The organism is Pandoraea sp. ISTKB (assembly GCF_001721285.1).
GTDB lineage: Bacteria > Pseudomonadota > Gammaproteobacteria > Burkholderiales > Burkholderiaceae > Pandoraea > Pandoraea capi.
The window spans coordinates 1-57,671 of record NZ_MAOS01000023.1; the positions used below are offsets into that span (position 1 = coordinate 1).

Annotated in this window: 40 protein-coding genes and 1 tRNA gene (1 of these 41 running past the window's edge); 23 read left to right on the forward strand and 18 right to left on the reverse strand. The window is 63.5% G+C overall.

What is annotated here, in order from left to right:
* The coding region (locus tag A9762_RS06055) for a Tex family protein (RefSeq protein WP_069341137.1) at positions 1–2,247 on the reverse strand (2,247 nt) is incomplete at its 3' end.
* A gap of 105 nt (positions 2,248–2,352) precedes the next feature.
* Between A9762_RS06055 and A9762_RS06060 the strand changes: the two genes are divergently transcribed.
* The 3 genes from A9762_RS06060 to A9762_RS06070 all read left to right on the forward strand — a co-directional run bounded on the left by A9762_RS06060 (position 2,353) and on the right by A9762_RS06070 (position 5,920).
* Positions 2,353–3,261, forward strand: coding sequence for a hypothetical protein (locus tag A9762_RS06060; RefSeq protein ID WP_083253674.1), 909 nt, complete (start codon positions 2,353–2,355; stop codon positions 3,259–3,261).
* Between the two features lie 92 nt (positions 3,262–3,353).
* Complete coding sequence (locus A9762_RS06065; RefSeq protein WP_069341138.1) at positions 3,354–3,557, forward strand: YdcH family protein; 204 nt, start codon at positions 3,354–3,356, stop codon at positions 3,555–3,557.
* 140 nt (positions 3,558–3,697) lie between these two features.
* Positions 3,698–5,920, forward strand: coding sequence for an ATP-dependent DNA helicase (locus A9762_RS06070; protein WP_069341139.1), 2,223 nt, complete (start codon positions 3,698–3,700; stop codon positions 5,918–5,920).
* Between the two features lie 106 nt (positions 5,921–6,026).
* Here A9762_RS06070 and A9762_RS06075 read toward each other — a convergent pair whose 3' ends face one another.
* Both A9762_RS06075 and A9762_RS06080 read right to left on the reverse strand, forming a co-directional pair.
* Positions 6,027–6,746: a glutamine amidotransferase gene (locus tag A9762_RS06075; protein WP_069341140.1), complete on the reverse strand. Its 720-nt coding sequence runs from the start codon at positions 6,744–6,746 to the stop codon at positions 6,027–6,029.
* Between the two features lie 121 nt (positions 6,747–6,867).
* Positions 6,868–7,695 carry an outer membrane protein assembly factor BamD gene (locus A9762_RS06080; RefSeq protein WP_069341141.1) on the reverse strand — a complete coding sequence of 276 codons (828 nt, stop codon included), beginning with the start codon at positions 7,693–7,695 and terminating at the stop codon, positions 6,868–6,870.
* Between the two features lie 21 nt (positions 7,696–7,716).
* Between A9762_RS06080 and A9762_RS06085 the strand changes: the two genes are divergently transcribed.
* Positions 7,717–8,865, forward strand: a complete 1,149-nt coding sequence (locus A9762_RS06085; RefSeq protein WP_069341142.1) for an RluA family pseudouridine synthase — start codon at positions 7,717–7,719, stop codon at positions 8,863–8,865.
* Positions 8,846–9,667: a peptidoglycan editing factor PgeF gene (gene pgeF, locus A9762_RS06090; protein WP_069341143.1), complete on the forward strand. Its 822-nt coding sequence runs from the start codon at positions 8,846–8,848 to the stop codon at positions 9,665–9,667. Before A9762_RS06085 ends, pgeF begins: the two co-directional genes overlap by 20 nt.
* A 146-nt stretch (positions 9,668–9,813) precedes the next feature.
* Here the strand turns inward: pgeF and A9762_RS06095 are convergent, their stop codons facing one another.
* On the reverse strand, positions 9,814–9,996 hold the full coding sequence (locus tag A9762_RS06095; protein WP_069341144.1) for a hypothetical protein: 183 nt from the start codon (positions 9,994–9,996) through the stop codon (positions 9,814–9,816).
* 304 nt (positions 9,997–10,300) lie between these two features.
* Between A9762_RS06095 and phaC the strand changes: the two genes are divergently transcribed.
* The 8 genes from phaC to A9762_RS06135 all read left to right on the forward strand — a co-directional run bounded on the left by phaC (position 10,301) and on the right by A9762_RS06135 (position 20,236).
* Positions 10,301–12,070 (forward strand): class I poly(R)-hydroxyalkanoic acid synthase, encoded by a 1,770-nt coding sequence (gene phaC, locus A9762_RS06100; RefSeq protein WP_083253689.1) that lies wholly within the window; start codon positions 10,301–10,303, stop codon positions 12,068–12,070.
* Positions 12,071–12,166: 96 nt separating this feature from the next.
* Positions 12,167–13,348: an acetyl-CoA C-acetyltransferase gene (locus tag A9762_RS06105; protein ID WP_069341145.1), complete on the forward strand. Its 1,182-nt coding sequence runs from the start codon at positions 12,167–12,169 to the stop codon at positions 13,346–13,348.
* A gap of 193 nt (positions 13,349–13,541) precedes the next feature.
* Complete coding sequence (locus tag A9762_RS06110) at positions 13,542–14,282, forward strand: 3-ketoacyl-ACP reductase (protein WP_069341146.1); 741 nt, start codon at positions 13,542–13,544, stop codon at positions 14,280–14,282.
* A gap of 162 nt (positions 14,283–14,444) precedes the next feature.
* The gene (phaR, locus tag A9762_RS06115) at positions 14,445–15,032 is read left to right on the forward strand and encodes a polyhydroxyalkanoate synthesis repressor PhaR (protein ID WP_069341147.1); all 588 of its coding nucleotides are present in this window, start codon (positions 14,445–14,447) and stop codon (positions 15,030–15,032) included.
* Positions 15,033–15,279: 247 nt separating this feature from the next.
* Positions 15,280–16,647 carry a 30S ribosomal protein S12 methylthiotransferase RimO gene (gene rimO / locus A9762_RS06120; RefSeq protein ID WP_069341148.1) on the forward strand — a complete coding sequence of 456 codons (1,368 nt, stop codon included), beginning with the start codon at positions 15,280–15,282 and terminating at the stop codon, positions 16,645–16,647.
* Positions 16,647–17,591, forward strand: coding sequence for a sugar kinase (locus A9762_RS06125; protein WP_069341149.1), 945 nt, complete (start codon positions 16,647–16,649; stop codon positions 17,589–17,591). Before rimO ends, A9762_RS06125 begins: the two co-directional genes overlap by 1 nt.
* 193 nt (positions 17,592–17,784) lie before the next feature.
* On the forward strand, positions 17,785–18,966 hold the full coding sequence (gene bktB / locus A9762_RS06130) for a beta-ketothiolase BktB (RefSeq protein WP_069341150.1): 1,182 nt from the start codon (positions 17,785–17,787) through the stop codon (positions 18,964–18,966).
* Between the two features lie 52 nt (positions 18,967–19,018).
* Positions 19,019–20,236, forward strand: coding sequence for a cystathionine beta-lyase (locus A9762_RS06135; RefSeq protein ID WP_069341151.1), 1,218 nt, complete (start codon positions 19,019–19,021; stop codon positions 20,234–20,236).
* Between the two features lie 103 nt (positions 20,237–20,339).
* Here the strand turns inward: A9762_RS06135 and serB are convergent, their stop codons facing one another.
* Positions 20,340–21,161: a phosphoserine phosphatase SerB gene (gene serB, locus A9762_RS06140; RefSeq protein ID WP_083253675.1), complete on the reverse strand. Its 822-nt coding sequence runs from the start codon at positions 21,159–21,161 to the stop codon at positions 20,340–20,342.
* A 296-nt stretch (positions 21,162–21,457) separates the two neighbouring features.
* Here serB and A9762_RS06145 point away from each other — a divergent pair, with 296 nt between their 5' ends.
* Positions 21,458–27,583, forward strand: a complete 6,126-nt coding sequence (locus A9762_RS06145; RefSeq protein WP_069341152.1) for a hypothetical protein — start codon at positions 21,458–21,460, stop codon at positions 27,581–27,583.
* An 88-nt stretch (positions 27,584–27,671) separates the two neighbouring features.
* Here the strand turns inward: A9762_RS06145 and A9762_RS06150 are convergent, their stop codons facing one another.
* Positions 27,672–28,679 carry a GlxA family transcriptional regulator gene (locus A9762_RS06150; RefSeq protein ID WP_069341153.1) on the reverse strand — a complete coding sequence of 336 codons (1,008 nt, stop codon included), beginning with the start codon at positions 28,677–28,679 and terminating at the stop codon, positions 27,672–27,674.
* 49 nt (positions 28,680–28,728) lie between these two features.
* Complete coding sequence (locus A9762_RS06155) at positions 28,729–29,295, reverse strand: cysteine hydrolase family protein (protein WP_069341154.1); 567 nt, start codon at positions 29,293–29,295, stop codon at positions 28,729–28,731.
* 252 nt (positions 29,296–29,547) lie between these two features.
* On the opposite strand from A9762_RS06155, the gene A9762_RS06160 reads away from it, so the two are divergent.
* Positions 29,548–35,385, forward strand: coding sequence for a hypothetical protein (locus A9762_RS06160; RefSeq protein ID WP_069341155.1), 5,838 nt, complete (start codon positions 29,548–29,550; stop codon positions 35,383–35,385).
* Between the two features lie 6 nt (positions 35,386–35,391).
* Here the strand turns inward: A9762_RS06160 and A9762_RS06165 are convergent, their stop codons facing one another.
* The 5 genes from A9762_RS06165 to mfd form a co-directional block, all read right to left on the reverse strand.
* On the reverse strand, positions 35,392–36,417 hold the full coding sequence (locus tag A9762_RS06165; protein WP_083253676.1) for an ornithine cyclodeaminase family protein: 1,026 nt from the start codon (positions 36,415–36,417) through the stop codon (positions 35,392–35,394).
* A 16-nt stretch (positions 36,418–36,433) separates the two neighbouring features.
* Positions 36,434–37,462 carry a threonine/serine dehydratase gene (locus tag A9762_RS06170; protein ID WP_069341156.1) on the reverse strand — a complete coding sequence of 343 codons (1,029 nt, stop codon included), beginning with the start codon at positions 37,460–37,462 and terminating at the stop codon, positions 36,434–36,436.
* A 109-nt stretch (positions 37,463–37,571) separates the two neighbouring features.
* Complete coding sequence (locus A9762_RS06175; RefSeq protein ID WP_069341157.1) at positions 37,572–38,858, reverse strand: MFS transporter; 1,287 nt, start codon at positions 38,856–38,858, stop codon at positions 37,572–37,574.
* A 238-nt stretch (positions 38,859–39,096) separates the two neighbouring features.
* The gene (argE, locus tag A9762_RS06180) at positions 39,097–40,311 is read right to left on the reverse strand and encodes an acetylornithine deacetylase (protein ID WP_069341158.1); all 1,215 of its coding nucleotides are present in this window, start codon (positions 40,309–40,311) and stop codon (positions 39,097–39,099) included.
* Between the two features lie 337 nt (positions 40,312–40,648).
* Complete coding sequence (mfd, locus tag A9762_RS06185) at positions 40,649–44,113, reverse strand: transcription-repair coupling factor (protein WP_069341159.1); 3,465 nt, start codon at positions 44,111–44,113, stop codon at positions 40,649–40,651.
* Positions 44,114–44,222: 109 nt separating this feature from the next.
* Here mfd and ispD point away from each other — a divergent pair, with 109 nt between their 5' ends.
* Both ispD and ispF read left to right on the forward strand, forming a co-directional pair.
* Positions 44,223–44,945, forward strand: coding sequence for a 2-C-methyl-D-erythritol 4-phosphate cytidylyltransferase (gene ispD / locus A9762_RS06190; RefSeq protein ID WP_069341160.1), 723 nt, complete (start codon positions 44,223–44,225; stop codon positions 44,943–44,945).
* Positions 44,946–45,024: 79 nt separating this feature from the next.
* A complete protein-coding gene (gene ispF / locus A9762_RS06195; protein WP_069341161.1) occupies positions 45,025–45,546 on the forward strand; it encodes a 2-C-methyl-D-erythritol 2,4-cyclodiphosphate synthase in 522 nt (173 codons plus the stop codon).
* Positions 45,547–45,745: 199 nt separating this feature from the next.
* Here ispF and A9762_RS06200 read toward each other — a convergent pair whose 3' ends face one another.
* The 4 genes from A9762_RS06200 to ompR form a co-directional block, all read right to left on the reverse strand.
* Positions 45,746–46,273 (reverse strand): carboxymuconolactone decarboxylase family protein, encoded by a 528-nt coding sequence (locus A9762_RS06200; RefSeq protein ID WP_069341162.1) that lies wholly within the window; start codon positions 46,271–46,273, stop codon positions 45,746–45,748.
* A gap of 59 nt (positions 46,274–46,332) precedes the next feature.
* The gene (locus A9762_RS06205) at positions 46,333–46,881 is read right to left on the reverse strand and encodes a peroxiredoxin (RefSeq protein WP_069341163.1); all 549 of its coding nucleotides are present in this window, start codon (positions 46,879–46,881) and stop codon (positions 46,333–46,335) included.
* Positions 46,882–47,121: 240 nt separating this feature from the next.
* Positions 47,122–48,462: an ATP-binding protein gene (locus tag A9762_RS06210; RefSeq protein WP_139133111.1), complete on the reverse strand. Its 1,341-nt coding sequence runs from the start codon at positions 48,460–48,462 to the stop codon at positions 47,122–47,124.
* Between the two features lie 180 nt (positions 48,463–48,642).
* Positions 48,643–49,368 (reverse strand): two-component system response regulator OmpR, encoded by a 726-nt coding sequence (gene ompR / locus A9762_RS06215; protein WP_010808867.1) that lies wholly within the window; start codon positions 49,366–49,368, stop codon positions 48,643–48,645.
* A 169-nt stretch (positions 49,369–49,537) separates the two neighbouring features.
* Here ompR and A9762_RS06220 point away from each other — a divergent pair, with 169 nt between their 5' ends.
* The 3 genes from A9762_RS06220 to A9762_RS06230 all read left to right on the forward strand — a co-directional run bounded on the left by A9762_RS06220 (position 49,538) and on the right by A9762_RS06230 (position 52,955).
* Positions 49,538–49,864 carry a hypothetical protein gene (locus A9762_RS06220; RefSeq protein WP_139133112.1) on the forward strand — a complete coding sequence of 109 codons (327 nt, stop codon included), beginning with the start codon at positions 49,538–49,540 and terminating at the stop codon, positions 49,862–49,864.
* 92 nt (positions 49,865–49,956) lie between these two features.
* Complete coding sequence (locus tag A9762_RS06225; protein WP_083253677.1) at positions 49,957–51,630, forward strand: DUF1800 family protein; 1,674 nt, start codon at positions 49,957–49,959, stop codon at positions 51,628–51,630.
* A 98-nt stretch (positions 51,631–51,728) separates the two neighbouring features.
* Positions 51,729–52,955, forward strand: a complete 1,227-nt coding sequence (locus A9762_RS06230; RefSeq protein WP_069341166.1) for a DUF1501 domain-containing protein — start codon at positions 51,729–51,731, stop codon at positions 52,953–52,955.
* Positions 52,956–53,155: 200 nt separating this feature from the next.
* Here A9762_RS06230 and hpnD read toward each other — a convergent pair whose 3' ends face one another.
* Positions 53,156–54,031: a presqualene diphosphate synthase HpnD gene (gene hpnD / locus A9762_RS06235; RefSeq protein WP_069341167.1), complete on the reverse strand. Its 876-nt coding sequence runs from the start codon at positions 54,029–54,031 to the stop codon at positions 53,156–53,158.
* Between the two features lie 289 nt (positions 54,032–54,320).
* Here hpnD and A9762_RS06240 point away from each other — a divergent pair.
* Positions 54,321–54,407: transfer RNA gene (locus tag A9762_RS06240), tRNA-Leu, on the forward strand.
* A gap of 801 nt (positions 54,408–55,208) precedes the next feature.
* A complete protein-coding gene (locus A9762_RS06245; RefSeq protein WP_069341168.1) occupies positions 55,209–55,964 on the forward strand; it encodes an SDR family oxidoreductase in 756 nt (251 codons plus the stop codon).
* Between the two features lie 230 nt (positions 55,965–56,194).
* Here A9762_RS06245 and A9762_RS06250 read toward each other — a convergent pair whose 3' ends face one another.
* Positions 56,195–57,103, reverse strand: coding sequence for an AraC family transcriptional regulator (locus A9762_RS06250; RefSeq protein WP_069341169.1), 909 nt, complete (start codon positions 57,101–57,103; stop codon positions 56,195–56,197).
* 266 nt (positions 57,104–57,369) lie between these two features.
* On the opposite strand from A9762_RS06250, the gene A9762_RS06255 reads away from it, so the two are divergent.
* Positions 57,370–57,671, forward strand: the 5' portion of a protein-coding gene (locus A9762_RS06255; RefSeq protein WP_371442510.1) for an SDR family NAD(P)-dependent oxidoreductase. The gene runs 481 nt beyond the window's last position; only the first 302 of its 783 coding nucleotides appear in the window; its start codon is at positions 57,370–57,372; its stop codon lies beyond the right edge, outside the window.

The window sequence follows — 57,671 nt, forward strand, 5'->3', positions numbered from 1 at the left end:
GCCTCGCGGTGCACCGCCGCCGTGACTACCCGGGCGGTCGCTGCTGCCTGCCACCGGCAGGTCGTCGTTCAGACGCATGGTGAGCGAGATACGCTGGCGGCGCGGATCGACTTCGAGCACCTTGACCTTCACGATATCGCCAGCCTTCACGACTTCGTGCGGGTCCTTGATGAACTTCGTCGACATGGCCGAGACGTGGACGAGACCGTCCTGATGCACGCCGATATCGATGAACGCACCGAAAGCGGCAACGTTCGTCACCACGCCTTCGAGTTGCATGCCTGGCTTCAGGTCGGTCAGCTTCTCGACACCTTCCTGGAACGTTGCCGTCTTGAACTCGGGACGCGGGTCGCGGCCCGGCTTCTCGAGTTCGGTCAGGATGTCCTTCACCGTCGGCAGGCCAAAGCGCTCGTCGACGAACTCCGTCGGCGATACGCTGCGCACGACCGAACCATTGCCCATCACATCGCCGATCGACTTCTTGATCTTGGCGAGAATGCGCTCGACGACGGGGTAGGCTTCCGGGTGCACCGACGAGCGATCCAGCGGGTTGTCGCCGCCGTTCACACGCAGGAAGCCAGCCGCCTGTTCGAACGTCTTGTCGCCCAGACGCGGTACCTTCCTGAGGGCCTCGCGATTGGCGAACGGACCGTTGCTGTCGCGGAAGTCGACGATGTTCTTCGCCAGCGTGCTGTTCAGGCCCGACACGCGCGCGAGCAGCGGCGCCGAGGCGGTATTGACGTCCACGCCGACCGCGTTCACGCAATCCTCGACGACGGCGTCGAGCATGCGCGCCAGTTCACGCTGGTTCACGTCGTGCTGGTACTGACCCACGCCGATGGCCTTCGGCTCGATCTTGACGAGTTCGGCCAGCGGATCTTGCAGACGTCGCGCAATCGAGACGGCGCCACGCAGCGAGACGTCAAGTTCAGGGAATTCCTTCGCCGCGAACTCCGACGCCGAGTACACCGAGGCGCCAGCTTCCGAGACCACGATCTTCTGGAGCTTCAGCTCCGGATGGCGCTTGATGAGTTCCAGCGCCAGCTTGTCCGTCTCACGCGACGCGGTGCCGTTACCGATACTCACCAGTTGAGCGCCCGTCGCAGCGGCGATCTTCGACAGTCGGGAGAGCGAGCCATCCCAGTCGCGACGCGGCTCATGCGGGTAAATGGTGTCGGTGCCGAGCAGCTTGCCCGTCGCGTCGACCACCGCGACCTTCACGCCGGTACGCAAGCCCGGGTCCAGACCGATCACGCCCTTCGGGCCGGCCGGTGCGGCGAGCAGGAGCGCTTTGAGGTTGCGGGCGAACACGCGAATGGCTTCGCTCTCGGCGCTCTCGCGAATTTGCGTGAGCAGTTCCGATTCGAGGTGCGGCTGCACCTTCACGCGCCAGCACCAGCGGCAGACGTCCGCCAGCCACTTGTCGGCCGCGCGGTTCTGCTGGCGAATGCCGAAGTGACCGGCAATCACGCCTTCGCACGGATGCGGGATCTGGGCGTCGAGTTCTTCGCCAAGGCCCAGCTTGACCATCAGAATGCCGAGGTTCCGGCCACGGAAGAGGGCGAGCGCGCGGTGCGACGGCACGGCCGCAATCGGCTCGGCGTAGTCGTAATAGTCGCGGAATTTCTCGCCTTCCTCGCTTTCCTTGCCTTCCACGACCTTCGACGACACGACGCCCTGGGTCCAGAGGTAATCGCGCAGCTTGCCGAGCAACTCGGCCGTCTCGCCGAATTGTTCGGAAAGGATGTCGCGGGCGCCGTCGAGGGCTGCCTTGACGTCGGCAACGCCTTTCTCGGCGTCGACGAACTTGGCGGCTTCGACCTGCGGGTCGAGCGTCGGATCGGCGAGCAGCGCCTGCGCGAGCGGTTCGAGACCGGCTTCGCGGGCGATCTGCGCGCGGGTGCGGCGCTTCGGCTTGTAAGGAAGGTAAAGGTCTTCGAGCGTCTGCTTCGTGTCGGCCGCGACGATGGCGGTGCGCAGTTCGTCCGTCAGCTTGCCTTGCTCCTCGATGCTCGCGAGAATCGCCGCACGGCGATCTTCCAGTTCGCGCAGATACAGCAGACGCTCTTCGAGCGTACGCAGTTGCGTGTCATCGAGGTTATCGGTCACTTCCTTGCGGTAGCGAGCGATGAAGGGCACGGTGGCGCCTTCGTCCAGCAGCTGCACGGCGGCGGCGACCTGACGCGGCTGCACGCTGAGTTCGTCGGCGATGCGTTGAACGATCTGAAGGGCTACGTTTTGCGTCATGAGTGTTGCGAGTTACCCAAGTGCCAGGAGCGGGGCATTTTGCCATAAACCGCGGGCGCGTCCGGGCAGGCAATGCTAAAATTTGGCATCACTCTGCTCAACCTCATGATTTCCTTCGAAAAATTGTTTTCGCGACTGAATCTGCGACAGCTTCCGAACCGTTCGGCCCTTACGCGCGTCGCCGCGGGGGGCGTGTTCGGTTTCGTGACGGCTGCCGTTGTGCCGGGGACGTCGTTCGCTCAGGGACTGTCGGCCGTCGAGGCGGCCGGACGCACGACCGAACAACTGCGTGTGCCCCAGGTGCCGTTCGATGCCACGGCGGATCGCACGCCGTCGTCTGCCAGCAAGGCCAGCGCTGCGGCTGCCGCAGCCGAGGACGACAAGCCCGTCGCCTATGACGACCAGCTCGACATGCATCCTGCCGATGACGATTTTGGCGGCCGCCGGGCGGTGCTCGATCGTCAGCGCGCGTGGGTCGACTACCGTTTCGAACAGGCGAAGTACGAGTGTGCCTCGAAGTTCTTCGTGAATTACTGCATCGATAACGCGCGCGACGAGCAGCGCGAAGCGCTCAAGGCGATTCGTAGCCAGCGGCTGGTGCTCGAAGATCAGGAGCGCAAGGCGCGCGCGCAGGAGCGTGACGAACGCCTCGCCGCAAAGCGCGCGCAAACGGCTGCGGAAGCACCGCAACGTGCCGCCGAGCGGGCTCAGAACGTCTCGGATTACCAGGCCAAGCAGGCCGAATATCAGCAGCGCGTCACTGAACGCACGGGACAGGCACCGCAACGTGCGGCGAATGCCGAGTCGTACAACGCCAAGCAGGCGGGGCAGCAGCAGAAGCTCGATGAGGCGAAAGCTTCGGCGGCGCAAAAGGCTGCCGAGCGCGAAGAGAACGTGCGCAAGTACAACCAGAAGCAGCAGGAAGCCATCGAGCGTCAGCAGAAGTCGGATGCGCGGCGTAACGAGTCGCAGTCGGGGAGTTCGCCGGCGCAGAAGGCCTTGGAAGGGCAGTAAGTCCGCGCAGGCCGGAAGCGCGCGGAACGTGACGCACAACGCTGGTTGGCGCCGAACCGGAATCACTTGAGAGTCGCAGGAGAGTTGTCACGATGCAGCACGATCTTCACTCCGTTGGACGTCGCATCATCGAATTGCAGATCGAACACCGCGATCTGGACTACCTGATCGATAAGTTGCTGACGGAACCGGCGTATGACGAGCTTCAGGTCACCCGGCTCAAGAAGCGCCGTCTGAAGATCAAGGACACGATCACCCTGCTGCAAGTGCAGCAAACGCCGGATCTGCCCGCCTGAGCGAGCGATCCGGCAATGCACCGGAAATTCGCGCGATATCTGCGACATTCGTCCTGAGCTTCGCGCGGTACCTTTTTTCATTGCGGCGCTGCGTATCCCCATGAGGCGGTGCGCGGCGCCTTCGAGTTTTCAGAGCCGTTTTGACCGATTCCGCCGCCGCATCCAGCGATTCCGCCGATCTCTCCCCAAGCGCTGACACGCCAACCTTCCACGGACTCAAGCCGCTCGCCCCCAAGCGAGAGCGCGAGCTGGAGGAAATCTTCGGCGATGGCGGCATGCTTGCGCGCGCGATCGACGGCTATCGCTCGCGTGAACCACAAACCGAGATGGCGCGTGCCGTGGCCGCTGCGATGGATACGCACGACTCGCTGATCGCCGAGGCCGGCACCGGCACGGGCAAGACCTACGCGTATCTCGTGCCCGCCATGCTGTGGGGCGGCAAGACGATCATCTCGACCGGCACCAAACACTTGCAGGACCAGATCTTCGCGCGTGACATCCCGACCGTGCGCAAGGCGCTTGCTGTGCCGGTCACGGTGGCCATGCTCAAGGGCCGCTCGAATTATCTGTGTCACTACTATCTGGAGCGTGCGCAGCAGGAAGGGCGCTTTGCGTCGCGCCATGAGGCGGCGCAGTTGCGCGAGATCACGACGTTTGCGCAGATCACGCATAGCGGCGACAAGGCGGAACTGGCATCCGTGCCGGAGAACGCGCCGATCTGGGCGCAGGTAACGTCCACGCGCGATAACTGTCTCGGCCAGGATTGTCCGCGTTACAAGGACTGTTTCGTGATGCTCGCGCGCAAGGAAGCGCAGCAGGCCGATCTCGTGGTCGTCAATCACCATCTGTTCTTTGCGGATGTGATGCTGCGCGATACCGGCATGGCGGAATTGCTGCCGAGCGCCAATACCGTCATTTTCGACGAAGCGCATCAGTTGCCGGAGACCGCCACGCTGTTCTTCGGCGAGACGGTCTCGACCACGCAACTGCTTGAACTGGCGCGTGATTGCGTCGCGGAAGGCCTGATCCACGCGCGCGACGCCGCCGACTGGGTCAAGCTCGGCGCAAATCTAGAACGGGCCGCGCGCGATGTGCGTTTGACGTTCGGTCAGGACAACGCGCGGATGTCCGTGACGCAACTGCCGGACGATCACGAGTTGTTCGGGGCGCTCGAGAGCGTCGACATCGCGTTGCAGGATGTGATCGAGACGCTTCAGCATCAGGCAGAGCGCGCCGAAGCGCTCGGTGCGTGTCTGCGTCGCGCACTGGAATTGCATGAGCAACTGGAGCGTTGGCAGCTGGGCGTGACGCCGCCGTCGCCGGGCGAGCAGCCACTGCCGCTGCTGGACCCCGATGCGCCGCGTGTGACCGACGGCAAACGCGAAAAGGCGGTGAAGGCGCGCGAGGCGGAAGCGGCGCGTCTGACGGCGGAAGCGAAGGCGGCGGAAGGCGCGGACAGCGAAGGTAAATCGGAAAAGACCTACACGCCGCCGGCGACGGTCCGCTGGATCGAAGTGTTCTCGCAGGCGGTGCAGTTGCATCAGACGCCGCTCTCGATTGCGCCGATCTTCGCGAAGCAGCGGGCCGGGGCGCCGCGCGCGTGGATTTTCACGTCGGCTACGTTGTCCGTGAAGGGCAACTTCATGCACTACGCCGCGCAATTGGGACTCGATGCGGGTAAGTCGCTGACGCTGGCGAGTCCGTTCGACTATCAGAACCAAAGCTTGTTGTACGTGCCGCGCGGATTGCCGCAGCCGTCGGCACCGAACTTTACGGACGCTGTGCTCGATGCCGCGTTGCCGGTGCTCGAAGTCAGCGGTGGCCGGGCCTTCGTGTTGTGTACGACGTTGCGAGCGGTCAATCGTGCAGCGGAGCGCCTGCGCGAAGAGTTCGAGCGCCGGGGGTGGCCGTATCCGCTGCTGGTGCAGGGCGAAGCGAGCCGCACGGAGTTGCTCGACCGGTTCCGCGCGCTGGGCAATGCCGTCCTCATCGGTAGCCAGAGTTTCTGGGAAGGTGTGGACGTGCGGGGTGAAGCGCTTTCGCTCGTCATCATCGACAAATTGCCGTTCGCGCCGCCTGACGATCCGGTGCTTGCTGCGCGTCTCGATGCGCTGACGAAGAAGGGCTTGAGCCCCTTTGCCGTGCATCAGTTGCCGCAGGCGGTGATCACATTGAAGCAGGGGGCGGGACGTCTGATTCGTTCGGAAGCCGACCGCGGTGTGCTGATGATTTGCGATCCGCGTCTCGTCGACAAGCCCTATGGGCGACGCATCTGGCAGAGCCTCCCGCCATTCAAACGTACGCGGGAATTGCCGATCGTGCGCGGATTCTTCGACGAGATCGCGGCCGAGGCGGGCGATTGAGTTACACGATTCCTACGCTCGGCGCGGAATGAAAAAAGCCAGACGGTGAAACGTCTGGCTTTTTCGTTGAGTTGCCCAGAGATATCAGTTGGGCATCCGTCGACTATCAACCGGGCATGGCGTCCAGCCAGCGACCGATGACGGCCGGAGCAACTTCGGACAACTGGGCGTGATGCTGCCGGGCGTCGTTGCGCAGCCCCACGGGATCGATCTTCGCGGCACCGAGTTCGCACGCATGCCCGACGAGCCAAGATTCGATACGTGCGGCGTCGGCTTCCAGATGAAATTGCAGTCCCAGCGCGTGTGTGCCCAGCGCGAAGGCCTGATTTTCGCCAACGGCCGTACGCGCCAGATGCACCGCCCCCGGCGGAATGTCGAACTGGTCGCCATGCCAGTGGAGTACGCTCGCGTCGCCCAGTGCCGCCAGGGGCGACGACAGACCCGCGTCCGTCAGCGTCAGCGGGGCGTAGCCGATTTCCTTCACGCCCAGCGGGTACACCTTTGCACCCAACGCCCGCGCCATCAATTGCGCGCCGAGGCAGATGCCGAGGATGGGTTTGCCAGCGGCGAGGCGCGCTTTGACCAGCGCGAGCTCTTCCGCGATGAACGGATGCAGCGGGTCGTCGAAGGCGCCGATAGGACCGCCGAGCACGACGAGCAAGTCCGGCGAGAGCGCGTCGACGGTGCGCAGGTCGGCGAGCGGCGCGTCGACATACTCGATGGCGTAACCGCGTTGTGTGAAATACGGCGCCAACGTGCCGAGGTCTTCAAAGTGAACGTGACGCAGGGCCAGCAGCGTCTTGCCGGTGGTGGACGAAGGATTCACGAAACCAACTCCTGATGCCTGAGAAGCGCGGCCATCGGGCCGTCATGTGGACATGCAAAAACAAAAAGCCCCCGCTTGCGCGAGGGCTTTTCGACGAATGCCATTCGACAACTGAGACGGCTTAACGCCAGATCTGCCACCACGACTTCTTGTCGCTCGGGTTGTTGTCGATGCGGCGGCCGACCGTGAGGTAGCCGCTGTTCGGGTAGGTCTTTTCCATCACACGACGAGCATCGTCACGCAGTTCGGTCATGCCGAGTTTGTCGTACGACTTGATCATGATGCCAAGCGCGTCTTCGAGCGCCGGTGCCTGATCGTAATCCTGCAAGGCGCTCTGTGCACGGTTCACGGCAGCGAGGTAGGCGCCACGGCGATAGTAGTACTCGGCGGCGTGCACTTCGTGAGCGGCCATGGCGTTCACGGCGTAGCGCATGCGCAGGGCGGCGTCGTTCGCGTACTTGCTGTTCGGATAGTGCTCGACGAGATACTTGAAGCTGTCATACGCCGCACGCAAGGCCTTCGGATCGCGTTCGCTGAGATCCTGACCGGAGAAGCGGCCGAACAGACCGAGGTCGTCGTTGAAGTTGATCAGGCCCTTGAGGTAATAGGCGTAATCGATCGACGGGCTGTCCGGATGCAGACGGATGAAGCGCTCGACGGCCGTGAGGGCCTGCGCCGGCTCATTGTCCTTGTAATAGGAGTAGGCCGTGTTGATCTGGGCTTGTTGGGCGTGCGGGCCGAACGGGTCGCGACCTTCGAGCAACTCGTAGTATTTGGCGGCCTTGGTGTAGTCGCCGCTATCGAAGCTGTCCTTCGCTTCCGAGTATAATTTGTTCGTCGACCAGCTGGCCGTTTCGTCGACCTTCTCCGGCAGAATGCCGCAGGCGGCCATGCTGCCGACCACGATGGCGGCCAGCGTCAGATGTTTGACAAGTTTCAGGGCTTGCATGCTCGTTGGCTTCACTTCTCGATGACCCGTTCAATAGTGCCGGATTATAGCGTAACCGCCTCATTTGCCACGGAAAATGCAGAGGATTCGTCGGACGACGACCTCGAGTCGCTTCCGGAGGCTTTCTCAAGCCGTGCCGATCACGCCCCAGCAGGGGTGACTTCTGCCGTATCTACCGTATCCACCGCCACGCCGCTGACCGCCATACTGCCCGATTCGCTCGCTGGCGAGCGGCTGGACAAGGCGCTCGCATCCTGTTTTCCCGAATATTCCCGTAGTCGTCTGCAAGCCTGGGTCGAAGACGGCCGTGTCACGCTCGACGGCGAACTCGCCAAAGTGCGCCAGAAAGTGGCGGGCGGCGAGACGGTCCTCATCACGCCAGCGGCATTGCCGGAGCAACTCGCGTTCGCACCGGAACCGTTGCCGCTCGACGTCGTATACGAAGACGCCGCACTTGCCGTCTTCAACAAGCCTGCGGGCCTCGTCGTCCATCCGGCGGCGGGCAACTGGTCCGGCACGTTGCTCAATGGGCTGCTGCATCGGTATGGGCAAGCTGCCGCCGATCTGCCGCGCGCGGGCATCGTCCACCGGCTGGACAAGGAGACGTCCGGCCTGATGGTCGTGGCGCGCACGCTGGTGGCGCAGACCGATCTGGTGCGCCAGTTGCAGGCGCGCTCCGTGAAGCGCCATTACGCGGCACTTGTCTGGGGGCGTCCGCCACTGCGTACTGTCGTCGACGCGCCTATCGGGCGCGACCCGCGAGAGCGCACCCGCATGGCCGTCGTGCAGGGGCAGGGTGGCAAGCCGGCGCGCACCCGCGTGGTGACGGTCGCCAGTGCGGAATGGGAGAATTCCCCGGTTTCGTTGGTGCTTTGCTCGCTGGATACGGGGCGTACGCACCAGATCCGCGTTCATCTTTCCCATCTTGGGCATTCGCTGCTGGGCGATCCGCTATATAAGCCGCGTCACAAGCGTCCGGCATTGCCGGGCGGTTTCGCGCGTCAGGCGCTTCATGCCTGGCGGCTCGGCCTGATTCATCCCGAAGACGACAGCGCCATGCACTGGCAAGCCCCCTTGCCGGACGATATGCGTGAACTCATGACCGCGCTGGGTCTCGAATTCGACTTTACAACGCTCCCCGATTCGCTCGATGACTTCTTCCCTGCCTGAGCAAGACACGATACCTGCGGACTGGATCGTCCCCGACTGGCCCGCGCCGAAGCAGGTTCGCGCGGTGTTCACCACGCGTGCCGGGGGTGTCAGCGAAGGGCCGCAAGCGACCTTCAATCTCGGTTTCAAGGCAGACGACGATCCCGAGGCCGTCCGGACCAACCGGGCATTGCTCGCGACGCGCACCGGCGTGGCGTCGGCATGGGTGGCGCAGGTGCACGGTCCGCGCGTGGTCGATGCGCAAGCCGCGCTGGACGCCGTGCAATCGGGTGACCCCTTGCAAGCTGACGCCAGTGCCACGAATGCCGTGGGTCTCGCGAGCACCGTCATGGTGGCGGACTGCCTGCCGGTCTTGCTGTGCGACGCGCAGGGGCAAGCGGTGGCGGCTGCCCACGCGGGCTGGCGTGGGCTGTGTGCGGGTGTCATCGAACAGGCGGTGCAGGCATTGCGTGCGCGGCTGCCGGAATCCGACACGCCGGCGCCGGTGATCGCATGGCTTGGCCCCTGCATCGGGCCGACGGCGTTCGAAGTGGGGCCGGAGGTGCGGCAGGCGTTCCTGGACGCCGCCACGCCGCAGGAGCGTGAAGCCACGCTAGCGGCGTTTGTCCCGCATGGCGATCCCGCCGTGGGTAAGTCGCTGGCGGACCTGTGTGCGCTGGCCCGGTTGCGATTGGCGCGCGAAGGCGTGACGAGTGTCTCGGGCGGGCGGTGGTGTACGGTCAGCGATCCGGCGCGCTTCTATTCCTATCGCCGTGACCGCACGACAGGGCGGATGGCGGCGCTGGTGTGGCGTGAGGCCTGATCGGCGGAATTCGTCGGAATCAGTCGGAATCAATCGGAATTCGTCCGGGGCAGTGAGGATTTGTCGACGCTGTCCCGCGTCACGCCGATCATGCGGCGACCTGTTGTCCAGCGCGGGTCATCGCCGAACCTGCGCATCCGGAGCGTTCATTGTGCGTCATCGCGTCGCAGCGCGCGTGCACGCCGCGCGCGGCTTCCCGACAGATAGAGAACGAGCAGGGCAGGACCGATGCCGCCGAAGAGAAAGATCGCGATGCCCAGCCAGGCCGACGGCGCGGTGATGGCGACCATGCCAATGACGTAAAGCCAGCCGAGAAGAATGATTAGCATCGGGACAAACGCGCATTCAAAAGTAGGGGCGGCACCGGGACAATGCGAAGTCAAAGAGACGTACCGCGCTCGTGACGTTCGTTGCAAGGATTGACACGCCTGCGCGCGCACGCAAGAATGCTTCACAGGCGGAGCGCATCGCTCATAAAGCGAAGCACGCCGCCGCGTTTCGGGCGCCGGCCCTGAACGCAACGGACGTGACACTCAGGCTACCATGAATCGCGCCAGTGCCAACTTCGATCCGGCCTCGTTTGCCGCCTCGTTTGCCCAGCAGTTTCCCTCCGCTTCGCTCTCCGCTCAGGACATGTCGCAGTGGTTCAAGGCCGCCCAACAAATGTTCGGCGCTTTGCCGGGGGCTGCCGGCCCGTCATCCTTCGCTGCGAATGGTGCAGCGGCTGCCGCGAATCCGTTTGCGGCGCTTTTCCAGCAATTCGATCTTTTTGGTAAGCCGGGCGCGTTGCCGCAGCCAACGTCGCTGCACGTCGATCCGGCGCGACTGAACGAGCTTCAGTCGGATTACGCCCGTGAATTTTCCGAACTTGTCGCCAGCTTCAATCAACCCGGCCTCGACAATGCGCCCCCGTTGGGCGACCGTCGTTTCTCGGGAGACGGCTGGCGCAATCCGTTCTACGCGTTACCCGCTGCGCTCTATCTGCTCAACGGCCGTTTTCTGATGCGCATGGCCGAACTGGTCGATGCCGATGCGAAAACGCGCGAGCGCATTCGCTTTGCCGTCGAGCAGTGGGTGGCCGCGAGTTCGCCCGCGAACTTCATCGCGACCAATCCGGACGCGCAGCAACGTCTCGTGCAGACACACGGCGACAGCCTGCTCGCCGGCATGCAGCATCTGCTGGTCGACATGGGCAAGGGCAAGGTCTCGCAGACCGATGAAGCCGCGTTCGAAGTCGGGCGTAACGTCGCGACGACCGAAGGCGCCGTGGTCTTCGAGAACGAACTGATCCAGCTCATCCAGTACAAGGCGCTCACGCCGACCGTGCATCAGCGCCCGTTGCTCGTGGTGCCGCCGTGCATCAACAAGTACTACATCCTCGATCTTCAACCGGAAAACTCGCTGATCCGCTACGCGGTGGAGCAGGGACACACCGTGTTCGTCGTGTCGTGGCGCAACCCCGACATGTCGCTCGCGCACAAGACGTGGGACGACTACGTGGGTGAGGGGCCGATTGCCGCCATCGATGTCGTGCGCGAAATCAGCGGTCAGTCGCAGATCAACGCGCTCGGCTTCTGCGTGGGCGGCACGTTGCTGGCCGCTGCACTGGCGGTATTGGCCGCGAAAGGGCAGACGGGGCGCAAGTCGCCGGTCGCGAGTGTGACATTGCTCACGACGCTGCTGGATTTCTCCGATACCGGCGTGCTCGATGTGTTTGTCGACGAGCCACATGTGCAATTCCGCGAGCAGACGATCGGCGGCGGCCTCGGCCAGCCGCCGGGGTTGATGCGCGGCGTTGAGCTGGCGAACACGTTCTCGTTCCTGCGTCCGAACGATCTGGTCTGGAACTACGTGGTCGACAGCTATCTGAAGGGCAACGCGCCGCAGCCGTTCGACCTGCTTTACTGGAACGGCGACGGCACGAACCTGCCCGGACCGATGTTCTGCTGGTATCTGCGTCATCTTTATTTGCAGAACGAACTGAAGCAGCCGGGCGTAATCCAGACGTGCGGCGTGCCGGTGGATCTGAGCGCGATCGATGCGCCGGCCTATGTGTTCGGTTCACGCGAAGACCACATCGTGCCGTGGACGTCGGCGTTCCGGTCGCTGCCGTTGCTGAGTGGCGAGCGCCGTTTCGTGCTCGGTGCGTCTGGTCACATTGCGGGGGTCGTCAATCCGCCCGTGAAGAAAAAGCGAAGCTATTGGCGCAACGACGACGTTGGCGTCGAGGCGAGCGATTGGCTGGCGGGTGCGACGGAGCACCCGGGAAGCTGGTGGAGCGACTGGAGCGAATGGCTCGCAGGCTACGCCGGAAAACGCGTCAAGGCGCAAAATGCGTATGGTAATGTTGCTTATGCACCCATCGAACCGGCGCCCGGCCGCTATGTGAAGGCGAAGGCCTGAGCATAGGGCGCCCAGTTGTGTGTGGTCGTGCAAACGATGGTTTGCGCGGCGGGCATCCCCCCTGGTTCGAACCCATTGAAAAAAGAGGAATGAGACATGACGGATATCGTGATTGTGTCGGCTGCCCGTACGGCAGTCGGTAAGTTTGGCGGCTCGCTGGCCAAGGTGGCGGCGCCGGATCTGGGGGCGATCGTGATCGACGAAGTCCTCAAGCGCGCAAAGCTCAAGGGCGAAGACATCAGCGAAGTCATCATGGGTCAGGTGCTGACGGCCGGCTCGGGTCAGAACGTGGCGCGTCAGGCCTCGATCAAGGCCGGGCTGCCGACGATGGTGCCTGCCATGACGATCAACAAGGTGTGCGGCTCGGGCCTGAAGGCCGTGATGCTGGCCGCCAATGCGATCACCTCCGGTGAAGCCGACATCGTCGTGGCTGGTGGTCAGGAGAACATGAGCGCCGCACCGCACGTGCTGCCGGGTTCGCGCGACGGCTTCCGCATGGGCGACGCCAAGCTCATCGATACGATGATCGTCGATGGCCTGTGGGACGTGTACAACCAGTACCACATGGGTATCACGGCGGAGAACGTCGCCAAGGAATACGGCATCACGCGCGAGATGCAGGACGAATTTGCCGCCGCGTCGCAGAACAAGGCCGAAGCGGCACAGAAGGCCGGACGTTTCGATCAGGAAATCGTGCCGGTGTCGATCCCGCAACGCAAGGGCGATCCGGTGGTCTTCAAGACCGACGAGTTCGTGCGTCATGGCGTGACGGCCGAGTCGCTCTCCGGCCTCAAGCCGGCCTTCTCGAAGGACGGCACCGTGACTGCCGCCAACGCTTCGGGCATCAACGACGGCGCCGCGGCCGTGGTCGTGATGTCGGCCAAGCGCGCCGAGCAACTGGGCCTCACGCCGCTCGCACGCATCGTGGCGTACGCTAACGCCGGCGTCGATCCGTCGGTGATGGGCATTGGTCCGGTCCCGGCATCGCAGCGCTGCCTGTCCCGCGCGGGCTGGAAGGCGAGCGATCTGGATCTGATGGAAATCAACGAAGCGTTCGCGGCGCAGGCATTGGCCGTGAACAAGCAAATGGGCTGGGACACCTCGAAGATCAACGTGAACGGGGGCGCTATCGCCATCGGTCACCCGATCGGGGCGTCCGGTTGCCGTATTCTCGTCACGCTGCTGCACGAAATGGCGCGTCGTGACGCGCGTCGCGGTCTGGCGTCGCTGTGTATCGGCGGCGGTATGGGCGTGGCGCTGGCGGTGGAACGCGTCTGAGTCCACTCGCGTTTCGCGTGGGTCATCAGAACCGCAGAAGAAGCAGTGTCGCCCGTGTGTGCAACGCGCACGGGCTCGCACTGAGGAAGTAGTCAGGAGACGAAAGGCTCGCGTGGGAACGCGCGGCCTGCGCGTCGGTCAATTGGCAGTCGCAACAGGCGGCAATCAGCCGTTATTTTGGGGGAAGCGTTCCATGACTCAACGCATTGCATATGTGACAGGCGGGATGGGCGGTATCGGTACGTCCATTTGCCAGCGGCTGTACAAAGATGGCTTCAAGGTCGTGGCGGGCTGTGGTCCGAATTCGCCGCGCCGCGTGAAGTGGCTTGAAGACCAGAAGGCGCTGGGCTTCGATTTCGTCGCCTCGGAAGGCAACGTCGGCGATTGGGAGTCGACGAAGGCTGCGTTCGACAAGGTCAAGTCCGAAGTCGGTGAAGTCGACGTGCTGGTGAACAACGCCGGTATCACGCGCGACATCGTCTTCCGCAAGATGACGCGTGAAGATTGGGATGCCGTGATCGACACGAACCTCACGAGCCTGTTCAACGTCACGAAGCAAGTGATCGAAGGCATGTGCGAGCGTGGCTGGGGCCGCATCATCAACATCTCGTCGGTGAACGGTCAGAAGGGCCAGTTCGGCCAGACGAACTACTCGACCGCCAAGGCCGGTATCCACGGTTTCACCATGGCGCTGGCGCAGGAAGTGGCGACCAAGGGCGTGACGGTCAATACCGTGTCGCCGGGGTATATCGGCACGGATATGGTCCGCTCGATCCGTCAGGACGTGCTCGACAAGATCGTGGCGACGATTCCGGTCAAGCGTCTGGGCGAGCCGGGCGAGATCGGTTCGATCGTGGCCTGGCTGGCATCGGAAGATTCGGGCTTCTCGACGGGCGCGGACTTCTCGCTCAACGGCGGCCTGCACATGGGCTAAGCGGTGACGGGGCGGGTGCCGGTGCGGGCCGAAACAAAGCACGGCGCCCCGTTGCGGGTTAGGGCTTTGCCGCATAGCAGCAAACGTCCTAGAATCGATAATATGTGATTAACCCCGACCGCCGGTCGGGGTAGTCCTTCAAAAACGCAGGAAACCCACCGCATGACCGCGAGCAAGAAGACTGACGAGCGCCTGATCAAAAAGTATCCGAACCGGCGTCTGTACGATACCCAAACCAGTACGTACATCACCCTTGCCGATGTGAAGCAACTGGTGCTCGAGACCGAGGAGTTCAAGGTCGTCGACGCCAAGACGGGCGAGGACCTGACTCGCAGCATTTTGCTGCAAATCATTCTGGAAGAAGAAACCGGCGGTGTGCCGATGTTCTCGAGCGCCATGCTCGCCCAGATCATCCGTTTCTACGGCCACGCGCTGCAGGGGATGATGGGCACCTACCTCGAGAAGAACATCCAGACCTTCATCGAGATTCAGAACAAGCTGGCCGATCAGTCGAAGGGCATCTACGAAGGTGCGGCCTTCAACCCGGACGTCTGGGCGCAATTCATGAACATGCAGGCGCCGATGATGCAGGGCATGATGACCAACTACATCGAACAGTCGAAGAACCTGTTCGTGCAGATGCAGGAACAGATGCAGAGCCAGGCGAAGAACATGTTCAACACGTTCCCGTTCCCGGGTGGTCCGGGCGCGCCCGGTGCGCCGGGCCGGGACCCGAACAAGAAGCCCTGAGCCGACGCTTCGTTGACTGACCCTGCGGTGTGACATGGGGCGCACACCGCAGAGGCATCGCCTTGATATCCCGTCGTTTTTCTCCGGTGACACCGCCGTTCGACGCGTTCGCGCGATAGTTGGAACGAACCGGGGGCGATCAGGGTAAAATGCGCGGTTAATTGACGCGATGTGACGCGATGCCGACAGACGCACTGCGCATTGCCGTTCAATCGTTACACGTATTCATTAGATCAGGATTCGCCCCATGTCCCGCCCATCGCCCGCCGGCACCCCCAAGGTCGGCTTCGTTTCGCTCGGCTGCCCCAAGGCCCTGGTCGACTCCGAGCAGATTCTGACCCAATTGCGCGCCGAAGGTTACGACATCGCCGGTACCTATGACGGTGCCGATCTTGTTGTGGTCAATACCTGCGGCTTCATCGACGACGCCGTTCAGGAAAGTCTCGACGCCATTGGCGAAGCGCTTGCCGAGAACGGCAAGGTGATCGTCACCGGTTGCCTCGGCGCAAAGAAAGACGCCGCCGGTCAGGACATCGTGAGCGCCGTGCACCCGAAGGTGCTGGCCGTGACGGGCCCGCACGCCGTGGGCGAAGTGATGAGCGCAGTGCACACGCATCTGCCGAAGCCGCACGACCCGTTCACCGATCTCGTGCCGCCGGCCGGGATCAAGCTCACCCCGCGCCATTACGCCTACCTGAAGATTTCCGAAGGCTGTAACCATCGCTGCACGTTCTGCATCATCCCGTCGATGCGGGGCGATCTCGACTCGCGTCCGGTGGCGGAAGTGATGCTCGAAGCCGAGAACCTGTTCAAGGCCGGCGTCAAAGAGCTGCTCGTGATCTCGCAGGACACCAGCGCCTACGGGGTGGATGTGAAGTACCGCACCGGCTTCTGGGCCGGACGTCCGCTCAAGACCCGCATGACCGAACTGGTCACGGCGCTGGGCGAACTGGCGAAGCAGTACGGCGCGTGGGTGCGTCTGCATTACGTCTATCCGTATCCGCACGTCGACGAAATCATCCCGCTGATGGCCGAAGGGCACATCCTCCCGTATCTCGACGTGCCGCTGCAACACGCCCATCCGGACGTGCTCAAGCGCATGAAGCGCCCGGCGTCGGGCGAGAAGAACCTCGAACGCATTCAGGCGTGGCGCAAGATGTGCCCGGATCTCACGATCCGCAGCACCTTCATCGCCGGGTTCCCGGGCGAGACGGAAGCCGAGTTCGAATACCTGTTGGACTTCCTGCGTGAAGCGGAACTGGACCGCGTGGGCTGCTTCGCCTACTCGCCGGTCGAAGGCGCTCGCGCCAACGAACTGCCCGGCGCACTGCCGGACGAAGTGCGCGAAGAGCGTCGTGCCCGCTTCATGGAAGTGGCCGAAGACATTTCCGCCGAACGCCAGCAGCGCAAGATCGGCAAGACGATTCAGGTCATCGTCGACGAAATCAATCAGGACGGCGGCATCGCCCGTTCGGCCGCCGATGCGCCGGAAATCGACGGTCTCGTGTACATCGAACCCACGCCGAAGGCGGCCAAGCGCCTCAAGGTCGGTGAGTTCGTGAATGTCGAAGTGACGGGCGCCGACGGCCACGATCTGTGGGGCGAGGTGGTCTGATGACGCAAGTGGATCGGAACGTGACGTCAACGCCGCAAGTCCTCGCGATGGGCGAGGCGATGATCGAATTCAATCAGTCACCCTCGGATGCGCGTCAGTATCTTCAGGGGTTTGGCGGCGATACGTCGAACTTTGCGATTGCCGCGCGTCGTCAGGGTGTGAGCACGGGGTTCGTGAGCGCCGTGGGTGACGATCTGTTCGGTCGCATGCTGCTCGATCTGTGGCGCGACGAGAACGTGGATACGCAATGCGTGCGTGTCGACGCGCAGGCGCCGACCGGCGTCTATTTCGTGTCGCACGACGAGAACGGGCATCACTTCGACTATCTTCGCGCCGGTTCGGCCGCAAGCCGTTACCGTGTGCAGGATGTGCCGGGCGAAACGCTGAGTGGTGCGAAATTCCTGCATCTGTCCGGCATCAGTCTGGCGATTAGCGTGAACGCTTGCGACGCCGCGTTCGACGCGATGTCGAAGATTCGCGCGGCCGGCGGACAAGTGTCCTTCGATACCAATCTGCGTCTCAAGCTGTGGCCGCTGGCGCGTGCGCGTGCCACGATGCGCGAGGCATTCAGCCTGACCGACGTCTGCCTGCCGAGCTGGGACGACGTGACGGCCGTCACAGGTCTCGAAGATCGCGATGCCATTCTCGATGAGCTGCTCTCCCACGGTGTGAAGGTCGTGGCGCTGAAGCTGGGGCGTGAAGGCTGCTATGTGGCCACGCCGCAGGAGCGTCGTATCGTCGCACCGTACCCGGTGCAGGCGGTCGACGCCACCGGTGCCGGCGACTGCTTCGGCGGGGCGTTCGTTGCCCGTCTGGCGCTCGGCGACGATCCGTTCACGGCGGCGCGTTACGCCAACGTGTGCGCGGCGCTGTCGACGACCGGCTACGGTGCGGTTGCCCCGGTGCCGTACGCCGAACAGGTACACCAGCAACTGGCAGCCTGAGGTTTCGGGACGCGCGCTCGCGCGTCCTCCTGTGTTCCTCGCATCTCTTCCTGTCTTCCTGTCGGATGGCGATCGAAACGACCGCCGTCCGCGCAAGCGTCATCATCGAAGTTTCCCTCCAATGAGCCTGCCATCGCGGTAACCCCTACGGCGCTATACTCGTTGCAAACCGATATCCACCCGGAGGAGAGACATGCAACGAGAAGTCGTGATCGTGAGCGGCGTACGTACCGCGATTGGTGATTTTGGCGGCAGCCTGAAGGATTTCGCGCCGACGCAGCTCGGCGCCATCGTCGCCCGCGAGGCCATGGCCCGTGCCAAGGTCGGCGGTGAAGACGTCGGACACGTCGTGTTCGGCAACGTCATCCATTCCGAACCCAAAGACATGTATCTGGCGCGCGTGGCCTCCATCGAGGCGGGCGTGAGTCAGCATGCCCCGGCGATGACGGTCAACCGTCTGTGCGGCTCGGGGCTGCAAGCCGTGGTGTCCGCCGCGCAATCGATCCTGCTGGGCGACACCGACGTGGCGATGGCCGGCGGTGCGGAAAGCATGAGCCGTGCGCCGTACGTGATGCCGGGCGCTCGCTGGGGCACGCGCATGGGCGAGTCGCGTCTCGTCGACATGATGCTCGGTGCGCTGCACGATCCGTTCGCCAACATCCACATGGGGGTGACGGCGGAGAACATCGCGAAGAAGTGGGGCATCACGCGTGAGGATCAGGACCGGCTGGCGGTGGAATCGCATCAGCGCGCGGCGCGGGCGATGGCCGCCGGCTACTTCAACGATCAGATCGTGCCGATCACGCTGAAGTCGAAGAAGGGCGATGTGGCCTTCACGACCGACGAGCACGTACGTGCCGACGTCACGCTGGAGGACATGGCAAAGCTGCGGCCCGTGTTCGAGAAAGACGGCACCGTGACGGCAGGCAATGCGTCCGGTCTGAACGATGCGGCGGCGGCGCTCATTCTGATGGAGCGCGCCGAGGCTGAGCGTCGTGGCGCGAAGCCGCTCGCTCGGCTGGTGAGCTATGCGCACGCGGGCGTCGATCCGAACTACATGGGGATCGGTCCGGTGCCGGCATCGCGCAAGGCGCTGGAGCGCGCGGGCCTCAAGGTCGAGGATATCGATATCGTGGAAGCGAACGAAGCGTTCGCCGCGCAGGCGTGTGCTGTCACGCGCGACCTCGGCTTCGATCCGGCCAAGGTGAACCCGAATGGCTCCGGTATCTCGCTGGGGCACCCGATCGGCGCGACGGGCGCGCTGATCACGGTCAAGGCGCTGCATGAGTTGCAGCGTATCGGCGGTCGCTATGCGCTGGTCACCATGTGCATCGGCGGCGGTCAGGGCATTGCAGCCGTGTTCGAGCGCGTGTAAGTTACTCCCGGGGGCCGGCGTTGTTGCCGGCCCAAGTCTTTCCGGAGCCGTGATGACGCAAGACAACCGCAAGCCCCTCGACAAGCCGGAAGCCAACGGCTGGCACTGGCAAACCAATATTCTGCACACCGACACACAATTGCCGGCGGGTTTCTCCGCCATGCCGGTGCCGGTGGCACGTGCGTCGACGGTGATTTTCCCCGATCTGGCCGCCATGCGCTCGCTCGACTGGAAGAACGACAGCCAGTGGCGCTACGGCTTGCATGCGACGCCCACCTCGATGGAGTTGATGCGACGTCTCGCCGCGCTCGAAGGCGGCAAGCATTGCCTGCTGTTTCCGTCGGGTCTCGCGGCCATCTCCAACGTCTACTTCGGTCTCGTCAAGCAAGGCGACGACGTTCTGATTCCCGATAACGCCTACGGCCCGAATCGCGAACATGGCGACTGGCTCGCGGCGTCGTGGGGCATCACGGTGCGCTACTACGATCCTATGATCGGCGATGGAATCGGTGCGCTGATCCAGCCGAATACGAAGTTGATCTGGCTCGAAGCGCCGGGTTCGGTGACGATGGAAGTGCCGGACATTCCGGCGATTGCCCGTGTGGCGCGCGAGCGCGGGGTGCTGACAGCCATCGACAATACGTACTCTGCCGGGCTCGCGTTCCGTCCGTTCGATCACGGGGTGGACATCTCCGTGCAGGCACTGACGAAGTACCAGTCGGGCGGTAGCGACATTCTGATGGGCGGCGTCGTGACCATCGAAGACGACATTCACCATCGCCTCAAGCAGGCGCGCATGCGCATGGGGGTCGGGGTGTCGGCCGACGATTGCAGTCTGGTGCTGCGCAGCCTGCCGAACATGCAGTTGCGCTTCGAGGCCCATGACCGTGCGGCGATGACGCTGGCGACCTGGCTGGGCACGCGCCATGAGATCGCGGCGGTGCTGCACCCGGCGTTCGAAGATTGCCCCGGGTATCAGTATTTCCGGCGCGACTTCACGGGCGCTGGCGGTCTGTTCTCGGTGGTGTTCGACGAGCGCTACTCGCAGGCACAGATCGACGCCTTCATCGAAGCGCTGCGCTTGTTCAAGATCGGTTTCAGTTGGGGCGGGGCGCAGAGCCTCGTGGTGCCGTATCGCGTGCCTTCGATGCGCACTGAGACGTCATGGCCGCACAAGGGCGTGCTCGTGCGCTTCTACGTGGGACTCGAAGACGTGCGCGATCTGCAAGCCGATATCGAAGCCAGCCTGAAGGCGCATCTCGGCGGCTGATCGCGTTGTGCGGCGCCGGGGCCGCAAGGTGTCGCGGCCTCGTTCACCGAGGCCGCTCTGCGCGCTCAGCGCAGGGATGGAGAGGGAGTCTGATGCCCTCGGCTCAGGCCCGGAACAGCGACAGCAGTCCGTCCAGCCCGACGTAGTTGAAGGCGACGGACGCCTTCTCCCGCACCACCGGCTTCGCCCGGAACGCGACCGACAAGCCCGCGATGGCCATCATCTGAAGATCGTTCGATCCGTCACCCATGACGATCGCCTGCGCCGGCGTCGCGCCGAACTGCGCGGCGACTTCGGTCACCGTGCGCGCCTTCACTTCTGCATTGACGATCTCACCGAGCACACGCCCGGTCAGCTTGCCGTCGACGATTTCGAGCGTATTCGCGCGCGTGACGTCGAGGTTCAGACGCGCCTTGAGGCGATCCGTGAAGAACGTGAATCCACCTGACACCAGCAGCGTGCGGATGCCCAGCGACTGAACGCCGCGCAGCATCGTCTCGGCACCCGGCGAGAGTTGCAGACGCTCCTCGAAGACCTTCTCCAGTGCACCGGCATCGAGCCCCTTGAGCAGAGCGACGCGGCGCGTCAGGCTTTCGTTGAAATCCTTGATTTCGCCACGCATGGCGGCTTCGGTGATGGCGGAGACTTCCGCTTTCAGGCCGCAGTAATCCGCGATTTCGTCGATGCACTCGATCGTGATGAGCGTCGAGTCCATGTCCATGGCGACGAGCTTGAAATCGGACAGACGGCGCTCGCTGTCGACGATGGCGACATCGACGCCGTACTGCTGCGAAAGCGCGCCGATGGCGCTTCGCAACGCGGGCGAGTCGATGACATCACGCACACGTGCAACGCCGCGAGCGGTTTCGATCGTAGCGTCCGGGGCCAGGGCCTGAATGGCCGCCTGCGGCACCGGCACAGACATGTCTGCCGAAGGCGTTGCGGTGCCCGAATCGGGACCGGTGGGGACATGAGGTCCCAATATGACGAGGTCGTGAGCCATCTGGAAATGTAAATAAGCGACTGCGCAAATGCCACGCGCCAACCGCCCGATGAGCGGGGGCCGCGTGCGAATGGAACCGCATTTTACAGGGTTGCGAACCGGGCAGTCGCTTTCCCATTGCCCTTGGTTTGAGCGAAAAGTGAACTCGACGGTGTTGACGTCGGCGCGAGTATCTGCCCGCAGGGAGCCGATACCTACCGTTTTCAGCAGGAGGACACATGCAGATCGCTTCGTACCGAGGGCCATTGGCACTTGCATGGCAATCGAGCCATACCTCGGCATCATCCCAAGGGCAGTGTCGCAGACGTGAATTCGAGCCCGCCCTCGTCGACTCGCCGCAAAGGGGCGAGACGGGCGGCGACGCGCAGATCGACGATGCATCACAAACCGCAGACGTGCACGCGGATGTCTCGCAAATCCTTGCTGCGCTCGACTGGCGTGCGAAGGTCGTGCACGCGTTGGCTTGTGCACCCGAGGCCACATGGGGGCGCGTGTCGTCGTCGCTGTTATTTCATTTGCTGGATCGCCGGGACATGCCGCAGAACCCGGCGGTTCAGTGTGGCGTGAACCTGCTGAAGCAGTGGCTCGCCGAAGCGCGTGGCACGCGGCTTCAAGGTGCGCAAGCCGAACCGATCGAACTGATCTATGACGGACAACGCTTCGGCATCAGCCGGCATGGCCGCCACTCATGGGCGAAGAAGTCGATGCCCCGCCAGGGTCTTTGGCATGCGCTAACGGCATGCGTCGATGCCCGGGACATGTCGGATGTCGATGTTGGAGACCCATCGATGTGGCGTTCGCTCATGTCACGACTGGTGCTGTCTGATCCGGCGCTTGCCGTTGCGGCGTGGCAGGCGCAGCTCGTTGGCGATGCCCCTGAGTTCAGTGGACAGCCGCCCAGTCCGTTGCGGGATATTGCAAGGCGGTGCGGGAAACTTTTTGTTGCCGGCACGGCGCTGGGTGTGGCGGCCGGCTTCGGAAGCGGCGCGTTGCTTTCTGGGCCGGCGACTCAGCCTGACGATGGCATATTGCCGGGGAGCGCCGATACCGATCACGCGACGGCAGATGATTCGTCTGCTTTCCTCTATGGGATATTCACTGCGTACGCCCCCTTGGCCGCCGCCGTCGCAGCAGGCGCGCTGGAACTGGCCGCCACGGTTTGCACGTATGCGGCGCTACCCGGCGCCGAAAGGTCGACCGCGTTCCAAAGGGCGCAATACCTGAGCGCGTTTCCGCGCTTGTTGCCGTCGCTGTCGGCGTCCGAGTTGCGGGCGTTGGTCCTGCGACTCGGACCGCAGTTCGCGCAACTCGATGTGCGCGATGTCGCGTCGGCCGTGCAGCGTTGTCTCGATGCCAACGTGCGAAATCAGCCCATCGGCAAAATCATTGCAGGCCTGGACGTCGACGCCCTCTACCGGGAAGCCCGCGAGCGTGAGCAGCGCGGGTTTCGCTTCAAGCGCTCAGGGGCTGCCGAAGCGCTGGAAGTCGCTATTCAGCTCGCCTATGCCGCGAAAATTCTGACGCCATGGGAGGACTCGATTCTTGAAGCGCGAGCGCTTCGTCGCAGCGAGCGATGGGCGCAATGGCGCGAAGCGCAGGATGCCCTGGCGCAGGCGAGCGCACCGCGTCGTCTCGCCGCGACGGCGTTCGAGCCACCGCCTCCGCGACAGGCATCCCCCGTCAACCGAACGTTCATGATGAACACCGACGACCTGCCGCTGCCGGATTTGCTCACCCCTGAGCGGCGCGACATGCTCCGCGGCATTGTCGAGCAACGTGTGGTCGTCGGCTCGGCCGCCATGTCAGCCATGTCCTTGAACCCGGTGGAATTCATGGCGCCTGTCGCTGCGACATCTACCGCCCCGGACCCGAACGAGCAGGCCGGGCTGCTCGCAGTCACAGCGCAAGCCGCGTCGACGTCGCTTGCCGTGGCAGCGTCGGGCAAGGGCAAGTACGTAGCGGGTGGAACGTTTATCGGGGTGATCATCGGGTTAGGTCTCTCGAGTTTCCAACGCTTTTTTTGGCCAGAGACCGAAACAGAGACGCTCGAGGCGGATGAGCTGCGCGCCCTGCCGCTCATCAACCGGCCGATGCATCATGCGAAGGCTGCGCCTGTCACCGAAGCACCGTCGCCAAACAAGACGTCGAACGTGACCCCGACTGGCGAATCACCGACGCTCGCTCAGATGCTTCAAATCATCGAAGCGACGGAGATCGGCCGGTTGCGAAACGTCTCGATCGACGGTTACGCGGGGCGAGCGCAAGCGCATCTGTGTCGTCAGATGGAGGCCGTGCTGGGCCGGCTGCCGGGGCCTGCGTTCACGCAGGGACAACGCGGCACGCATGACGCTGAGACCTCCCCGGGTAAGCCGACGATGCCATGGGGAGGCGAAGTCGAGGTGACGTTCAGGTTCTGGGGGCGTTCGCCCGAACCCAGCCGCTTTGCAATGGGGTGGGGCAAGACGGTGTCGCAGACGTTCACCCTGTTCGATGTGGCGCTGGGGCATCACTTCCTGCGTGAGTTCAAAACCCCGTCTGGGGTCAGCGAGATCGTGTCGTTGAAGGCCGTCGACCCCAGCCATGAGGCTATGCTGACGCGAATCGACGACGACGTATTCCGCGATGCCTTGAACACACATCTGGCGGACGAACTCGAGCGCCAGCGAAACAATCCGCTGTTGATCGATGATTACGAGATGTATGTGCGTCGCGTGTACATGGGGGTGCTCGTCAACGCGACGACCGATGCCTGGGAGCGTCAGGCGCCGCCGGGCAGCCGCGTGAGCAGCGTCAATCACCCATGGCACCCGGCACGCGCCGGGCAGGGCCAACGGCGCAAGTTCCGGGCGGGCTACGGCGCCGTTCGCCTGTTGGCATACGAGGGCGCCGTCGTACCGGATCTGGTTTGCGTCACGCAGCCCGCCGGTAGTGCGGTGCTGCTGATCTCGATCGCGCACGCAATGGCCTTTCACTGGAGCCCGGAAGCCGAATCGACCGATGCCTTCCAGCGATTCATCGAATGTCATCTGTCGAAAACGCAGCGCCAGCATCTGGAGCGCTATGCGCGGTGGAGTCCGCTCAAGTTTCGGATCGATCCGGTCGTGCTGACCAACCGGCCATGTCAGGCGTCGCGTGCCGACATCAGCGGGTCGCCTCCCCGTCAGTCGCCGTCAAACGCGGCGCGCGCCTCATACAGTCACGTTTCGCTCGATCCGTCGTTTTCCTTCGTGTCGTGTCCATCGCCGGAGCGGGAGCTCTGGTTTGCCAAGGTCGCACGGGCGGATAGCGACCGCGAACTGATGATCATCAACAATGCCAGACGCGCAACGTTTCAGGTCAGTAGCCTGCGGCAAAAAGTCCTCGACTCGCTGAAGTTCACCGGCCCGGCAACCGCAACGGCATTTGGCGATACGGACCGGGCCGGCACCCTCGTGACACTGGCCTGCGAACTCGACCCATATGGCGCGAACTATGCAACGCTCGCCGCGCGCGCCCAGCGAGCGGATGTGGACGAATTGAGGCGGATTCAGCGAGAGATGTCGGTGTCGGCATCCATGTCGTCGTTGTTTCGCAACCCGCATCTGCAACCGATCGATGCCGTCACGGACTGGACGCTCGAAAATCTCGACAACATGCGCGACATCTCGCGCTCGATCGATACCTTCATGGCCGGATGGCCCGAGATCAGCCGACGGCGCGGGAAATTTGCCGATGACATGGTCGCTCGCAGCACCGATGCGAATGGCGCCGGGACACCTGTCACACAACCGGTGTGGGTGGAATTGAGTGCCATCAAGTCACGGCACGATCTGCGCACCGGCGGGGCGGTGACCCAGGGGCTGACGGCCGAGGACAACCGCATCGAGGTTTTTCTGGGAAGTGCCGCTGCCCAGGTGCTCTACCTCGATCAGTTGTCGAGAATTCCGCGTGGCTATTGCATTGCGCTGGCGCTGACCGACAACACGATAGGCTTCGCCGGTGTGACGAATGGGGATCGGGCGGTGTTCGGGGCGTTTGGCAATGCGCATGAGACACCGTCCGCGGCCTACACCATCGATCGGATCGACATCGCCCGATTCACGTTCCTGGCCAACGGGCAGTGCCGCTACGACGATCGACAGGGCACGCTGTACGTCGAATCACTCACTGACCGGCTGCCCGTCTGGTCGGACAATGCGAAAAAGGCGGCCCAGCGGCTTCAATCATTGCGCGGAAGCACGACGTCGACGTCTACCTCCACGGCGCCTCCTTCGGTGTCGCACGTTTCGTCGAATGCGACCGTGAGTGGATCGTTCAAACCGCAACCGAATGCGGAGCACCTGGCGTCGCGCCCTCGGACGAAGCGTGCCCATGACCACTGGGACGCGCTCGTGGACGGGTGGTATGTGCAGAAGGGGCGCTTGGGGGTGCGTGCCGGTTTCGACAGTCGGTCGTCGAGTGCGACGACGGTGCCTCCGCCTCGCGTCGGCGCGTTGCTCGGTCGGAACGTTCATGTCCCCCGATTGTCCTCGCAGGAAATCGTCGCGCGCTGGAATGCCCCACCGGTCAAGGCGGCCTTCACGCAGTTTGTCGAGCGTGTCATGCAGGGGCTGGTGCTGTGGCACCTGCCGCAAATGTCCGCGGATCATGGCGCCCTGATGCTGGCCGCACTCAAGAACACGACGCAGTTTCGGATGGTGACGGTAGGCGACGAGCGTTTGCCGTGCGTGGTCGGTCTCGGTGATGTGCGATGCCGGATGTTGTTGTCGCTGACCTCGGGTGAAGCGGTGCCGCTCGCTGCAGAGGATGAGACGACGGCATTGAGCGCGTTTCTTTCCCCCCACACGAACGTCACTGGAGACACCCTACGCGTGACTTTCGGGCAATCGCTGGACGAGGGCAATGCTGCCCCGATCATCGACGATCTTCGCGACCGGGTGCGTGATGCAGCGGCGCGTAACCAGACACTCGGCGCGGGCGTCGTCGACCTCGTGCGGCGTGTGGCCGCGATGATGCCGAGCAAGGATGCGCAATCCTTGCGCGCAACGATCGGAGACGCGGACACCGACGACGTGCGGCTGAGCCAGGAGGCGATCTATCTGAACGAGGTAGTGGATGGACCGCAAACGTCGCCCGGTCTGGGTTGGGCCTATGACATCGGCACGGCGATCCGCGAATTCTCCGGCGATATATTTCGTCGATCACCCACGGGCGAGTCGCTGAGCGCCGCCACGACGTTTGCGCAAGCGTTCGTCGAACGGATCCGGCAGTGCCGCGTCCAGCAGCGCGTGAGCGGCGACGTGGCCAGCCTGATCGAGTGGGGAATCAACGGCTCGGACTTTGCCACGGCGATGCTCGCGGCAGGCGTCGAACTGGAAGACGGTCGGTTCGGTGCGGCGATAGCGTCGCTGCGAGATCAGGTGCCGGGCCGTCCCGGACTTTGCCTGCGACAACAGGTGGCGCCGCAACTGATCGTGTTACGTGGCCGTGAGGCGCCTGCCAGCGTGCCTCGCGGCTACCGGATATTGATTCGTCCTGCGTCGACCGGGCGCAACAATTCCGCGACGTATGACGACCGGACTTACAACGACATGCTCAGCCTCGGCGGCGGGCAGATCGTGGAAGCGCGCTCGTTGGAGACGTTCGGGGCGGCACGCTTTCGGTTGTCTTCCATCTATCCCGATTCCGGCGACCCCCGATTGCGCTGGGCAGAGGCGCGTGGGGTATGGCGATACCGCGGCGTCGATGTCGATCTCTGCATACCGAGCGATACCCCGGGGATCTACGCCGAGCCCGCTGCACCACGACTGAAGGCCGGTCAGATCAGCGCCACACAATGCGAGAGTGCGTTGCATTCGCACCCGGCGGTGACCGCGTTGCAGCCCGAACGGGTGGGCGCGCGCGATCTGAAGATCGACGACCGGCTGGCACTCATGATCGAGGCGGTTGCGACGACGTTCGACACCTATGGCGTGACCGATCTCCGGTACCGAGTGACGGTGGCGTGGTCGTCGCCCGATCAGTATCGGCCGAAATTGTCGTTGGCCGTGACGGGGAAGTCGCCGGTGTTATGGGTTACCCAGGGTCGCGTCGGCCGTGTGATCGCTGATTTCTTTACGCGGCAGACGCTTCGCGGTGCGTTGCTGGCGTTCAGCGACGGTCGCGTCATGAGCGAGGCCGACTGGCAGGACCAGCACACCCGTCATGGAGCGAACCTGTGCATCAAGTACATCGACTTCACGTCGCTGAACGACGCGCTCGAAACGGCGTGGGGGTACACCGCGCTTCCCGGCGCATTGGCCGGGGATTTCAGGCCGGCCGGGGTGATGCTCCGCATGCCTGAATGGCGTAAAGCAAGCGAATGAACCATGTCGACAGGCAGGTTCCGGCGTAAAGGGATCGTCCGGGGATCGCCGGGACGCGTCGCTCGTCGCCGCGCGCGATTGGCCCGAGTCAACCCGCAATTCGGCGGGCATGGCTCGGCGGCAAGGCGTCGAACTTTTGCCAGACGCGTCGCAGGTGACGGCTCGATCCGAAGCCTGCGCGCTGGGCGATGTGTTCCAGGTCGAGATGGCTGTTACCCAGCATCTCGCGCGCGAGAGCGATGCGCAGCCGGTGCAGGTAGTCGATGGGGGCGACGCCGGCATGTTCGCGGAACAGGCGCGTCACGTGCCGCTCGCTCGTACAGGCGATGTCCGCCATGGCGGAGAGTGTCCAGTCCTGCGCGGGGTCGGCGGCGATGGCGTCCTGCACGCGGTGCAGGGCGGGGTGCAGGTGATTGCGCCCTTCGAGCCACGGCGAGAGTTGCGGGTCGGCCCCGGCGCGTCGTGCATAGACGACCATCTGGCGCGCCACTGCCGCAGCGCACAGTGGGCTGGTGGCGTTGGCGATGAGCGTAAGCATCAGATCGAGGCCGGTCGTCACACCGGCGCTGGTCCACACGTTGCCGTCGCGCACGTACAGCCGGTTGTCGGCCACGCGAGCGCCGGGCGCGAGCGAGCGCAGTTCGTCGCAACTGCCGTGATGCGTGGTGCAGGTCAGCGCGTCGAGCAGCCCCGCTCGGGCCGCGAGCAGGGCACCCGTACAGATACAGGCGAGTTGATGTGTCGGGCGCACGATGCGCCGAAGCCACGCGATGGCGCAGGCATCGGCGTCATGACGCTCGTCAGAAGGTGCCGGATGGACGGCGCTGTCAGAGGATGGCAGCGGCAGTGGCTTCTCGACGGTGCCTGTTACGACTACCCAGGCGTCGTCGGGCACGGTGTCGGGCAACACGTCGAGCGGCGACAGGCGCAAGCCGATCGACGTGGCGACCGAGGGCTGCGTGCCGACGTAATGCAGCACGAAGCGCACGTCGTCCTGTTGATGATTCGCGATGCGCAACGCTTCGGCCGGGGCTGCGACGTCGAGTAGCAGCGTGTTCGGCATGACCAGCAGATAGACGGGTTGAAGTCTTGGCATCGCGGGCAAACAGTCAGGACGGATTCGGACGGATCGCAATAGTGCGACGTTACACCGCCGCGAGCGCTTCCTCAACCGTCACGATGCGCGCAAAGCGGTCGACCAGCACGGTTTCCGTGCGCTCCTTGAGTTCGGCGGTGGACAGCTCGCGGCCGGTGCGCGGGTGCTGCATCGGGAACGTGAGCGTGGCTTCCGTCACGAAGTCGACGTCGTAGCCGGCGTCCGAGGCGGCGCGCGTCGTCGTCTCGCAGCACTGTTCCGTGCGGATGCCGGAAACGATCAGACGCGTAATCCCATGCTCCACCAGCCAGGCGCCGAGGGTCGAACCCGCCAGCGCGCTGTGCTTGACCTTGTCCACCGTGAAGACCGGGTCGAGGCGCAGTTCTTCGAGCGTACGCACGAAGCCGGAATCGCGCGAGAACACCCCGCCATCGATGTGAAACACCTGCACCACGGGCACGCCGCGTGCGACGGCGCCGTCGATCAGCGCCTGCTGACGGTCGAAATAGACCGCCAGATCGTCTTCGCGCCAGTACGGGCGTTGACGGAACGATTCCTGAGCGTCGATGACGAGCAGGGCGGTGCGCGACGTTTGGGTTTGCGGGTTTTGCGACATGAGGTAACTCCGTGGAGTGAGTGACGATGGTGACATCGTACGGGCACGGGCGCCATCCCGATAGTCCATTGGGCGACCAGAATGGGACGGATTCAGACATTGATGTCTGCGTCGAATCATGCCGCCGCCACCTCCCGAGGTCTTTGTCGGACGAGGGAGTTCCCAAATCCTGGGAGGTGGGCGAAATCTTGGGGCAGCACTCGCGGATGCGACCCGAAGATGCGGCATGCCGGTCACGTTAGGGAGGGATTTGTGGAAATCAGACCGCTGTTCTGGTTCAAGGACAACGTTCGCGTAAAAGACGAACCACGGGCGCCGGAATCGCGCGTACTAGAACCATTCGCCGCGCAGGGGGAGATCGATGCCGCATTGCTGCGCGGGTTGGACTGGCAGACGCAAATCGTCTATCGGAACATTGTGACATCGACGGTCTGGGGGCCGGTCGCTGCGGCGCTTACCTGCCAGTTGCTGGGTATCGACGCGAGATCGGCGACTGCGCAGGGCGGCGCCACGCTCGAATCGTCGGCCGCCGCGATTGGCACGGCGTTGGCGCGCTACCTACCGGGCATACAAGGTGACTGGATCCGTCAATTCGATGATGCCAGCCCGCTCTGCTTCGACGGGCGGCGTTTCGGTGTCTGGCGTGAGGGTTGCCCCGATTGGTCGCCGCGGACGCAACGCTTCGGCGGGTTGTGCCACGCGCTGTGCGCCGCAGCGTGGAAATGCGACATAGCGAGCGTCGAGGACACGCAGATCGGCCCGTTGCAGCACGCGTTGCCGGCGTTGATTCTGGAAACACCGGGTGCCGCTGCCGCCGCATTGTCTGCCGTACTGGATGACGGTCATCTGCGGTCACAGAGGCGGCTGTCACCGATGCAGGCGTTGACGCTCGCCGGCACCTTGCTCGCCGGCGGCGCGGGGATGGCGCTCGCATGGCCAGCCGCACCGTTGCTGGCCGGTGCGATGGAAGCGGCGGCGGCGGGCGTGATGCTGTGGTCGGTGCCGCATGGCCCGGATCCAACGGAGCGTGTTCGTCTCGCCGCATGGTTTTCCAACGTTTTACCGGAGCTGACAGTGGATCAGATCCATCGCCTTTGCGACCGGCTTCAAGGGTGCGACGCCCGGCTCAACGTCGTGGTGCTGGCGGCTGTCTTGCAGCAGGCGTTGCACGCCGGATCGGGGGGCTCACCCGACGAGGCGATCGAACACCTGGACATTCGGGAGATCGAGCAGGAAGCGATCGACCGGGATCGCAACGCCCAGTCGCTCGACCGGTTCACTACCGGCAGCGCATGGGAAGCCGGTCTGCACTTGCTGCATAACGTCGGTTTCCTCACGCGTGCATCCGTGGAAATCACCACCCGCCCGTTCTCGCTTCGTGTGGCCGATTGGTACGCGTTACTCGATCGCATGGATCACATGGACCACGAGACGCCTCCATCGTCGCGCGTATGGGGCGGGGTCTCGGCGGTCGAGTCGCTGGCGTACCGCGAGGTGCCGCAGACGGCATCTCTCACCGCGTCGCCGTCGTCCTGGCCGTCGGAGTTGGAGGTGTCTCTTGTGGCTTCGATATGCGGGGCCGTGTTTCGGACTTGCCGCGATCCTCACGTAGGGTTCGCCGTTGCAGGCACCACGCTGATGGGCGTCTTGACGTATCTGGTCCATCAGTTTGGTAGCAGCGGTGCAGACGGAAGCGATCACACCAGCGATGCGGCAAGCTTATCCGTGCCGCTGGCATTGCCCGTAGCCGACCGGCGTGACCCGGCCGATCGCGGTTATTTCGCGACGCCGCCCCCGCCGCCCGTTCGACCGTTGTCGACAACCACGGCATCGGCGTTGCACAACGTTACGGTGCACCCCGCAGCATGGGTCGATGTCCGCTCGACACTGACACTCGAGCAGATGGTGACGCTGTCCGAATGGGTGGCGTGGGACAACGACACGCGCAGCACCTCGGCTTTGCGCACCTACCAGGATCGCACCCTGGCCTACATGAAGCGGCTCGTGCAAGGCGGCTACGACGCATTCGTCGGCACGGCAACGGAAGTGGTGGACTGGGATGCACGCGTCGAAGTGATGTATCAGGAAGTGAGTTATCTGCCGGCGTCCGCTGGCAGTGCCTCGGGCGCGGGCATGCGGTCCCGGCGCACGTTCAGCCTGATGCAGATTGCGCTTGGACATCACTACTACGAGGAGTCGATGTCGGTCGGCGGGTCCCGTCAGGTCACGGCGATTCGTCTGGCGACTACCGCAAACACGCCGCCCAATTCCCGCACGCAAGCGCAACTCAACGTCGTGAATACCGACAAGTTCCGTGCGGCGTTGCATAAGCTTGACCTCGGCCGTATCGACGAACTGAGCCGTTCGCCGGCATCGATCGCCGCATTTTCCCGATATGTCCGGTTGATCTTCATTGCGACCCACGCCAGAGCCAGAACACCGGGTTCCCCCGATTCAGCGTTCTGGGTCTCGCCGAAGTACATCCTGCCACCGCGTGAGGAACTGGAGCGCTCGCTCAAGTTTGAGTTGCTTTCGTTCCGGGGGGAAATCGTGCCGGGCATCGTTGCACTCAGGCATGAGGCGAGCGCGACAGCGCTGTTGGTGTCCGTCAAGCGCCGAACCTGGTTCTGGTGGCGTCGGGAGGTCGAGTCGAATCCGTCGTGGCGGGACTTCATGCGCGATCACCTGTCGATGCTCGACGCAGAGCGCCTGAACGATCCATTGCGGATCGATCACCTTCAGTTTGCTATCGGCCCGGTTTGTCAGCCGTCGATGAACTGCCGCCGAGGAAATTCGTCCGTCAGACCTCCGCGGAGGCTGAGTACTCCGCCATTCACGTCGATCTGGCGTGCCGACTTTGCCTTCACGAGCCACCCTGAGCCGGAGGCTGCGCTCTGGGCGGCGGAAGTTCGGAAGATGCGTCAGGATCTCGATATGCAGATCGTTACGCCGGAACTCAGGGCGCGTCGGGACTGGCAGCAGTTTCGCAAGGCGATGGTGCAGAGCTGGAGCGCGTGGTTTCCCATCGTCAACGGTGTGCTCCCGGCATCGGCGATGTTGCCTGACTGGGCGTTCAGACTCGGCTGCATCGGCGCCACCGCAATGCAGATCACCCTATTGCTGGAGAGCGCGGAGACTGCCACGCTCAAAGAATTGCGCGCAATCCACGCGGACATGGGGTTCGCGACCGTGTTGATGGCAATCGGTCAGGTGCCTGCGGCCGACCCCTTCATGAAGGTGGGGCGGTCCATCGCCATCTCGGGGACGGCTGCCGCAAAGCACGTGATTGCCCATCTTAAACGTTGGGCCGATTCGCCCGTGACAATCGCAGGCGCACGCCAGCAATTGGCTGCTAGCGCACGTGCGCTGACAGACCAGCGAGTTGCGTCGACACCGCAAACGCCGCCCTGGATCGTCGTGAACCAGTTGAAGTCTGGGCTAGGTATGACGGTGGCGCAGTGCAATGCATCGCAGGCACAGACGGTCGGCGTCAATGATTTCCTGGGGCGAGGGGCGCGTCGTGTCACTTCGTCCGACTTGCTGACGCGTTTGCCTGCGGGGTATGCCGTAGCCCTTGCGTGGGCCGACGGGCGGGTCCTGTACGCGGGTGTCACGTGCGGCATTGGCACGATCGCCGGACAAAGCGTTGACGACACGGTGATGCTTCTGCCGCACGGTGGTTTCGACATGCTGGATATCTTTGGGGACGATCGCAGTACATTGACGTTTCAATCGGACGGGCGGGTGATGTGCGACGACTATGTCCTCGATATGTGGGTTGAGTCGCTCGAAGATGCGATCCCGGTGCTCGAATTGCGTCGGGGCGAACTGGAGACGTTCAAGGCGAGGTTGGGCGACCGACACCTGGACGCCTCGGCGACGCGTGCGTCGCCCAAGGCGCTCGGCAGCGAGGAAGCGCTCACCCGCCCACCCGTGCGATGGCATACGCGCACCGACCCGGACGCCCCGACGTGGGAGGCACTGGTTCAGCAGTGGCGAGCGTTGCGTAGCGGCAATGCGAGCGAGACGGCGTCGGCGATGTCGGCAAACAGCACGCGGATTCCGGGGCCTGTTCCGGTGCCAACGGACAGCGGGACAACCCGGCAACTCTCCGATGTGCCCCGACTCAGAGCGGCGCTGGCGAAGCATTGGACATCTCGATTCGAGACCGCCTTCGCTGACGTCCTCGCGCGCGTGGAGACCGGGTTGTTGCTCTGGCATCTGGGGCGTTTGCCGACGGCGCAGCAGCGCTTGGTTCTTGGACGGCTTCAGCAAAAATCCCGTGTGGCGACGATTCAGGCAGACGGTATTGGCGTGCCGGGCATTACCGCCATGCGCGACGACCGTGCGTATCTGCTTCTTTCATTAACGACGGGGGAAGTGCTTTACGGCGACGATGTCGCTCATATCGTGGCAGACCTCGACGTCGGACACTTCCTCTGCCGCCATCTGAGCAATTCGGACGCCGCATCGCTCGCATGCGTGCCAACGCGCAACATCACAAGTGTGACGGGCTGCCCCCCACTGGACTTGGCGTTTCAGCCGCCGGCGCAAGGCTTCCAGGTGCTCGCCGCACGAGCACACGTGTGGATGACGGAGCAGATCACGTGTGCCCGGAAGGGGGCGCCATACTGCGACCCGGTGGCGCGCAACCACGATTTGCTGTATCTCGTCGCCGCAGCGGCACAGCGCATACCTGGCGCGAACGTCGCGAGCATCGTCGATCTCGTCCGACATAGCGATTCACCGGGCGACCGGGACACCGTGCCTGTCGAACATATTTTTCGCAGCGAGAACGCCAGCCATTGGCACGGCACGCCGAGCTTGCCGTTTGCGTACTATCTGGGCAATTCCGTTCGTGGTGTCGAGGCGCAGCTATTCAACGCCTATGCACCGACGGAAATAGACATCGCCGAACTTGTGACGCTCGTATCCGGTCACATCGTGCAAAGCCGCCAGCGTTATGCCGTTCGCCTCATTCATGACGCAATCGCGGATCTTGTCGAGTTCGGCGTCGGTAACGATCGTTTCGGTCAGGCGATGCTGTCGTCGAGCGAGTCGCTCCGCGCGGGCCGTTTCGGCCCGGCGCGCACGGCGGTTGGCGACGATGTGCTGCCCGGCGTGAGTCGGCAGGATACCGATGAGGATGCGCGTCGCATCCGGAGCGTACGCGAGATGAAAGATCTGCCGGCGGGCTACGAGATATTGCTGCGTAGCGACGCGCCGATCGACGAGACCCAGGATGGTTTGCACCACGCCATGTTGAGTCTCGGCGGCGGCGAAGTCGCGGCCTGGTTTCGCAGCAACGGCACGACGACGTCGCCCATGGCTTACCGGCGTCTGGATCTGCTGTCCGGCAACGACCTCCTGAATTTCACCGCGTCCGGTGTTGCGTTGACCAACGGAACACCCGTCGAGCTATGGATCGAACCGGGTGCCTCCGGCGTGTTCTCCGAAACATCCGTCGCGTTGCCGCAAAGCCTGCCGGTGAAGGATATCGGCATTCTGACGGCGATGAAGCGTCATCCGATGATCGATGCCGAGATTCAGCGTAACTCCGTTGATGAGTATCGCGGTTTCGCGGGCGACAAAGCGTCGTTGCTGATCGCGATGGCGCGCTTGCTCATGCCCTTCGGCGTGGTGCGGATCAAGTATCGCGTCGTGCTGAGCTGGTCGACGCCGGATCAGGTGATTCCGGCGATGTCGTTGACGCTGACCGGACAGACACCGCCTTCGATGTTCGCGGAGCAAGCGCCAACGGAGGGCACTGAAAAGGCCCAGCGCTTTGTCGTCGACCTGTTCATGAGCCGGCTATTGGGCGGGGCCGTGTCGCGTGTGGGAGACGTGCAGAGTGAGGCGCAATGGCTTGCCACGTACCGGGCGCATGGGGGCAAGCGGTGCATCAAGTACCGGGAGTTCGACGATGTTTCCGGCATGCTCGCTGCGCTGCCGGAGTACGAGCGTTTGCCCGGCGTGCGTCCTTACGACCGGCGCGAGGCAACGCAATTGATCCAGTACCCGGAGTGGGACAGCGCGCCGGCCCCCGGATGGCATCCGAATCGCCGGACTGCCCGGCGTCATTCGATCTAGCGGTCCTCAGAGGCTGGCGCGCGTGCCGGTATTCGCCGCTTGTGCGCGTTGGTAAAGCGCGGCCGCCAACGCCACGTCCTGAGCGCCCATGCCGAGCGATTTGAACAGCGTGACGGCCTCGGCGTCGGTGCGCCCCGGATGGGTGTGGATCACCAGTTCACCGAGTTCCGCGAGCAGATCCTCCGGGCCGATGCGGCCCTCGGCAGCGGCGGCCAGATAATCGCCCGATTCGTTGACGGTCGACTCCCGGCGGTCGACGAACAGTTGCGCGCGCGCCATCAGCAGCGTGTCCGCCTCGCGATGGCGGGGCGTGCTGCTGCCGACCAGATTCACGTGCGTGCCCGGCGCGATCCATTCGGCGCGCAGCACCGGGTCCGTCGAATTCGTCACCGTGACCACGATGTCGGCATCGCACACAGCCGCTTCCACGCCCTCAACCGCTTCGAGGCGGAACGCGTAGTTCGGCTGTTCCTTGTCGACGAACGCCTGCGCGGTGGCAAGCGAGCGACTGGCGACGCGAACGTGCTGGAGCGGACGCGCCGCCGCGAGCGCTGCGAGGTGCCAGTGCGCCTGATGGCCGGCGCCGATGAGCGCGAGTCGCGAGGCATCGTGACGGGCGAGCAGGCGCGTCGCAAGCCCCGTGACGGCCGCCGTGCGAATGCCGGTGATCTCCGCGGCGTTCATCACGGCGAGCAGTTCGCCCGTCTCGCCGCTCATCAGCAGCACGCATCCCTGATGCGGGTCTTTGCCGAGCGCGCTGTTACCCGGGAAGAACGTGCCGACCTTCGCGCCATAGACGGACATTGCACCGGCGCCGCTGCCGAGAAACGCGGGCATCATCCCCAGCAGTCCCTTGGCGCCGAGCGCCTCCGGCGGGCGGATGATCTGACGTAGCGGCAAGTGAATCTGCTCGCGGGCGAGGGCGCCGAACATGTCGGACATCACGGGAATCGCATCGGCGACGGGCATCAGCGCGGCGATCTGGGTGGCGTCGAGCAGCAGGACGGGCGGCGAGGAAGCGGAGGTGGACATGCGAAATCCTGGATCGTCAGCCGTTGGCTTCGGCGGCAAGCGCCGCTTCGATGTGACGGTTGAACGTTGCCGTGTCGGTATTCGTCCCGCACAGCAGCACGCCCACGCGTTTGCCCATGAGCTTGTCGCGCAGCGGGCCCATCAGCGCTGCGGTCGCCGCAGCACACGCCGGTTCCACGGCCAGCTTCAACTGACGGAACAGCGTGAGCATGCCGGCGCGCATCTGATCGTCCGTGACGGTCACCAGTTCGTCGATATGGCGGCGGCACAGGGTGTAGCCGTACAGCTCGGTATGCGGGGCCATCAAGCTATCGGCAATGCCCGTCATCGGGCCCATCTTGATCGGGCCGCCTTGCGCGAAGCTCTGCGCCATGGCGTCGGCACCGGCCGGCTCCACGCCGTACACCTTCACATGCGGGGCAAACAGCTTGATCGCCGTGGCCACGCCGGCGATCAGTCCGCCGCCGCCGATGGGCACGATCACTGCATCGAGATTCGGGGCCTGTTGCATCCATTCGTAACCGAGCGTGGCGGTGCCGAGAATCGTGCGATAGCCGTTGAACGGATGCACGAAATAGCGGCCTTCCTCCTGTTCCACTCGCTTGACGATATCGAACGCCTCATGGACGTTCTCCGCCAGAATCAGGTCCGCGCCGTACTCACGGCACAGCGACGAACGCGCCGGGCTGGCGGTCTTGAGCATGACCGTCTTGGCGCCGACGCCCATGGCTTGTGCCGCGTAGGCGACGGCCACTGCATGGTTGCCGGCGGACACGCACGTGACACCCGCCTTGCGTTGGGCGTCGTCGAGCGAGAGCAGGTTCGAGAACGCGCCACGGGCCTTGAACGTGCCCGACGCTTGCAGCAACTCGTACTTGAACGTCACCTCGGTGTTGCCGAGCGTGGGGAAGTCGTGGCGCGTGAAGACCGGGGTCTGGCGCGCGTAGGGCTTGAGCGTCTCGTGCAGCGCGGCGATGGCGTCTTTCGTCGGAACCGGTTGACCGTCGATGGTCTCGGCGTGCAGCTCGGGGGTCGATTGCGTCACTTGGACTGTGTCTCCGTAATTTGGCAAATGCGTGGCAATTGCCAGGCAAATGCGCGTGTAATGCCGGGCAGGGCTGGGGTCACCCCATGCGCTGCCCGGGAGGCAAGACTCAGCGCAGGCCGAGCTTGCGGCTGCGCAGGAGCGCGGTAATGCTGATGATTGCGGCGAAGATCAGGTAGAAGCTCGGGGCGAGCTTGTTGCCCGTTGCGCCGATCAACCACGTGATGATAAACGGTGCGAAGCCGCCGAACACGGTCGCGGCGATGTTGTAGCCCAGCGAGAGGCCGGTCGTGCGCACTTGCACCGGGAACAGCTCCGTGAGCAGGGCGGGCAGCGCGCCGAAGTACGTCGTCATCAACAGGCCCAGCACGATCTGGAACACCATCAGCGAGCCGAACGTCGGATTCGCGTCAAGGAAGCGGAACATCGGATAGACGAGCACCAGCAGCGCCACGGCGGCGGCGAGCATCGGCTTGATGCGACCGTGCGTATCCGACCAGTGGCCGACGATCGGCGCCACGATCAGTTGCACCACGCCCGTGAGCAGCACGGCCGAGAAGGCGGCCGACGACGGCAGGCCGAGTTGCTTGACGGCGTACGTCGGCATGTAGAGCACGAGGTACGTGGCGACGGTCGCCATCACGACCACGCCGATGGCGAGCAGCAGGCGTTCCTTCTGGCTGGCGAACGTGTCGCGCAGCGGGCTTTGCGTCGGCTCGATGTCGAGGAATTCGGGTGTCTCGTCCAGACGGCGGCGGATGTAGTACGCCACCGGGCCGATCAGCAGACCGAAGAAGAACGGCACGCGCCAGCCCCACGACGCCATGGCTTCAGGCGACAGGTTGCCGGTGAGCAGCGCGCCGAAACCGGCGGCCAGCAGCGTGGTCAGGCCTTGCGAGGCGACCTGCCAGCTGGAGAAGAAGCCACGGCGCTGCGGCGCATGCTCGGCCAGAAATGCGGTGGCGCTACCGAACTCGCCGCCGGCCGAGAAGCCCTGCACCATGCGGGCGATCACGATCCCCACGGGCGCGAGCACGCCGATGGTCGAGTACGTCGGCATGAGCGCGATGAGCAGCGTGCCGACCATCATCAGCAGAATCGACAGCGTGAGGGCGGCCTTGCGTCCTGCGCGGTCGGCGTAGGCGCCGATCACGATGGCGCCCAGCGGACGCATGAAGAACGACACACCGAACGTGCCCAGCGTGAGCAGCAGGGAGACCGTATCGTTGCCCGTCGGGAAGAACAGCTTGGCGATGGTCACGGCGAAAAAGCCGTACACCACCAGATCGAACCATTCGAGCGCGTTACCGATCGAGGCCGATACGATCACACGCCAGGCGTGCGGGGAAGTGCGGGCGAGGGGTGCCGCCGCGTTGGGGGATGCGCTTGCGCTCATTGGCGAGATCTCCAGAACCTGTCAGACGTATGTGCTTGTTATCTTGCGGATGAATGTCCTGTGCGCCTTTGTTGAGGCGTCTGGTACTGCGGAATGCCGATGTTGCGGGTGAATCCGGTGAAGCACTTGCTGCCGCGAAGGCAACGGGCCGCATCCGGCAAACGGAATACGGCCCGCAGAGGGTTTCGTCACGTCACGAGAGCGTCCGGTCCGGATCGATTCAGGCCGGACGTCACGATCAGGCGCCGACGGTGTTGCTGCGAATCAGCTTGCGCAGGAACGATTCGCACTGGGCGATCTGTTCGAGCGAGACGAATTCGTTGGGCTTGTGCGCCTGTTCGATGTTGCCCGGGCCGCACACGATCGACGGCACACCGGCCAGTTGGAACTGCCCGGCTTCGGTGCCGTACGCCACCTTGCGCTTGTCGGTGTCCTTGGTCAGGGCGCGCACCAGTTGGGTGATGGCGTCCTGCTCCGAGGCGTCCAGCGCAGGTGCGGCGGCGACCTTCTTGAACTCGATGCCGGCGTTCGGATGCTCCTTCTGCATCTTCGGCACCAGTTCGTTGACGGCGTAATCCTGAATACGCTGGAAGATGCCTTCGGCATCGACGCCCGGCAGGTTGCGGTATTCGAAGACGAATTCGCACAGCGCCGGAATCGTGTTCAGGGCGATGCCGCCCGAGATCGTGCCCGTCTGCGCCGTGGTGAACGGCACGTCGAACAGTTCGTCGAACGGACCGTTCTGCTTGAAGTGATCGGCCAGATCGCGGATGTAGCAGATCAGACGCGCTGCGTATTCGATGGCGTTCGAGCCCTTCGGCGTGAGCGACGAGTGCGCCGCATGGCCGCGTACGCAGCACTGGTAGGCGTTGATGCCCTTGTGGGCGACGATCACGCGCATGCTCGTCGGCTCGCCGACGATACAGCCGTCCGGGCGGATACCGCGCTCACGCAACTCGGCGAGCATCACCGGTGCGCCCACGCAGCCAATTTCCTCGTCGTACGAAAAGGCGAAGTGGAACGGCGTCTTGAGCTTGGCGTCGCGCATCTCCGGCAGCATCGTCATGACCGAGCCGATGAAGCCCTTCATGTCGCACGTGCCGCGGCCGTACAGGTTGCCGTCGCGCACGACCGGCTTGAACGGATCGGTGTCCCACGCCTGGCCGTCGACCGGCACGACATCGGTGTGGCCCGAGAGGACGATGCCGCCCTGGGTGTTGCCGTCTGCCGCCGGCAGCGTGACGAACAGGTTGGCCTTGCGTTTGGTGGCGTCAAAAGACAGCCACGGCTCGACACCGGCGTGTTTGAGACTGTCGCGCACCGTCTCGATCAGGCCGAGGTTCGATTCGCGGCTCGTGGTGTCGATGCTGACCAGCTTCGTGATCCAGTCGACCGATGCCGGTTGGGCCTCGTGGGTGGCCTGCGGGGCGATAGCTTGGGAAGCGCTTGTCATTCGAATCTCCGGGAATCTTTCGTCATACGTGTAATACGTCTCTTACGTATTGCTACGGGGAAATGTTACTCAAAAATAATTTAGAGGTAAAAGGTTGTGTGAACAACCATTCTTGCCTCGCGGGAAAGGACGGGGAAAGTCCTAGGAAAAGGCACGCCGGGCGCGGGTTTGCCCGGACGTGCGAGAACGCGGGAGGGGCGGGAATTGCTGCACTGCACACGATTTCTTGCCGGTTTTATTGCCGCTTCCTGGTGATGTTTCGCGGCATTCGGCACGCCGCGCGGCGTGCTCGTGTGCAGGGCATCGGCAGACATGTCGGGCTATCCGGCCTCAAGTTTCACGCCGCCTTCGCTCCCGGTGAACCGAGCGCGCGCAGCGTCTCCTTGATGGCACGCACGCGGTCGGTCAGTTGCGCATGCTTGACCTCGATGCGCAGCTTGTCCTGACCGGCGAGCTTGATGTGACGATGCTTCTGCACGAGTTCGATGATGCGCATCGGGTCGACGGCGGGCGTCGGTTCGAATTGCAGTGCGATGGCTTCCTCGCTGGCGTCGATCTTGATGATGCCCAGCGGCTTGGCGAGCAGACGCAGGCGGTGCGTTTCGATGAGGGCCTGTGCTTGCTGCGGCAGCTTGCCGAAGCGGTCGACGAGTTCCTCCTGAATCGTGTCGATGGCGTCGGTATGCGTGCCGTTGGCCAGCCGCTTGTACAACGAGAGGCGTTCCTGAACGTCTCCGCAATAGTCGCTCGGCAGGATGGCGGGCACGTGCAGGTTGATTTCCGTGGTCGCGGCGAGCGGGGCCGTGAGGTCGGGCTCGCGTCCCGCCTTCAGGGCGCTTACGGCATCGGCCAGCATATCGGTGTAGAGCTGGAAGCCGATCTCGTGGATCTCGCCCGACTGCTTGTCGCCCAGCACTTCGCCCGCGCCGCGAATTTCCAGATCGTGCATTGCGAGGTAGAAGCCGGCACCCAGTTCTTCCATTTGCTGAATGGCTTCGAGGCGTCGCTGCGCTTGTTTGGTGAGCGACTTCGGATCGTGCACGAGCAGATAGGCATACGCCTGGTGATGCGAGCGGCCGACGCGGCCACGCAACTGGTGCAACTGTGCGAGACCGAACTTGTCGGCGCGGTGCATCAGGATCGTGTTGGCGGTCGGCACGTCGATGCCGGTCTCGATGATGGTCGTACACAGCAGCACGTTGGCGCGCTGGGTCACGAAGTCGCGCATCACGCGTTCGAGGTCGCGCTCATGCATCTGGCCGTGCGCGACGACGATGCGTGCTTCCGGCACCAGCGCTTCGAGTTGCGCCTTGCGATTCTCGATCGTCTCCACTTCGTTATGCAGGAAGTACACCTGCCCGCCGCGCTTGAGTTCACGCAGCATGGCTTCGCGGATCACGCCGTCTTCCTCGCGTCGCACGAACGTCTTGATCGCGAGACGTTTCTGCGGGGCAGTCGCGATCACCGAGAAGTCGCGCAGCCCTTCGAGCGCCATGCCGAGCGTACGCGGGATCGGCGTGGCGGTGAGCGTGAGCATGTCCACTTCGGCGCGTAGCGCTTTGAGTGCCTCTTTCTGGCGAACACCGAAGCGGTGTTCTTCGTCGATGATCACGAGACCGAGGCGCTGGAACTGAATGTCGTTCGAGAGCAGCTTGTGCGTGCCGATGACGATGTCGACCTGGCCCTCGTTGATGGCCTTCACGCTGGCGTTCACTTCCTTCGTGGTCTTGAAACGCGAGAGTTCGGCGATGCGCACCGGCCAGTCGGCGAAGCGGTCGGAGAAGGTCTGGGCGTGTTGCTCGGCGAGCAGGGTGGTCGGCGCGAGGATGGCGACCTGCTTGCCGTCGAGCACGGCGATGAAGGCCGCGCGCAGGGCGACTTCGGTCTTGCCGAAGCCGACGTCCCCACAGACCAGACGGTCCATCGGGCGGCCGCTCGTCATGTCGCCCATCACGGCAGCGATGGCCGCGGCCTGATCCGGCGTTTCTTCGAAGCCGAAGCTGTCCGCGAACTTCTCGTAATCGCGCGGTGACAGCTCGAAGGCATAGCCCGAGCGAGCGGCCCGGCGGGCGTAGAGATTGAGCAATTCGGCGGCGGTGTCGCGGATCTGCTGGGCCGCCTTGCGTTTGGCCTTCTCCCATTGTCCCGAGCCCAGCGAGTGCAGCGGTGCCGTGTCGGGGTCCGAGCCGCTGTAGCGCGAGATGAGATGCAGTTGCGAGACCGGCACGTACAGCTTGCTGTCGCCCGAGTATTCGAGATGCAGGAATTCGGTTTCGCCTTCGCCGAGATCCATGCTGACGAGGCCTTGATAACGTCCAATGCCGTGCTGGCTGTGCACGACCGGGTCGCCCACCTTCAGTTCGGCGAGATCGCGGACCATCGAGTCGACGGACGTCGCCTGTTCCTGACGACGCTTGCCTGCGCGGCGCGCAAGGCCCTCGTACAACTCGTTCTCTGTGACGAACGCCAGGTCCTCGGTCGGCAGCAGGAAGCCGGCGGCCAGCGGTGCGACACCGATGCAGAAACGTTTGTCCGACGTCAGAAAGTCTTCGAACGATTCGACGTTCGCCGGGCGCAGGTCGTTGTCGTGCAGCAGTTGCAGCAGCGTCTCGCGGCGACCGGCCGAGTCGGCACACAGCAGCACGCGAGCGGGCGTGCGCGCCAGATACGCGCGCAGCGCGGCGAGCGGGTCGTCGGCACGTCGGTTGATGGCCAGCGGCGGCAGGGGAATGGCCCAACTGCCGTCGCCCGGTGTGGGGAGCGTGAGACGCGCAAACGGCTTGGCGAGCGCGAAAAAGTCCTGATCGAGCAGGAACAGTTGTTCGGGCGGCAGCACCGGACGCTCACGGTCGTGCGACAGGAAGTTGTAGCGCTGACGCGTGTCGTTCCAGAAGCGATTGATCGCCGTGTCCAGATCCCCGACGAACACGAGTTGGGCATCGGCCGGCAGATAGTGGAAGAGCGTTGCCGTCTCTTCGAAGAACAGCGGCAGGTAGTACTCGATCCCGGCGGAGGGCACGCCGCTGCCGATGTCCTTGTAGATCGGGCTGCGGCTCGGGTCGCCCTCGAAGACTTCACGCCAGCGGCCACGGAAGGCCGTGCGGGCGGGCTCGTCGAACGGGAACTCACGACCGGGCAGCAAGCGCACTTCCTTGACCGGATACAGACTGCGCTGCGTATCGGGGTCGAAGGCACGAATGCTGTCGATGGTGTCGTCGAACAGGTCGAGACGGTACGGCAGGGCCGAGCCCATCGGATAGAGGTCGATCAGGCCGCCGCGCACGCAGTACTCGCCGGGGCGCATGACCTGACTGACATGTTCGTAGCCGGCGAGTGTGAGCTGCGACTTCAGACGGGCCTCGTCGAGCCGTTCGCCTTGTGTGAAGAAGAACGTGTAGGCGGCCATGAAGCTCGCCGGGGCCATGCGGTAGAGCGCGGTGGTCGCGGGGACCAGCACGATATCGCAGCGCTTCTCGCCCAAATCGTGGAGGGTGGCGAGACGCTCGGAGACCAGATCCTGGTGCGGCGAGAAAGTGTCGTAAGGGAGCGTTTCCCAATCGGGGAGCAGACGCACACGGGCTTCCGGGGCGCACCACTTGAGCTCCTGCTGAAGGCGCAGCGCATCGGTGGCCTGAGCGCACACGACGGCCAGCAGCGGCAGGCGCTCGCGGTTGGCTTCGAAATAGCGGGCGATCAGCAGCGCGTCGCTTGACGCGTGGGAGCCGGCGAAAGCGTAACGCTGTCCCGCTTTCACGAGCGGCACAGGCACGGTATTACGGGATAAGGCGTTGGCGGCGGACATAGGAAAAACGTTGCAGAAATGGCAAAGCACGGGGCTCCATTTGCGTGGGGCCCCGTGACAGTCGGTGTCTATTATAAAATCCCTGCTTTCTCCTTACCTGCGTTTTATCGTGAGCGACCGACTTTTTGCCGTGATCCCGTGTGCCGGGGCCGGCGTACGCGCCGGGGCCGACGTGCCCAAGCAATACCGAAGCGTCGGCGGACGTCCCATGCTTCACTACGCGCTCGCAGCGTTCGACGCGTGCTCCGAGTTCGCGCAGACCGTGCTGGTGCTGGCGCCGGACGACAGTCACTTCGACGGGCGGCGCTTCGGCACGCTGCGTTTCGCGGTGCGTCGCTGCGGCGGGGCGTCGCGTCACGCCTCGGTGCTGGGCGGCCTGCAGGCGCTCACCGAGTTCGGTGCACAGGATAGCGACTGGGTGCTGGTGCACGACGCCGCCCGTCCCGGCATTACGCCCGAGCTGATTCGCACGCTCGTGGGTGAACTGCGCGACGATCCCGTCGGCGGTATTCTCGCGTTGCCGGTGGCCGATACGCTCAAGCGCGAGCAGTCGCCGGTCGAGAAGAGCGGGCTGGCGGCTATTCAGGCCACCGAGTCGCGCGATGGCCTGTGGCAGGCGCAAACGCCGCAGATGTTCCGTCTTGGCATGCTGCGTCACGCGCTGGAAGACGCGCTGGCGGCCGGCGCCGAAGTCACGGACGAAGCCAGCGCCATCGAGCGCATCGGTCATGCGCCGAAACTCGTGCGCGGCAGTCTGCGTAACTTCAAGGTGACGTATCCCGAGGATTTCGCGCTTGCCGAGGCATTTCTCGGCACGGCCAAACCGGTCTGAGCGCTTGACCGCCTGATCGTTCTGCAAAGCCGGGTTCGCTGGGCCCGGCGCTTCGTATTTCCGCTTTTGGCGACTCCACATGACTGAACAAGCTGTTTCTCCCGTATCCCTTGCCTCATTGTCCAAGCTGCGCATCGGTCAGGGCTACGACGTGCATGCGCTCGTGCCGGGCCGTCCGCTCGTCATGGGTGGTGTGACGATTCCGTTCGAGCGTGGTCTGTTGGGCCACTCGGACGCCGACGTTCTACTGCACGCCATTACCGACGCAGTGCTCGGTGCGGCGGCGCTGGGCGACATCGGCCGTCATTTCCCGGACACCGATCCGACGTTCAAGGGCGCGAACAGTGTCGTGCTGCTCAAGGAAGCGATGCGCCGCGTTCGCGAGCAAGGCTACGAGATCCTGAATGTCGATTGCACGGTGATCGCGCAGGCGCCGAAGCTCGCGCCGCATATCGCTGCGATGACGCAGTCGATTGCCGATGCGCTCGGGGTGAGCGTTGGTCAGGTCAACGTGAAGGCGAAGACCAACGAGAAGCTCGGCTATCTCGGTCGACAGGAAGGGATCGAAGCACAAGCGGCTGCGTTGCTGATCGGTCGCTGATCGGCAGGGCGGGGGCGTCGGGTTGTACCGGACGCCCAGCAACGAACCACGCAAAAACGGCGCTGCCGGATTCGTCCGGTAGCGCCGTTTTACTTGACGACGGCTTATGCCGTCATCGTCTCGCGAGCGGTGTCCGGGGCGCTTGGGGAACCCCGGCTAACGCTTGCTGTGTCGTGGCAGCTTATGCGGCTTATGACGCTTATGCCGCTTCCGCAGCGATAACCTGCGCGGCAGCGTTGACGACAGCCGCGATGCGGCCCACGTCACGCAGTTGCGCGGTGCTCATGCCGTGTTCGGCGCTGAGCAGATGCGCGTGCGACTTCACGCAGAAGTGGCACTTGCCGACGATGGACGCGGCGAGCGCGTACATCTCGAAACGACGCTGATCGACACCGCCACGCGTGGCATAGCCGTTCATGCGGAGCTGCGCCTTCTCGTTCTTGAGCTCGGCGTTGTCCGCCATCTCCAGATACGGATACCACGTGTTGTTCATGCCCATGAGCGCGGCAGCGGTCAACGCGCCTTCAAGCTCTTCCGGGGCCAGCACGCCGGCTTCGCGGATCGCCTTGACGATCGGCTGGCTCTTGGCGGCGAAGGCAGCGGCCAGCGCCACGCCCACGGCATCGTTGCCTTCCAGCGAGGAGCGGGCGATGGTGCCGTCGAGGTTGAGGCGAATGTCCTTGGCGTAGTCAGGAATCTGCGCCTTAATCGCGGTGAGGAATTCCATAAATTTCTCCTATTGCTTTGGGCTGAAAAAGCCCGCTTTCGCGGGCTTCGAGACGACGCTTACAGCGTTGCACCGCCGACCGCGCGGTTGCACGGGCAGAGTTCGTCCGTTTGCAGGCCGTCCAGAATACGCAGCACTTCTTCTGGGTTACGGCCGACGTTCAGGTTGTTCACCGAAACGTGCTGGATGACGTTGTCCGGGTCAACGATGAACGTTGCACGCAGGGCCACGCCGGCAGCCTTGTCACGCACGCCCAGTTGGTCGATCAGAGCACCGGTCGTGTCGCCGAACGCGTAGTGGTTCAGCTTGTTCAGATCCTTGTGCTCACGGCGCCATGCCAGCTTCACGAACTCGTTGTCGCCCGAGCCGCCGAGCAGCACTGCGTCGCGATCTGCGAAGTCGTTGGCCAGCTTGCCGAATTCCACGATTTCGGTCGGGCACACGAACGTGAAGTCCTTCGGGTAGAAGTAAATGATCTTCCACTTGCCCGGGAACGACGCTTCCGTGATCGTTTCGAAAGCCGACACGCCGTTTTCTTCGTGGTTGTTGAAACCAGGCTTGGCCGCTTCGACCGAGAACGCTTCGAGTTTATCGCCGACAGTCTTCATCGATTACTCCTAAATTTAGTGCGGTTTATGTTGTGACGCCGCATGGCATCGCAACTAGCAACTGACCGGGATCACGCGATCCCGGTCAACCAAAGCAGTATACGCTATCAAAACTATGATAGCAATAGCTTTATTTTATACGGGGGATAGTTAAAACAAATCCCGTCGATAGGATTTTGCGGCACGGCGTGACGCGAAACCTTGAGCATAGCCAATATTTCGCTCGCTCACATCAAACACTTATTTAGCAAGCGGAAATGACACGATGATTTCAAGTCCCGAGCCGGGGCGAACGTTGCGCAGCGAGGCGTGACCCTTGTAACGGGTGGCAATGCGCTGGACGATTGCCATGCCGAGGCCGGTGCCGTCCGCTTTCGTGCGCGCGGTGTCCACGCGATAGAACGGGCGGAACACGAGATGCAGCTGTTCTTCGGGAATGCCGGGGCCGGTGTCGCGCACGCGCATTTCCACGCGCTCGCCCAGCACCCGTGTCGTGACATGGACGTTGGCGATGTCGGTTTGCGCATCGCGGCCGTACTTGCGGGCATTCTCGATCAGGTTCGTGAGCAGACGTTTCAGGTCGGTCCGCTCTGCGAGCACCGGTGCCGTGTCGGCCAGTTCGACGCTCAGGTTGATGTCTTCGCGTCCCTCGAAATTCGCGGCGGTATCGCGCGCGATGTCCGAAAGGTCGATCGACTGGGGCGTGCGCGACGCAGGACGGGCGTAATCGAGGAAGCGGCCGATGATTTCGTCCATTTGCTCGATGTCGCTGATCATGTCGCGCTTGACCGTTTCATCCGACGGACTCATCTCCGTCTCCAGTCGCAGGCGGGCGAGCGGCGTGCGCAGGTCGTGCGAAATACCTGCGAGCATCAACGCGCGGTCGGCTTCGAGGCGGTCCAGTTCCTCCACCATCTGGTTGAAGCTGCGGTTGGCTTCGGCCGCTTCTCCCATGCCGCGTTCGGGCAAGGGGTCGGGGCGCTGGCCTTCGCCGATGGCGCGTGCGGCGTGCGCGAGCCTTGCGAACGGCCGGTTCACGAGCGCGGTGATGAAGGCCGCGCCAATGAGCGAGAGCGCGAGGGCGAACGTCCCCCAACTGAATAGCTGAAGGCCGGTGGCCGTGTCGATCCGGTCTTGTTCGATGGCGACCCAGTAGTCGTCTTCATCGATCTTGAAGCTGATCCACATGGCCGGAATGTCGTTGACGGCGGCGGCGATGACCGTGTCGGTGCCGAGTCGTCGCTGGACGTCGCGCACGATCAGGTCCTGCACGACGCCGGCGGGAGGTTTCTCGACGGCGTCGGCCGGCTCGCGCGGGTACACGCGAATGCCTTCGTTGCTTTCCAGATCCTGGAGCAGCGCGCGCCGCAGGTCGGGCTCCGAGTAGAGCAGGGCGGTGCGCGTGAGCTTGACGATGGAGACGAGCTGTTGCGCGACGCGTTGCGCGCGGGGCTCGCGTTCGATCACGCGAAAGCTCTGATACCAGGCGGCGAGGCTGACACCGATGAGCAGTGCGATGAGGAAAAAGGTACGCCAGAACAGACCGCCGAACAGCCCGCGTACCATCCGTATCGGATGCATGGGGTTGCTCCGTCTAATGCGTGGCTTGAGCGTGTCGGGTCGTCCGAAGCACGGTGTGGCGGGGGCTCAGGGGAGCCACGTCGAACGGCATGGGAGACGATGAGACGCAAGACATGACGCCGGTGCGAGACAGGATCGCGACCGGCGTCGTTTCAAAGCTTGAGGCGTGATGACGGCCGATCACGCGCCGCCGTCCGGGATGAACACGTAGCCGAGCCCCCAGACCGTCTGAATGAATCGGGGGCTGCCCGGATCCGGCTCGATGAGCTTGCGCAAGCGCGAGATCTGCACGTCGAGACTCCGGTCGAAGACTTCATATTCACGCCCGCGCGCGAGTTCCATGAGCTTTTCACGGGAGAGCGGCTGACGCGGGTGACGTGCGAAGACTTTCAGTACAGAGAACTCGCCCGTGGTGAGCGCGATTTCCTGGCCGTTCTTCGTGAGCGTGCGCGTCGCGAGGTTCAGCGCGAAGTCGCCGAACTCGAACGTCTCCATGGTTTCGCTGGGCGCACCGGGAAGTTCGGGCGGTGCCTGACGGCGCAATACCGCGTGGATGCGCGCGACGAGTTCGCGAGGATTGAACGGCTTCGGCAGGTAGTCGTCTGCGCCCATCTCGAGGCCGACGATACGGTCGACATCCTCGCCTTTGGCCGTTAACATGATGATCGGCGTGCGGTCGTTGGCGCCACGCAGACGGCGACAAATAGACAGACCGTCTTCACCGGGGAGCATCAGGTCGAGCACGAGCAGATCGAAACGCTCGCGCACCCAAAGCTTGTTCATAGCCGTTGCATTCTCGGCCACAAAGACATTGAAACCCTGTTCCCCGAGGTAACGACGAAGCAGGTCGCGCAGGCGCGGATCGTCGTCGACAACCAGAATTTTGGGAGAGTTTTTGTTTTCCATGCCACGTATCTTAGCCCGAAATGTTGCGAACTGAGGAGACCGCCAAAGCGGGTTACAAAGGGTTACACAATTTACCCTACGGCTTGTGCGCTGACCATAGGCAGTGGGTACACTTGCACGCCTGCCGGGGCAAAAAACAGCCGCATGGCATGAAGGACATACGCACAAGATGAGATGGGCTGCTGAGTTGACGTTACTGTTCGGGGGAATCATGCTCTGGGGACACCTGGGCGTGACCTATGCCCGTCCCGTAGCGCATTTCAGTACGCAGACCTACGGCGCGAGTGGCTCGCGCGTTCAGCATGCAGCGCCGGCACCGTCACCGCGCAATCCGTCGAAGAAGGCGCAGCAGCCCGACCCGCAAGCCGATCGACGCAACGACGATCTCCCGAATACGCCGCCCGGCCGCCGTCCCAATGGTCATATGTCGCCGGAAGACCGACGATTGCTGCGTCAACACATTCAGGACGCCGTGCGTGAACTATATAGTCACTGATACTGGATACGACGAGCGCTTCCTGCCGTCCAAGTCCAACGCATAACGCTTCCCCGAAAACGCCAGTGATCTCATTTTGACGCGAGCGTGCCATGAAGCCGAAACGACATCCGCCAGCCTCTGCCGACGCTGGCTTTTTTTGCGCCTTTGAAAAGCGACGCCGCTTGGGCGTGGCGGCTGCCGTTGGGTTGGCGGTGGCTTTGGGGGCGCCTCTGGCCCAGGCGGCTGACACCCATGCTGCCGACGGGGCACGTTCATCTCATCCGCCCCATGTCAGGGCGTCGAAGTCAGCAAAACCGACTGTGGATCCATCGTCACGCGAATTGACTGCTGACGATGCCCGCTTTCTGCTCACGCGCACGGGCTATGCTCCGGACGCTCGCGAGTTGGCGCCATTCATCGGGATGACCCGGGCGCAGGCCGTCGACCGGCTGCTGGCGCAAACCCGCCGCACGGCGGTGACGCCGCCTCCCGTCTGGTCCGCCGATCCGCCGCTCTACGGCGCTCCCCCGAAAACCATGACGGACGAGGAGCGTCGCGCACTGAATGAGCGGCGAAACCGTACGGCGGCGTCGCTCTCGGGATGGTGGGCGCAGGAGATGGCGACGACGCCGTCGCCACTGACCGAGCGCATGACGATGTTCTGGCACAACCACTTCGTGTCGAGTGACGACAAGGTCCGCGAACCGGGCGTGCTGTACCGCCAGAACGTGCTGCTGCGCGCCAACGCGCTGGGCAACTTCGGTGTGATGCTGCACGAGGTGTCGAAGGATCCCGCGATGCTCATCTATCTGGATGGGGCGGGCAGCCGGAAGGGGCGTCCGAACGAGAATTTCGCGCGCGAAGTGATGGAGCTGTTCACGCTGGGCGAGGGGCATTACACCGAGCAGGACGTGCGCGAAGCGGCGCGTGCCTACACCGGGTGGAGCATCGATCGGACGACGATGACGTATGTCTGGCGTCCCAACGTGCATGACAGCGGCACGAAGACCGTGCTGAATCAGACGGGCGATTTCGACGGCGACCAGATGCTCGACATTCTGCTGGCGCGTCCGGAGACCGCGACGTTCGTCGTCGGAAAATTGTGGCGCGAGTTCGTGTCGCCGACGCCCGATCCCGCTCAGGTCGAGCGTATCGCCAATGCGTTTCGCGCGAGCGGCTACGACATCAAGGTAGCGATGCGGGCGTTGTTGCTGACGCCGGTGTTTTGGGACGCGCGTATTCGCGGCACGCTGGTTAAGTCACCATCCGAGTTCGTCACCGACACGGTGCGCGCATTCGACATCGGTTATGACGATCCGCAAATGCTGGCGCAGCAGATGCGCGTGTTGGGGCAGGACATCTTCCGTCCGCCCAATGTGAAGGGGTGGCCGGGCGGCGATGCGTGGATCGACAGCACGACCTTGCTGGCGCGCAAACAGTTCGTCGAGCGCATGTTCCGTGCGACGGAGAATGCGAATGCCGGTGGGGCGTCGGCGATGTCGCTGTCGTCTTCGCTCTCGTCGACGACGCGCCTGGGCGTGCAACGCACGGCGTTCGGTGCGGGCAAGCCGATGCCGCGGACTGTGGCGGGCGTGCGCTTCGACCTGTCTCGCTGGCTGCAACCCTATGGGCTGGGGCCGGTCGATGTTCCGGACGAGGCGTCGCGCGAGGCATTGCAGCGTGGTGTGTTGCCGTTTGCGCCGGCGACGCCGCAAGCCGCGGGCGTCAACAGTGCGTCCTTTTTGCAAGCATTGCTGATGGATCCGGCGTATCAGTTGAAGTGAGGGCGATGCCCATGGACGACTTTCTCGCAGGGCAGCCTTGCGTCAAGACTGGATGTAGGGCGGCGAGGTGATGCGGGGTAGGTCATGAGAGGTGTGAGATGCAACGACGCGATTTTCTGACGTTCGCCGGTGGCCTTGGGGCGGCGTGGCTGACCCCGACGCCGGTGTTGGCGGCGGCCCGCAACCTGTCTGGCGGCATGCCGGGTTTGGGGAGCCATTACGACAACCTGTTGATCCTCATCGAATTGAAAGGGGGCAACGACGGGTTGAACACCGTCATCCCTTATGCCGATCCGATGTACGCGAGCCTGCGTCCGAACATTGGGGTGAAGCGTGACCAGGTCGTGCAGCTTGACCCGCGCAGTGGTCTGCATCCGGAGATGCGGGCGTTATTGCCGATGTGGCAGGCGAAGGAGTTGGCGATCGTGCAGGGTGTGGGGTATCCGCAGCCGAATCTGTCGCACTTTCGCTCGATCGAGATATGGAATACGGCGTCGCGCTCGGACGAGTATTTGCGGGATGGCTGGTTGTCGCGCGCGTTTGCCGAGCAGGCGGTGCCACCGGGATTCGATGCCGACGGCGTGATCGTCGGCAGCGCGGAACTCGGGCCGCTTGGCGGAGGTGCGCGAGCAGTGACGTTGACGAATCCCGTGCAATTCCTGCGTGACGCGAATCTGGCGTCGGCCAATGCGTCGCAGGTGAGCAATCCGGCATTGGCGCACGTGTTGCGTGTCGAGAACGACATCGTCAAGGCGGCGGACGGGTTGCGTCCGCGTCAAGGGCAGTACGTGTTGCGCACGCCGATGCCGCAGGGCGCGTTCGGCAATGTGGTGAAGACGGCGTTGCAGGTGGTCGCGGCGGCTGATTCGTCGACGGGGGTGCCTCAGCCGGGACGTGGCGTAGCGGTATTGCGTCTGACGTTGAACGGGTTCGATACGCATCAGAATCAGCCGGGGCAGCAGGCGAATCTATTGCGTCAGTTATCGCAGGGGATGATGGCGTTGCGAGCGGGGCTGACGGAGTTGAACCGCTGGCAATCCACGATGATCGTGACGTATGCCGAGTTCGGGCGACGTCCGCGAGAGAACCAGAGCAACGGCACGGACCACGGCACGGTCGCGCCGCACTTCATTGCGGGCGGACGCGTACGTGGCGGCTTGTATGGCGAGGTGCCGAGACTGGATCGTCTGGATGGCAACGGCAATTTGCCGTTCGCCGTCGACTTCCGGGATGTGTACGCCACCGTGCTGCAAAACTGGTGGGGCCTGAATCCGCAGACGGTGCTTGGCGGCGCGTTCAAACCGCTGGATGTGTTGCGGGTTTGAGGGGGGGCGATTGATTTGCCTGTGATGGGGAGGCTTGAGTCGTCAGGTGGTTGCTCGTGAGGCTGAGACGATGGCTGCGCGTCGCGGCGCTGGATGCCGGCAGGTTTGCGACTCATTAGCCGCCCAGGCCGATGGGTGCCATGCGGGCTCGATGGGGCGGTGCGTACCGGTGATTGGACGCACCAGTTCAGTAAGTCATATCAGCGAGCGCGCCAGGCTTTCCAGAATTTGCGCAGCGGCGTGAGGTCGATGCGTTGATGCAGCACTTGATAATCGCTGGCGGCGACTTCGTCCATCAATGCCAGTTGCAGTGCTGCGAGGGCGAGCAAAGGACGTTGCTTGCGACGATCACGTTTGGGAATGGCGGCGGCCGCTTCGACAATGGCCTGACGCGCTCGCGCGTGCTGGAACTTCATCAGATCGACGAAGGCGGGCGAGTACTTGCCGTTCTGGATATCGGCGGCGGTGACGCCAAAGCGCTGAAGTTCGTCGATGGGGAAGTAGACGTAGCCAGATCGCGCATCGACGCCGGCGTCCGTGACGCGTCGGCCGAGCGTAATCGCGTGACCGAGAGCGCGAGCAAGGGCTGGTGTTTGCGGGTCGTCGAATCCGTAGACGTGCGCGGCGAGTTCGGCGGGGGCGCCGCCGGCGGCGTCGCAATAGTGGGTGAGACCGGCGAAGTCGAGATACCGCATTTGCGACAGGTCCATCTCGGCGCCGTGCAGGACGGCCTCGAAGGCTTCGCGTGACAGCGCGGTGTGCTTGACGACGGGGGCGAGTGCCCGGGTGACGGGATGCGCGGGGTTGCCCGCGAAGAGTCGCGCGAGTTCTTGACGCCACCAATCGAGCTTGGCGTGAGCGACGCCCGGATCATGGACGGCGGCGTGGATATCCCCGATTTCCTGACTGAACGCGTGGACGGCGTAGGCGGCATCGCGTTTGGACGGTGGGAGTTGAAGCAGGGCGTAGTAGAGCGCGGAGCCGGGCGGGCCGGCTTTCTGGCGACAATACTCGTTGGCTTGAGCGGGATTGGCAGCGGAGCCGGGGGTATCGTCGGCGGTCTCGTGGGGTTGCATGCGAATGGGGTATGGGTTTGGTCAGATGCCCGGACGCGGTTGCGCAGGCGCGCAGCGGGGGCAAATGCCATGAATTGGTGCGAATTCTAGCATTTGACGCACGGGGCACGCGTGAGACGCCCGATGGACGACCGGAGATTGCTCGTTAAAGTCGGTTCATGTAGAATACGCGCCTACTTTGACGCATGCAGCAGGGCGGTAACCAGCCGCCTTCATGTCCTACCGGACCACGTGTGCCGTCGACCCGATGCCGGGATGTCGCCTTACCCAGTGCCGACACCCACGGGTTGCGAGGATGGCGAAATTGGTAGACGCACCAGGTTTAGGTCCTGACGCCCGAAAGGGTGTAGGGGTTCGAGTCCCCTTCCTCGCACCAACTCCCCTTTTTGGCATCGGTTCTGTAGTTCTCACTTCTTCCCGCAATATCTCGCAAACGCTTGCCGAATAAGGTAGGGCGGAATTTTTGCGTCGATTCTGATTGTTCGTAGTACGCCTTTGCACCTCAAATCCGCTGCACCAATTGCGATAACAACATGGGTCCCGCAACCCAGGGCGCCTTTCTTGCCCCTCACTTGGTCGCTGCCGTTTGGTGATCTTCCGAATATTCAAATTCGTCGCACTCCACTTTACGGCAGATGCAGACCTGTGGAACGCCCATGCTGTGGGCCACGCGCGGCCGCAGTGATCTCGACTTGCCATCGCGCCGAGGTTCCGCTCGCATCCGCACGCCGAATGGTTCACTAAACTCCTTTCCTGCATGGCATTTTTTCTGTCATGTGTTCTGACTGAGCTGAAGAGAGTTGGCCCCGATGTTGCCCACATCGGGGCTTTTTTTCGCAGAAATCGAGGCACTCCCGTTGTACCCACCCTGACATCACTCAAAGTTGACGCCCCGCTACCCACGGCGCTAAACTCCGCTTCGCAGCCATCTTCATGGTCATGCCGCAGGCGTTATCGTCATCCAACGCGCCCAACCGAGTGGGCCTCAGCAGAGGGAACTCGATGCACAGGCGCCACGGTAATGCTTTCTGTTTTTCATTCCTTTGGCTAAGGCTTCGAGACCATGCTTATCGCATGGGGACGAACTACGCATAATCGTTTCGCATGCGTAGCACCCAGAGGGATGTATCCGTGGCTTTCCTGACGTGATTTCACGCCACCCATGGAAAGACGCATCATGAAGACGACTGGAAATACGATTCTCATCACCGGCGGTACAAGCGGTATCGGCCGCGCGCTCGCCGAAGCTTTTCACGATCGCGGCAATCGCGTGATCGTGACGGGGCGACGTCAGGCACTGCTCGACGACATCACGGCAAAACGTCCCGGAATGATCGGGCTCCCGCTAGACCTCAACTCGCCAGCCTCCCTGGCCGTCGTGCTCGACGAGGTCCGCACTTCCTACCCCCAACTCAACGTACTCATCGCGAACGCCGGTATTTCGAAACCGGAAGACGTGACGGCCGGCGACTGGAGCGGCACCGACGCCGAGGCCATCGTGCAAACGAATATCCTTGGCGTCATCCGCGCAGCCACGGTGTTTCTACCGTTGATCAAAGGGCAACCGAACGCCGCGATGCTGGCGACCAGTTCAGCCCTCGCGTTCCTGCCACTCGCCAGCTTCCCGACGTACTGCGCAAGCAAGGCGTTCCTGCATTCATGGCTTGTATCGATGCGGCATCAGCTTTGCGATGTGCCTGTCGAAGTCCTTGAGTTGCTACCGCCGTATGTCCAAACCGCCCTGACGGGGACGCAGCAGGCTACCGATCCGCGTGCAATGCCACTGAGCGATTACGTGGGGCAGGTGATGCAAATGCTCGATCACGGGCAGCATCCGCGCGGTGAGCTTTTGCTCGATCGCGATCTCGCGCGTCGATGGGCCGAGCGGGATGGATCGTATGACGCAATCTTCGCCAGCATGAATCCGCGATAACAAAGCGGATTGGGCCAGTGGCAGCCATGCACTGGCCCGGAGGTTAATCGCTCTTCTGTCGTAAAGGAACACTCACCCATCGCGCCGATATCGACTTCGGTGCGAAAGCCAATTGCGGCACCGGCATCCACATGAACTCATAGCGCAGGCGACAGTGATGACGCCGACGGTCAATCGGCGATAGCACCCGTTATCCCGATGCCAAACATCCCGATGCCAAGCGCGCCTCTTCAGTGATTCGCCGCAATTCCCTCAAGCCGTATCGCGGGGGAAAGTGAAAACGCGGCTTTCATCTCGCGGGCTTCTTGCCCGGGGCTGCGTCCGAAGAGTCGTTTGAATTCCCGGTTGAACTGTGACGCGCTCTCATATCCAACACGCGCTGCCGCGGCCGCAGCGGTCGTTTGATCGCGAATGATGAGCAGACGTGCCTGATGCAGTCTTATCGATTTGATGTACTGAATCGGAGACGTCCGCGCTATGGCCTTGAAGTGCGCGTGAAACGTCGGAATGCTAAGGCCTGCCTCGCGTGCCAGCGTCGCCACGTCCAGCGGGTACGCATAGTCGTGATGGATGCGACGTAACGCACGCGAGATTCGTCCGAAATTGCCTCGGCTTGCCAGCGCAGCGCGAATGGCGCCACCTTGCTCTCCAACCAGCACCCGAAAGCACAACTCCCGAACGATCCCCGGTGCAAGTACCTTCGCCTCTAAAGGCGACGACAACGCACGCAACAACCGCAGCGTGACATCCGCTAACGTTGCGTCCAATGGCGTTGACACAATGCCCTCGGGTGCCGCGCTCACGGGTGTTTCATTGGGGGACAACTCCATCACCAGATCCGCGACCGCCGTCATGTCCAATGACACGGATACCGCAAGCAGAGGATGCGTCTCGCTCGCATCGGTTTCTGTAGAAAAGGGCAGGGGGACGGAAAGCACAAGGTAGTGCTGCGCATCGTAGTGAAAGACACGATCCGCCAGATACCCTCGCTTGTGTCCCTGACAGACGATGACGATGCTCGGCTCATAAAGTACCGGTGTCAGTCCCAATGGCCGATTGGCGCGCATGAAACGCACCCCGTCCAGCAGCGAGCGCGTGTAGCCCTCGTGAGGCGCGAGTCGTCCAATGAGCGCAACCATTTCCCGTTGCGGTAGGGAAATGGGTTCAGATCGAAACCTGGGGTGAGGTAAGACAGGCGACATGGCCATGACAGATGGGCTTTAACGAATCAGCAACGATTCTGCTCACATTCGGCATGTTCATCAAGGTGATCGATAGGAATAGGCAATCATCCAATAGGACCTTGTCTATTCGGGATGTGGGTGCGCCCCTAGCATTGAATCCTGACGCTCGCCCCTGTAATCCGGCATACCGACGGATTGGCGCGGGCAAACGGAGAATTAGCATGGATTACGCTCAACAAGACATGGCCCCCTGTGCCTCGTCGTCGCGACCTTTCGATGGCCGGGTGGCCATTGTGACCGGTGCCGCCAGCGGTATCGGTCGTGCCACGGTCGAATTGCTGCGCCACCGGGGCGCAAAAATCGTTGCCGTGAGCCTTGGCGAGGACGTGATGTCGCTAGCCGCCCCCGACGTCGTGCCGTTGGTCGCCGATGTGGCGCAGGAAGCCAGTGCAGCGGTCGCCGTCGATGTCGCGCTAAGTCACTTCGGTCGGCTCGACATCCTCGTCAACAACGCCGGCATCAT

What these genes read in the sequence shown, in the direction of transcription:
- A9762_RS06230 (WP_069341166.1), top strand. Translation starts at nt 51,729, where the DNA reads ATGCAACGACGCGATTTTCTGACGTTCGCCGGTGGCCTTGGGGCGGCG.
- phaC (WP_083253689.1), top strand. Translation starts at nt 10,301, where the DNA reads ATGTCGCAGTGGTTCAAGGCCGCCCAACAAATGTTCGGCGCTTTGCCG.
- A9762_RS06250 (WP_069341169.1), bottom strand. Translation starts at nt 57,103, where the DNA reads ATGGTTGCGCTCATTGGACGACTCGCGCCTCACGAGGGCTACACGCGC.
- rimO (WP_069341148.1), top strand. Translation starts at nt 15,280, where the DNA reads ATGTCCCGCCCATCGCCCGCCGGCACCCCCAAGGTCGGCTTCGTTTCG.
- A9762_RS06060 (WP_083253674.1), top strand. Translation starts at nt 2,353, where the DNA reads ATGATTTCCTTCGAAAAATTGTTTTCGCGACTGAATCTGCGACAGCTT.
- A9762_RS06205 (WP_069341163.1), bottom strand. Translation starts at nt 46,881, where the DNA reads ATGAAGACTGTCGGCGATAAACTCGAAGCGTTCTCGGTCGAAGCGGCC.
- pgeF (WP_069341143.1), top strand. Translation starts at nt 8,846, where the DNA reads ATGACTTCTTCCCTGCCTGAGCAAGACACGATACCTGCGGACTGGATC.
- A9762_RS06175 (WP_069341157.1), bottom strand. Translation starts at nt 38,858, where the DNA reads ATGAGCGCAAGCGCATCCCCCAACGCGGCGGCACCCCTCGCCCGCACT.
- A9762_RS06145 (WP_069341152.1), top strand. Translation starts at nt 21,458, where the DNA reads ATGCAGATCGCTTCGTACCGAGGGCCATTGGCACTTGCATGGCAATCG.
- A9762_RS06125 (WP_069341149.1), top strand. Translation starts at nt 16,647, where the DNA reads ATGACGCAAGTGGATCGGAACGTGACGTCAACGCCGCAAGTCCTCGCG.
- A9762_RS06210 (WP_139133111.1), bottom strand. Translation starts at nt 48,462, where the DNA reads ATGCATCCGATACGGATGGTACGCGGGCTGTTCGGCGGTCTGTTCTGG.
- mfd (WP_069341159.1), bottom strand. Translation starts at nt 44,113, where the DNA reads ATGTCCGCCGCCAACGCCTTATCCCGTAATACCGTGCCTGTGCCGCTC.
- A9762_RS06245 (WP_069341168.1), top strand. Translation starts at nt 55,209, where the DNA reads ATGAAGACGACTGGAAATACGATTCTCATCACCGGCGGTACAAGCGGT.
- phaR (WP_069341147.1), top strand. Translation starts at nt 14,445, where the DNA reads ATGACCGCGAGCAAGAAGACTGACGAGCGCCTGATCAAAAAGTATCCG.
- A9762_RS06135 (WP_069341151.1), top strand. Translation starts at nt 19,019, where the DNA reads ATGACGCAAGACAACCGCAAGCCCCTCGACAAGCCGGAAGCCAACGGC.
- A9762_RS06200 (WP_069341162.1), bottom strand. Translation starts at nt 46,273, where the DNA reads ATGGAATTCCTCACCGCGATTAAGGCGCAGATTCCTGACTACGCCAAG.
- serB (WP_083253675.1), bottom strand. Translation starts at nt 21,161, where the DNA reads ATGTCTGTGCCGGTGCCGCAGGCGGCCATTCAGGCCCTGGCCCCGGAC.
- A9762_RS06110 (WP_069341146.1), top strand. Translation starts at nt 13,542, where the DNA reads ATGACTCAACGCATTGCATATGTGACAGGCGGGATGGGCGGTATCGGT.
- A9762_RS06085 (WP_069341142.1), top strand. Translation starts at nt 7,717, where the DNA reads ATGACCCGTTCAATAGTGCCGGATTATAGCGTAACCGCCTCATTTGCC.
- A9762_RS06155 (WP_069341154.1), bottom strand. Translation starts at nt 29,295, where the DNA reads ATGTCGCAAAACCCGCAAACCCAAACGTCGCGCACCGCCCTGCTCGTC.
- A9762_RS06220 (WP_139133112.1), top strand. Translation starts at nt 49,538, where the DNA reads ATGAGATGGGCTGCTGAGTTGACGTTACTGTTCGGGGGAATCATGCTC.
- A9762_RS06080 (WP_069341141.1), bottom strand. Translation starts at nt 7,695, where the DNA reads ATGCAAGCCCTGAAACTTGTCAAACATCTGACGCTGGCCGCCATCGTG.
- ompR (WP_010808867.1), bottom strand. Translation starts at nt 49,368, where the DNA reads ATGGAAAACAAAAACTCTCCCAAAATTCTGGTTGTCGACGACGATCCG.
- A9762_RS06095 (WP_069341144.1), bottom strand. Translation starts at nt 9,996, where the DNA reads ATGCTAATCATTCTTCTCGGCTGGCTTTACGTCATTGGCATGGTCGCC.
- bktB (WP_069341150.1), top strand. Translation starts at nt 17,785, where the DNA reads ATGCAACGAGAAGTCGTGATCGTGAGCGGCGTACGTACCGCGATTGGT.
- A9762_RS06065 (WP_069341138.1), top strand. Translation starts at nt 3,354, where the DNA reads ATGCAGCACGATCTTCACTCCGTTGGACGTCGCATCATCGAATTGCAG.
- ispF (WP_069341161.1), top strand. Translation starts at nt 45,025, where the DNA reads ATGACTGAACAAGCTGTTTCTCCCGTATCCCTTGCCTCATTGTCCAAG.
- A9762_RS06150 (WP_069341153.1), bottom strand. Translation starts at nt 28,679, where the DNA reads ATGCCAAGACTTCAACCCGTCTATCTGCTGGTCATGCCGAACACGCTG.
- A9762_RS06105 (WP_069341145.1), top strand. Translation starts at nt 12,167, where the DNA reads ATGACGGATATCGTGATTGTGTCGGCTGCCCGTACGGCAGTCGGTAAG.
- hpnD (WP_069341167.1), bottom strand. Translation starts at nt 54,031, where the DNA reads ATGCAACCCCACGAGACCGCCGACGATACCCCCGGCTCCGCTGCCAAT.
- A9762_RS06225 (WP_083253677.1), top strand. Translation starts at nt 49,957, where the DNA reads ATGAAGCCGAAACGACATCCGCCAGCCTCTGCCGACGCTGGCTTTTTT.
- A9762_RS06165 (WP_083253676.1), bottom strand. Translation starts at nt 36,417, where the DNA reads ATGTCCACCTCCGCTTCCTCGCCGCCCGTCCTGCTGCTCGACGCCACC.
- argE (WP_069341158.1), bottom strand. Translation starts at nt 40,311, where the DNA reads ATGACAAGCGCTTCCCAAGCTATCGCCCCGCAGGCCACCCACGAGGCC.